Source organism: Geodermatophilus sp. SYSU D01186 (assembly GCF_054050215.1).
Window position 1 is genome coordinate 1 of the sequence record NZ_JBJGYW010000034.1, and the last position, 52,119, is coordinate 52,119.

Annotated in this window: 47 protein-coding genes and 1 pseudogene; 29 read left to right on the top strand and 19 right to left on the bottom strand. The window is 73.2% G+C overall.

Going from position 1 to position 52,119, the window contains the following annotated elements:
• Positions 1-146: 146 nt before the first annotated feature.
• Positions 147-851 carry a hypothetical protein gene (locus ACI784_RS20710; RefSeq protein WP_457014736.1) on the bottom strand — a complete coding sequence of 235 codons (705 nt, stop codon included), beginning with the start codon at positions 849-851 and terminating at the stop codon, positions 147-149.
• A 649-nt stretch (positions 852-1,500) separates the two neighbouring features.
• Between ACI784_RS20710 and ACI784_RS20715 the strand changes: the two genes are divergently transcribed.
• The 6 genes from ACI784_RS20715 (at position 1,501) to ACI784_RS20740 (ending at position 7,935) form a co-directional block, all read left to right on the top strand.
• Positions 1,501-2,391 carry an alpha/beta fold hydrolase gene (locus ACI784_RS20715; protein ID WP_457014737.1) on the top strand — a complete coding sequence of 297 codons (891 nt, stop codon included), beginning with the start codon at positions 1,501-1,503 and terminating at the stop codon, positions 2,389-2,391.
• On the top strand, positions 2,388-2,984 hold the full coding sequence (locus tag ACI784_RS20720) for a hypothetical protein (RefSeq protein WP_457014738.1): 597 nt from the start codon (positions 2,388-2,390) through the stop codon (positions 2,982-2,984). Before ACI784_RS20715 ends, ACI784_RS20720 begins: the two co-directional genes overlap by 4 nt.
• An 87-nt stretch (positions 2,985-3,071) precedes the next feature.
• Entirely contained in the window at positions 3,072-3,707 is a 636-nt protein-coding gene (locus ACI784_RS20725; protein WP_457014739.1) for a hypothetical protein, read from the top strand.
• Between the two features lie 409 nt (positions 3,708-4,116).
• The gene (locus tag ACI784_RS20730; protein WP_457014740.1) at positions 4,117-5,463 is read left to right on the top strand and encodes an extracellular solute-binding protein; all 1,347 of its coding nucleotides are present in this window, start codon (positions 4,117-4,119) and stop codon (positions 5,461-5,463) included.
• 73 nt (positions 5,464-5,536) lie between these two features.
• Positions 5,537-6,895, top strand: a complete 1,359-nt coding sequence (locus tag ACI784_RS20735; protein ID WP_457014741.1) for a cytochrome ubiquinol oxidase subunit I — start codon at positions 5,537-5,539, stop codon at positions 6,893-6,895.
• Entirely contained in the window at positions 6,892-7,935 is a 1,044-nt protein-coding gene (locus ACI784_RS20740; RefSeq protein WP_457014742.1) for a cytochrome d ubiquinol oxidase subunit II, read from the top strand. The genes ACI784_RS20735 and ACI784_RS20740 overlap by 4 nt, the downstream gene beginning before the upstream one ends.
• Positions 7,936-8,118: 183 nt before the next feature.
• On the opposite strand, the gene ACI784_RS20745 is transcribed toward ACI784_RS20740, so the two are convergent.
• Positions 8,119-8,316, bottom strand: a complete 198-nt coding sequence (locus tag ACI784_RS20745; RefSeq protein ID WP_457014743.1) for a hypothetical protein — start codon at positions 8,314-8,316, stop codon at positions 8,119-8,121.
• 290 nt (positions 8,317-8,606) lie between these two features.
• Between ACI784_RS20745 and ACI784_RS20750 the strand changes: the two genes are divergently transcribed.
• The 3 genes from ACI784_RS20750 (at position 8,607) to ACI784_RS20760 (ending at position 13,088) form a co-directional block, all read left to right on the top strand.
• Positions 8,607-9,431, top strand: a complete 825-nt coding sequence (locus ACI784_RS20750; protein ID WP_457014744.1) for a formate/nitrite transporter family protein — start codon at positions 8,607-8,609, stop codon at positions 9,429-9,431.
• A 675-nt stretch (positions 9,432-10,106) separates the two neighbouring features.
• Positions 10,107-10,841 carry a DUF2382 domain-containing protein gene (locus tag ACI784_RS20755; RefSeq protein ID WP_457014745.1) on the top strand — a complete coding sequence of 245 codons (735 nt, stop codon included), beginning with the start codon at positions 10,107-10,109 and terminating at the stop codon, positions 10,839-10,841.
• Positions 10,842-12,008: 1,167 nt separating this feature from the next.
• Positions 12,009-13,088, top strand: coding sequence for a S1C family serine protease (locus ACI784_RS20760; protein WP_457014746.1), 1,080 nt, complete (start codon positions 12,009-12,011; stop codon positions 13,086-13,088).
• Positions 13,089-13,216: 128 nt separating this feature from the next.
• Here the strand turns inward: ACI784_RS20760 and ACI784_RS20765 are convergent, their stop codons facing one another.
• The 3 genes from ACI784_RS20765 to ACI784_RS20775 all read right to left on the bottom strand — a co-directional run bounded on the left by ACI784_RS20765 (position 13,217) and on the right by ACI784_RS20775 (position 15,787).
• Positions 13,217-13,531: a hypothetical protein gene (locus ACI784_RS20765; protein ID WP_457014747.1), complete on the bottom strand. Its 315-nt coding sequence runs from the start codon at positions 13,529-13,531 to the stop codon at positions 13,217-13,219.
• A gap of 886 nt (positions 13,532-14,417) precedes the next feature.
• Positions 14,418-14,966 carry a hypothetical protein gene (locus ACI784_RS20770; RefSeq protein ID WP_457014748.1) on the bottom strand — a complete coding sequence of 183 codons (549 nt, stop codon included), beginning with the start codon at positions 14,964-14,966 and terminating at the stop codon, positions 14,418-14,420.
• Between the two features lie 449 nt (positions 14,967-15,415).
• Positions 15,416-15,787, bottom strand: a complete 372-nt coding sequence (locus ACI784_RS20775) for a hypothetical protein (protein ID WP_457014749.1) — start codon at positions 15,785-15,787, stop codon at positions 15,416-15,418.
• Positions 15,788-16,401: 614 nt separating this feature from the next.
• On the opposite strand from ACI784_RS20775, the gene ACI784_RS20780 reads away from it, so the two are divergent.
• The 5 genes from ACI784_RS20780 to ACI784_RS20800 all read left to right on the top strand — a co-directional run bounded on the left by ACI784_RS20780 (position 16,402) and on the right by ACI784_RS20800 (position 21,714).
• Positions 16,402-16,704 carry a hypothetical protein gene (locus ACI784_RS20780; protein WP_457014750.1) on the top strand — a complete coding sequence of 101 codons (303 nt, stop codon included), beginning with the start codon at positions 16,402-16,404 and terminating at the stop codon, positions 16,702-16,704.
• A gap of 478 nt (positions 16,705-17,182) precedes the next feature.
• Positions 17,183-18,754 carry an AMIN-like domain-containing (lipo)protein gene (locus tag ACI784_RS20785; protein ID WP_457014751.1) on the top strand — a complete coding sequence of 524 codons (1,572 nt, stop codon included), beginning with the start codon at positions 17,183-17,185 and terminating at the stop codon, positions 18,752-18,754.
• 272 nt (positions 18,755-19,026) lie between these two features.
• A complete protein-coding gene (locus ACI784_RS20790; protein ID WP_457014753.1) occupies positions 19,027-19,485 on the top strand; it encodes a CAP domain-containing protein in 459 nt (152 codons plus the stop codon).
• A gap of 560 nt (positions 19,486-20,045) precedes the next feature.
• On the top strand, positions 20,046-20,381 hold the full coding sequence (locus ACI784_RS20795) for an STAS domain-containing protein (protein WP_457014754.1): 336 nt from the start codon (positions 20,046-20,048) through the stop codon (positions 20,379-20,381).
• 124 nt (positions 20,382-20,505) lie between these two features.
• Complete coding sequence (locus tag ACI784_RS20800) at positions 20,506-21,714, top strand: FAD-dependent oxidoreductase (protein WP_457014755.1); 1,209 nt, start codon at positions 20,506-20,508, stop codon at positions 21,712-21,714.
• A gap of 137 nt (positions 21,715-21,851) precedes the next feature.
• Here the strand turns inward: ACI784_RS20800 and ACI784_RS20805 are convergent, their stop codons facing one another.
• Positions 21,852-22,322, bottom strand: a complete 471-nt coding sequence (locus ACI784_RS20805; protein ID WP_457014756.1) for a nitroreductase family deazaflavin-dependent oxidoreductase — start codon at positions 22,320-22,322, stop codon at positions 21,852-21,854.
• A 106-nt stretch (positions 22,323-22,428) separates the two neighbouring features.
• The gene (locus tag ACI784_RS20810; protein ID WP_457014757.1) at positions 22,429-23,118 is read right to left on the bottom strand and encodes a hypothetical protein; all 690 of its coding nucleotides are present in this window, start codon (positions 23,116-23,118) and stop codon (positions 22,429-22,431) included.
• 324 nt (positions 23,119-23,442) lie between these two features.
• On the opposite strand from ACI784_RS20810, the gene ACI784_RS20815 reads away from it, so the two are divergent.
• Positions 23,443-24,465, top strand: coding sequence for a potassium channel family protein (locus tag ACI784_RS20815; RefSeq protein WP_457014758.1), 1,023 nt, complete (start codon positions 23,443-23,445; stop codon positions 24,463-24,465).
• Here the strand turns inward: ACI784_RS20815 and ACI784_RS20820 are convergent.
• Together ACI784_RS20820 and ACI784_RS20825 are read right to left on the bottom strand one after the other, a co-directional pair.
• Complete coding sequence (locus ACI784_RS20820) at positions 24,457-24,852, bottom strand: hypothetical protein (protein ID WP_457014759.1); 396 nt, start codon at positions 24,850-24,852, stop codon at positions 24,457-24,459. The two genes, ACI784_RS20815 and ACI784_RS20820, sit on opposite strands and share 9 nt — an antisense overlap.
• Entirely contained in the window at positions 24,849-25,466 is a 618-nt protein-coding gene (locus tag ACI784_RS20825; protein WP_457014760.1) for a hypothetical protein, read from the bottom strand. Before ACI784_RS20825 ends, ACI784_RS20820 begins: the two co-directional genes overlap by 4 nt.
• 254 nt (positions 25,467-25,720) lie before the next feature.
• Here ACI784_RS20825 and ACI784_RS20830 point away from each other — a divergent pair, with 254 nt between their 5' ends.
• Complete coding sequence (locus tag ACI784_RS20830) at positions 25,721-25,897, top strand: hypothetical protein (protein WP_457014761.1); 177 nt, start codon at positions 25,721-25,723, stop codon at positions 25,895-25,897.
• Positions 25,898-26,224: 327 nt separating this feature from the next.
• Here the strand turns inward: ACI784_RS20830 and ACI784_RS20835 are convergent, their stop codons facing one another.
• Positions 26,225-26,524 carry a hypothetical protein gene (locus ACI784_RS20835; RefSeq protein ID WP_457014762.1) on the bottom strand — a complete coding sequence of 100 codons (300 nt, stop codon included), beginning with the start codon at positions 26,522-26,524 and terminating at the stop codon, positions 26,225-26,227.
• 8 nt (positions 26,525-26,532) lie between these two features.
• Entirely contained in the window at positions 26,533-26,760 is a 228-nt protein-coding gene (locus tag ACI784_RS20840) for a hypothetical protein (RefSeq protein WP_457014763.1), read from the bottom strand.
• A gap of 296 nt (positions 26,761-27,056) precedes the next feature.
• Here ACI784_RS20840 and ACI784_RS20845 point away from each other — a divergent pair, with 296 nt between their 5' ends.
• From ACI784_RS20845 to ACI784_RS20865, 5 genes are all read left to right on the top strand, one after another.
• Positions 27,057-27,353 carry an STAS domain-containing protein gene (locus tag ACI784_RS20845; RefSeq protein ID WP_457014764.1) on the top strand — a complete coding sequence of 99 codons (297 nt, stop codon included), beginning with the start codon at positions 27,057-27,059 and terminating at the stop codon, positions 27,351-27,353.
• Between the two features lie 238 nt (positions 27,354-27,591).
• Positions 27,592-27,732, top strand: coding sequence for an Lsr2 family DNA-binding protein (locus tag ACI784_RS20850; RefSeq protein ID WP_457014765.1), 141 nt, complete (start codon positions 27,592-27,594; stop codon positions 27,730-27,732).
• 1,169 nt (positions 27,733-28,901) lie between these two features.
• The gene (locus ACI784_RS20855; RefSeq protein ID WP_457014766.1) at positions 28,902-29,165 is read left to right on the top strand and encodes a hypothetical protein; all 264 of its coding nucleotides are present in this window, start codon (positions 28,902-28,904) and stop codon (positions 29,163-29,165) included.
• A gap of 290 nt (positions 29,166-29,455) precedes the next feature.
• Positions 29,456-30,043, top strand: a complete 588-nt coding sequence (locus ACI784_RS20860; RefSeq protein ID WP_457014767.1) for a hypothetical protein — start codon at positions 29,456-29,458, stop codon at positions 30,041-30,043.
• A gap of 277 nt (positions 30,044-30,320) precedes the next feature.
• On the top strand, positions 30,321-30,665 hold the full coding sequence (locus tag ACI784_RS20865) for a tyrosine-type recombinase/integrase (RefSeq protein WP_457014768.1): 345 nt from the start codon (positions 30,321-30,323) through the stop codon (positions 30,663-30,665).
• A 154-nt stretch (positions 30,666-30,819) separates the two neighbouring features.
• Here the strand turns inward: ACI784_RS20865 and ACI784_RS20870 are convergent, their stop codons facing one another.
• Entirely contained in the window at positions 30,820-33,453 is a 2,634-nt protein-coding gene (locus ACI784_RS20870) for an ATP-binding protein (RefSeq protein ID WP_457014769.1), read from the bottom strand.
• A gap of 813 nt (positions 33,454-34,266) precedes the next feature.
• Here ACI784_RS20870 and ACI784_RS20875 point away from each other — a divergent pair.
• Positions 34,267-35,214, top strand: a pseudogene (locus tag ACI784_RS20875) (BTAD domain-containing putative transcriptional regulator); the annotation flags it as partial.
• A gap of 100 nt (positions 35,215-35,314) precedes the next feature.
• Complete coding sequence (locus ACI784_RS20880; protein ID WP_457014770.1) at positions 35,315-37,519, top strand: ATP-binding protein; 2,205 nt, start codon at positions 35,315-35,317, stop codon at positions 37,517-37,519.
• Here ACI784_RS20880 and ACI784_RS20885 read toward each other — a convergent pair.
• From ACI784_RS20885 to ACI784_RS20910, 6 genes are all read right to left on the bottom strand, one after another.
• A complete protein-coding gene (locus ACI784_RS20885; protein ID WP_457014771.1) occupies positions 37,413-38,699 on the bottom strand; it encodes an alpha/beta hydrolase family protein in 1,287 nt (428 codons plus the stop codon). The genes ACI784_RS20880 and ACI784_RS20885 overlap by 107 nt on opposite strands.
• A 108-nt stretch (positions 38,700-38,807) precedes the next feature.
• A complete protein-coding gene (locus ACI784_RS20890) occupies positions 38,808-39,377 on the bottom strand; it encodes an anthrone oxygenase family protein (protein ID WP_457014772.1) in 570 nt (189 codons plus the stop codon).
• Positions 39,378-39,865: 488 nt separating this feature from the next.
• On the bottom strand, positions 39,866-40,570 hold the full coding sequence (locus tag ACI784_RS20895; RefSeq protein WP_456925059.1) for a hypothetical protein: 705 nt from the start codon (positions 40,568-40,570) through the stop codon (positions 39,866-39,868).
• Positions 40,571-40,657: 87 nt separating this feature from the next.
• Positions 40,658-41,644 carry a thioredoxin family protein gene (locus tag ACI784_RS20900; RefSeq protein WP_457014773.1) on the bottom strand — a complete coding sequence of 329 codons (987 nt, stop codon included), beginning with the start codon at positions 41,642-41,644 and terminating at the stop codon, positions 40,658-40,660.
• A gap of 153 nt (positions 41,645-41,797) precedes the next feature.
• The gene (locus tag ACI784_RS20905; RefSeq protein WP_456925061.1) at positions 41,798-43,042 is read right to left on the bottom strand and encodes an epoxide hydrolase family protein; all 1,245 of its coding nucleotides are present in this window, start codon (positions 43,040-43,042) and stop codon (positions 41,798-41,800) included.
• Positions 43,043-43,252: 210 nt separating this feature from the next.
• The gene (locus ACI784_RS20910; RefSeq protein ID WP_457014774.1) at positions 43,253-43,852 is read right to left on the bottom strand and encodes a TetR/AcrR family transcriptional regulator; all 600 of its coding nucleotides are present in this window, start codon (positions 43,850-43,852) and stop codon (positions 43,253-43,255) included.
• Positions 43,853-44,182: 330 nt separating this feature from the next.
• Here ACI784_RS20910 and ACI784_RS20915 point away from each other — a divergent pair, with 330 nt between their 5' ends.
• Positions 44,183-44,923 (top strand): alpha/beta fold hydrolase, encoded by a 741-nt coding sequence (locus ACI784_RS20915; RefSeq protein ID WP_456925063.1) that lies wholly within the window; start codon positions 44,183-44,185, stop codon positions 44,921-44,923.
• A gap of 96 nt (positions 44,924-45,019) precedes the next feature.
• Here ACI784_RS20915 and ACI784_RS20920 read toward each other — a convergent pair whose 3' ends face one another.
• The gene (locus tag ACI784_RS20920; protein WP_456925874.1) at positions 45,020-45,613 is read right to left on the bottom strand and encodes a DUF6510 family protein; all 594 of its coding nucleotides are present in this window, start codon (positions 45,611-45,613) and stop codon (positions 45,020-45,022) included.
• 169 nt (positions 45,614-45,782) lie between these two features.
• Here ACI784_RS20920 and ACI784_RS20925 point away from each other — a divergent pair, with 169 nt between their 5' ends.
• From ACI784_RS20925 to ACI784_RS20945, 5 genes are all read left to right on the top strand, one after another.
• Positions 45,783-48,599, top strand: coding sequence for a helix-turn-helix transcriptional regulator (locus ACI784_RS20925; protein ID WP_457014775.1), 2,817 nt, complete (start codon positions 45,783-45,785; stop codon positions 48,597-48,599).
• 89 nt (positions 48,600-48,688) lie between these two features.
• Positions 48,689-49,291 (top strand): molybdopterin-dependent oxidoreductase, encoded by a 603-nt coding sequence (locus ACI784_RS20930; protein WP_457014776.1) that lies wholly within the window; start codon positions 48,689-48,691, stop codon positions 49,289-49,291.
• Entirely contained in the window at positions 49,261-50,022 is a 762-nt protein-coding gene (locus ACI784_RS20935; RefSeq protein WP_457014777.1) for a ferredoxin reductase, read from the top strand. The genes ACI784_RS20930 and ACI784_RS20935 overlap by 31 nt, the downstream gene beginning before the upstream one ends.
• A 259-nt stretch (positions 50,023-50,281) precedes the next feature.
• Positions 50,282-51,511 carry an epoxide hydrolase family protein gene (locus ACI784_RS20940; protein WP_457014778.1) on the top strand — a complete coding sequence of 410 codons (1,230 nt, stop codon included), beginning with the start codon at positions 50,282-50,284 and terminating at the stop codon, positions 51,509-51,511.
• Between the two features lie 100 nt (positions 51,512-51,611).
• Positions 51,612-52,119, top strand: a 508-nt coding sequence (locus tag ACI784_RS20945; protein ID WP_457014779.1) for an epoxide hydrolase family protein, incomplete at its 3' end; no start/stop codon positions are given.

The following is a 52,119-nucleotide window of genomic DNA, read 5'->3' on the forward strand; positions in this document are numbered from 1 at the left end:
CACGCCAGCCTGTCGGACGGGCTCCAACGGGGGCCCCCCGCCCCCGCCCCCCCCCCCCCCCCCCCCCCCCCCCCCCCCCCCCCCCCCCCCCCCCCCCCCCCTCCGCGCATGGGGGGCGAGGCCGCGTCCGGGCCCGAGCCGGTGACTCAACGGCGACGGGAGGCCTCCTCCGTGGTCACCGTGACCTCGTCCGACCGGTCGATCGGCTCCCGGTCGACGACGTGGTTGTCCGTCATCGTCACCCCCGCGGCCGGCGCCGCTGCGGGGGCGACGGTCACCGGCTCCGGGTCACGGCCGGCACGCTCGGCGGCCACGACCGGGCGCCGCATCCTGCCGCCGAGCAGCCCCCCGAGCGCAGCCAGCACCAGCCCGACCAGCAGCGACCAGAAGCTGACCCACAGCGCCGACTCCACGGTGAACCCCCCTCCGGCGGTCCCCAGGGGCCCGCCCACGGTCGCCTGCCCGTCCTGCAGACCGGCGCCCAGCTGATCGGTGAGGTTCAGCGCGCCAGGGACGAGCGCGGTCAGGGACAGGACGAACAGCAGCCCCCAGGCGGTGAGACCGTTGGTCGCCCCGGCCGCTGCCCCCCGCGGACCGGCGAAGAAGCCGGCCAGGAAGCCCGCCAGCATCAGCGCCACGGCCGCGGTCACCCCCATGAACCAGCCGAGGTTGCCGCTGATCCAGCCGTTCCCGTCGCCACCGTCGACGCTGTGGGCCAGCGCCAGCCACAGGACGTTCATCAGGGCGAAGAACCCCAGTGCGATCACCACCCCGGCGACCACCGGCCCCCACCGGACCAGGTCGGTGATCCGTCCGGGCCTCCGGACGTCCTCGACGATGCTCGTGGCCATGCTGCTCACTCCTCGGGTGATGGGTCATCAGGCCGGCCGGCCCACCGGACGGGCCCTTGCCCGGCGACGGGCCGGTCGTCGCAGATCGACCGACGGATCGGTGCCACCGCCCCTCTGCCCCCTCCCCGAACGGTCATCCCCCATCCCGTGGACCGTCACGGAGGCGTAACGGGCGGGCCTCCCGACCCGACCCGCCGCCTCGGGACGGTCATGAACGGAACGACCCCGGCATCGGCGGCCGGGGGGCGTTCACGGGCACCGGATGGGCGGGATCGGCGTCCGATCGTCGGGCGCGGCGACGACCTTCCGCGACCTGGCGTCTCCCCCGTTCCGAGCCCCGTACACGGCCGTGCGGACGCGGGCCGTCGCTCCGGGGCCCACTCGTCGATCCGCATCGGTACACCGGGGGCACCAGGTCCGCCCCGCGGGCGACACCGCCCCCACTGCCGCACGGATCGGGGGGCGGCCGGACGTGACGGTCCGGTGACATACCGGCCGATCCCGTATCCGGCAGTGCGGCTGGGGCAGCAAGGACGGCGAGACGCCGCCCGCTGCCACCGGGCCCGAACGATCGAAAGGGAGATGCCGTCATGCTGGCGCCCGCTGGGCCTGCCCACACAGTCCCGTCCGCCCGGGCGGAGCAACCGCGGTGACCGACCTGACGTCCTTCGACGGCACCAGGCTGGCCTTGACCCTCCGCGGCCCGGCCGACGCCCCCACCGTGGTGCTGGTCCACGGGCTCGGCCTGTCCACGGAGTCCTGGGGCGACGTGCCCCGCAGGCTGGCGGACGCCCACCGGGTCGTCGCCTACGACCTCCGCGGCCACGCCCAGAGCGGCGACGCCCGATCCGGCGACTACTCCCTCGAGGCCCACGCCAACGACCTCACGGCCGTCCTCGCCGGCTGCCTCACGCCGCCCGAGAAGGCGGTCGTCGTCGGGCACAGCCTCGGAGGCGGGATCGTCCTGGCCACCGCGCAACTGGGCGGCACCCGGGTGTTGGGGGGTTTTGTTTTCGGAGGCTCGGGGGGTGCGGGAACCCCCCCCCCCGCCCACCGGGCCCGCGGCCCCCCCGCGGCGGGGCCCCCCCCACTGCACCGGGGATGGTTCGGCCTGCTGAGGGCCGCGGCCCTCGTGGGCCGCCGGCTCCGGTCAGCGGAGAGCCTCGCCGACCGGTTGGTCCGGAGATACGCCTTCGCCCCTGGGGAACCCGGCGAGCTGGTCGCGCAGGTGCGCAACAGCTTCCTGTCCAGCCGGCCGCAGGCGCTGGCCTCCACCACCTTCGCCAGCGTGAGCCACGACGGCGTCCGGCTCGCCCCGGCCCTGCACGTTCCCACGCTGGTCCTCCACGGTGCCGCCGATCCCGAGGTCCCGGCCGAGGAGGCACGAGCCCTGCTGTCGGCGCTGCCCGACGCCGAGCTGGTGACGCTGCCCGGCGCGGGCCACATGCTGCCCCTCACCCACGGGGCGTCCGTCGCCGAGCAGGTCGCCCGCTGGGTCGCCAGAACCACCGCCACGACAAACCCCGGAGACGCGCGGTGACCACCCGAACCACTCCCACGGCCCGCACCCGCTGGTCCGTCCTCGCGGTCGCCGGCTGCGCCGTGCTCGCGGTGGGCGCATGCGGCGGACCCGAGGAGGACGCGCCCCGCGAGGACGCCGGGTTCGAGGCGGAGGGTGGCGCGGTCGGGCCCGACGTGCGGGTCAACGACGACCTCGGCCTGCAGCAGGTGCAGCTGGAGTCCCCGCTGGACGGCGTGTACGAGCAAGGCGAGGACGCCCGCCTGTTCTTCGCGATCCCCAACACGGGAACCGATCCGGCCGCGCTGGTGGACATCAGCGGACCCGACTTCGGCGGGGTGCGCGTCGAGACGGGTGAGGGCACCGGTCTGCCGCTGCAGGTGGACGCGAACGACAACCTCTACATCGGCGCCGAGGGCCCGCCGGACGTGACCCTGCTCGACCTCGGCCGGTCGCTGCGCTCCTCGCAATCGACACCGGTCACCTTCACGTTCCCCGACGCCGGGGAGGTCACGATCGACGTCCCGGTGTCCGCCGAGGGGCAGAACCCGATCCCGCCCTACGACTTCCCGAACGACGACCCGGACCAGGACCCCACCGAGGACGGTGCCTGAGAGGGGGACAGCGCCCGTGCCCGCGCCGTGGTCCGCGGCCCGGCGCGGGACCCAGCGGAGCCGTTCGACCTCCGAGAGGAGAGTCACGTGACCTCGGTGCTGAGCGCCGTCGATCGGCGCGGCCTACGGCTGCTCGACGGGCTGGCGTTCTCCTGGGTCGTCCTCTGGGTCGTCGTCGGGGCGTGGACCGGCCACGAGGTCGGGCAACTGACGTCGGTCAGCGACTCGGCCGAGGCGTCCGCCCTCGCCGCCGACCGGGCCGGCGAGGCGCTGCAGTCACTCCGCGGCCTCCCCTTCGTCGGTGCGGACGCCGGGGAGTTGGGGGACGGGGTGCGAGCCGCGGCGCAGGAGGTGTCAGCCAACGCGGCCGCGTCGCGGATCACGGTGATGCGGCTCGGGGTCTTGCTCGGCGTCGCGATCGCGCTGCTCCCGCTGAGCCCGGTGCTCTGGTCCTACCTCCCGGCCCGCCTGGCCCACCGGGCCGACGTGGGAGCCCTGCGGCGACGGTTGGCCGCGGGGCCCCCGGACGAGGGGCTCACGGCCTACCTGGCCCACCGGGCGGTGGACCGGCTGCCGTACCGGCACCTGCGTGGCCTGACCGACGATCCCGTCGGCGACCTGCGCGCCGGGCGACACGACGTCCTCGCCCGTGCCGAACTCACCCGGCTCGGCCTCGCACTCTCCGCCCGAGGGCGCGCCCGGCCGTCGACCGTCCGGGAATGACGACACCTCACGGCGGCGGGCCGGGCCCGCCGGGCATGCCCAGAACGCCGCCGGAGCCGGTGCGGAGGATCCGGACCTCAGTTGCCTGGCCGTCGATCAGGGGGTGCTGACCACCCCCATCTCCTGACCGCGACGGTCGACCACGTGCCGTGCCCGGACATCTGCAGCGGGGTGACCCCGCGCGGTGCCTGAGGGCCGGAGGTCATGGGCGGATCCTGCATCGGCTCCCCCCGCCGGTCACGGCGCCGTCACATCTCCCTCGCCCCCGCACCTCCGATGTGACGGTCAGCTGACAGCCGTCGGCTGGCGTGGTTGCGGGGTCGGTGTCCGGCTCACCGAAGGAGGGCGGCCGATCCGGTTTCCCCCGCCGGGTCGGCCGCCATCCAGGAGGCGACCGGAGGCGATCCTTGTGGCCCACACCGCCAGACAGACGAGCCCGCACCACGCCGCAGGCGCCGGCTGGGGACGGAGACGTCCCGTCACAGCGCTGTTCGCGGCGCTGGTCACCGCCTCCGCGCTGGCCGCCTGCGGAGGTGGCGGCGACGACGGGGTCCCCACGCTGACCTGGTACACCAACCCCGACTCCGGCGGTCAGGCCGAGATCGCTCGTCGCTGCACCGAGGCGGCCGGCGGGGCCTACGAGATCCGGACCTCCCGGCTGCCCCGCGACGCCACGGCGCAGCGCGAGCAGCTGGTCCGCAGGCTGGCGGCCGAGGACGACTCGATCGACCTCATGAGCCTCGACCCGCCGTTCATCCCGGAGCTCGCCGAGGCCGGCTTCCTCGCCGACGTCCCCGATGACGTCGCGGAGCGCGTGACCGACGGGGTCGTGCAGAGCGCCGTGACGGGGTCGACGTGGGACGGCGAGCTGGTCGCCGTCCCCTTCTGGGCCAACACCCAGCTGCTCTGGTACCGCCAGTCGGTGGCCGAGGCGGCGGGCCTGGACATGTCCCAGCCGGTCACCTGGGCACAGATCGTCGACGCCGCCCAGCGGACGCACACCGACATCGGCGCGCAGGGCGCCCGCGCCGAGTCGCTCACCGTGTGGCTGAACGCCCTCATCGAGTCCGCCGGAGGCACGATCATCACCGAGAACGCCGAGGACCCGGGACGGATCGAGCTGGGGCTCACCTCCCATGCGGCCGTCCGCGCGGCCGAGGTCATGCGGACGGTGGCCACGTCCGGTGTCGCCGGGCCGGCCTTCTCGACGGAGAACGAGGACGCCTCCGCCAGCGCCTTCGAGGGACCGGCCGGTGGCTTCATGGTCAACTGGCCGTTCGTCTGGCCGCGCGCCCTGAGCGCGGTGGAGGGTGGCACCCTGGATCCCTCCGTACCCGCCGACTACGGCTGGACCGTCTACCCGCGGGTCGACGCCGACGCCCCCGCCCGCCCGCCGTACGGGGGCATCAACCTCGGCGTGGGGGCCTTCAGCCGCCACCCCGACCAGGCGTTCGACGCGGCCGAGTGCATCGTCTCCGACGAGAACCAGGCCTACTACTTCATCACCAACGGCAATCCGGCCTCCTCGGCCGCCGTGTACGACGACCCGGCAGTCCTCGACGCCTTCCCGCAGGCACCGGTGGTCCGCGAGTCGCTGCAGCAGGCCGCCCCGCGACCGCAGACGCCGTACTACAACGAGATCTCCTTCGGCCTGCAGCGCACCTACCACCCGCCGGAGCAGGTGGTCCCCGGAGTGACCGGCGAGGAGGCCACCGAACTCATCACGGCGGTACTGGCGGGCGAGCAGCTGCTGTGACGACGACGCTGACCGTGCCGGACCACGGCGCATCCACCGTCCCCGGTGGCTGCTCGCGGCGGAGGACCTCCGGGTGTTCCCGCTGATCGACGACCTGGTCGCTGCCCGGATGCAGATGGCGCTGTCCCTGGGCTGGCACATCGTCGTAGCCTGCCTCGGCGTCGGCTTCCCCCTGCTGGTGCTGCTGGCGGAGTGGCGGTGGATCCGCAGCGGCGACGAGGTCTGGCGCGTCCTCGCCCGACGCTGGGCCAAGGGGCTGGCCGTCGTGTTCGCCGTCGGCGCGGTCTCCGGGACGATCCTCTCCTTCGAGATGGGCATCCTCTGGCCTGGCCTCATGGGAACCTTCGGGGAGGTCATCGGCCTGCCCTTCGCCATCGAGGGCATCGCCTTCTTCATCGAGGCGATCTTCTTGGGCATCTACCTGTTCGCCTGGGACCGGCTGCCCCCGAGGGCACACCTGCTGTCGGGGATCCCGATCGTGTTGGCCGGCGTCGCCTCGGCCTTCTTCGTCGTCACCGCGAACGCCTGGATGCAGCAGCCGCAGGGCTTCGACCTCGTCGACGGCCGGGTGGTGGAGGCCTCCCCGTGGGAGGCGATGTTCAACCCCGCGACCCCGCACCAGACGGCGCACATGATCCTGGCGGCGTTCATGGTGAGCGGCTTCCTGGTGGCCACCGTGTACGCCGCAGCCTGGCTGCGCGGCAAGCGGGACGACTACCACCGCCGGGCCTTCCGGCTCTCGTTCGCCTTCGCGGCGATCGCGACGCCCGTCCAGATCGGGGTCGGGGACTGGGCCGCGCACACCGTGGCCTCGCACCAGCCGGTCAAGCTCGCCGCGATGGAGGGCGTCTTCCAGACCGAGGACGGCGCCGCCCTGCGGATCGGCGGGATCGTCGTCGGCGAGGAGTTGCGCTACGCCATCGAGATCCCCAACGCCCTGTCGTTGCTGGCCTACTGGGACCCGAACGCGACCGTGGTCGGATTGGCGGAGGTGCCCGAGGAGCTGCGGCCGCCGGTCGGGATCGTGCACTGGGCCTTCGACATCATGGTCGGCATCGGCTTCGCGCTGCTGGCCCTGGCGCTGTGGTTCGCCGTGACCGCCTGGCGCCGACGGCGCACACCCACCTCCCGCTGGTTCCACCGGTTCGCGGTGCTGGCCGGCCCGGCCGCCGTCGTCGCGCTGGAGGCCGGCTGGATCGTGACCGAGGTGGGCCGCCAGCCGTGGATCGTCTACGGCTACCTGCTCACCGAGGACGCGGTGAACCCCACACCCGGGCTGCGCTACGGGCTGTACGGGCTCGTCCCCGTCTACCTCCTGCTGACCGTCGGCCTCGTCTACGTGCTCCGCCGCCTGGCCCGCGCACCGTTCGAGCGGGCCAACGACACAGAAGAGCACGTGGGCGACTACCCGGCCGTGGAGAGTCCGCCGTGAACCCGGCGGACATCGCCCTCGGGCTGCTGTGGCTCGGCGTCGTGGCCTACGTGCTCTTCGGTGGGGCGGACTTCGGCGCCGGGATCTGGGACCTGCTGGCCGGCCGTGGGCAGCGCGGACAGCGCCGCAGGGACCTGGTGGAGCACGTGATCGGACCGGTGTGGGAGGCCAACCACGTCTGGCTGGTGTTCGCCATCGTCATCGCCTGGACGGCGTTTCCCCGCGCCTTCGCCTCCGCCGCCGGCACGCTGATCATCCCGCTGACGCTGGCCGCCGTCGGCATCATCTTCCGGGGGTCGGCCTTCGTCTTCCGCAAGTCCGTACCGCCCGGCCGCAGCCAGCAGCTCTTCGGCGCGCTGTTCGCGGCGTCGTCACTGCTGACCCCGTTCTTCTTCGGCACCGTGGCCGGCGCCCTCGCCTCCGGGCGCATCCCCTACGGCGGCTACGGGGACGTCGTCCGCAGTTGGACCAACCCGACCAGCCTGTTCGCCGGCGCCGCTGCCGTCCTCATCTGCGCCTATCTGGCAGCGGTGTACCTCACCGGGGATGCCCGTAGGGGCGGGCACGACGACCTCGCCGAGGACTTCCGCCGCCGAGCACTCGTCACCGGCGCGGCAACCGGTGCGCTGGCCGTGGGCGGGCTCGTGGTCGTCGCCGGCGACGCGGAGGAGCTGCTCATCGGGCTGACCGGTGTCGCCCTGCCGTTTGCCATCGCCTCCGTCCTCGCAGGCGTGGTCAGCCTCGTGCTCCTCCTCCGGCGCCGGTACACCCTCGTCCGGCTCACTGCGGCCGGGGCGGTCACCCTGCTGCTCGTCGCCTGGGCGGCGGCCCAGTACCCGTACGTCCTCCAACCCGGGGTCAGCGTGGTGGATGCCGCCGCGTCCGAGGCGGTGCTCGTGGCCGTGCTCATCAGCCTGGCCGTCGGCGCGGTACTGCTCGTCCCCTCGCTGGCGTGGCTCTACGTCATCTTCCAGCGGGAGGAGTCAGGGGGAACTGCGACCGCCGAGACGGTCGGGCAGCGCCAACGCCGCGACGGGTGACCGGCTCCAGGGTGACGGGCGCCGCGACGCTCAAGCTCCGGCCCAGCTCTCGACCTCTCCGCGACTGGGAGACGCACGCCGCCTCCCGCGCGGGAGACCTCCATCACTCAGCGGGCCGCCCGCGCGGGAGGAGCCCACGTCGCTCCGGGGGTCGCGGAGCCGGACGGACGACGGACCTCGGCCTCACCGCACGCTGGTGAGGGGAGCGCGCCCGGCATCGGACAGGCCCTCGAGCCATCCCCCGGCCTCGGGCTGGGCTCGCAGCCGTTCGTCGAGCCCGTCATCGATGCGTCGGGAGCGCACCTCGATGGCCACGACTAGCTCTGCCTCGAGGTCGGCGAGTTCACTCAGCCGACGCCTCACCTCGGCGAGCTCGCCCACTGCGTTCCTCGTGACGTCCTGGAGCGTGCGGAGGTCCGCGTCGATGGCCGACACGGAACGGGGCGAAGACGCCACACGGGTCGGACGGGCACCGCCGCGAGACAGGCGCCCTCCATTCAGCGCCGCACGCCGACCCCCGCCGCGCCGACGTCGGCAGCCCGATGAATCTGCCGTCGGGCACAGGCCCCACGCGCTGCCCCTTCTGATGGAGCACTCGTCGACGTCGGCGGCCAGGACGCGAGCGCCCCGCGGACGAGAGTCCCGGCCCGCGACGGACCCGTGTCAGATCGATGACGGTGCCCGGCCCCTGTCTGGTGCCGGGGTACCGGCGCTCCGTGGCTGTGGCACCGGATCCGGACCAGATCTACGACCGCGCACGGACGGAGGGCCGTCGGCGGCTGTTCATGCCTCCCCTCGAACAGCTCACAACCGGGTTCATCGCCGGCGTGACGATCGTCTTCGGCATCGTTGCCCTCGGCATCGTGGTCGCCTATCTGCAGGAGGCCGTGGGCCGGAACGCGGCCGAGGTCGCCGGTGCGCTCGCCTTCTCGACCGGCATGGTGTTCCTGATCGTCGGCCGGACGGAGCTGTTCAGCGAGAACTTCTTCGACCCGGTAGCGGCCGCCATCGAGGAACACGGTGGGGCGGTCTGGCTGCGCCTGTTCCGGCTCTGGGGAGCGATCCTGCTGCTCAACCTCGTCGGCGGCGCCGTCCTGACGGCGGTCATGATCGTCGACGGCGCCCTTCCGGGCGGCACCGAGCACGAGCTGGTGCGGATCGCCGAGGAGACCGCCGCCACGGGCTGGGCCGCCACCCTGGCCCGCGCCCTGCTGGCCGGGGCGCTGGTGACCCTGCTGTCCTACATGCTCAAGGCGGTGGACACGGTCACCGCCCGGATCCTCGTGACCTCGATGGTCGGGTTCTTCCTCGCCCTCGGCCCGTTCGACCACGCCGCCGTCTCGGCGCTGCACCTGCTCTTCGGCATCTGGCTGTCGGACGCCGTCAACTACGTGGACCTCCTGGTCAACCTGGGACTGGCCACGGTCGGCAACCTCGTCGGCGGCCTCGCCCTCATCACGCTCACGCACACCGCCCAGGTGAAGAGCTCGAGGTGAGGCCGGCCGCGCACGACGGGTAGCCGGGCCACCGGAGGCGCCGACACGGAGATGGGGACGGGGCACCGACCTTGCCCCTCGCCGGGAAGCCGGGTTGAGACCACACCGCTGGCCACGCCGCACCGTCCATCACTGCAACGACCACGCTGCGGCCGCAACGAAACCAGACGCGGAGGGACCTCGGCTCGTCGACGATCGGCGGGTGCAGGACGATCGACGACCTGCACGAGGCCGAAGCCGCATCGGAGCCGGGGACGCTCGCCTGCGCTCGTCCGGTTCGCCGTCGATGCGTCCCGAGCGCACCCGTCGATGGCCGCCCGACTCCTCTCCGGGACGACGAGCGGGCGCCGACGACGTCGGCACCGGCCGACGACGCCCACGCGTCTCTCGGCGCTCGGCCACCGTGACGGCGCCCGGAGCCATGACTCAGGGTCCGGGTGTCCGTGGCCGGCGCACATGCGCCGAGGCCGGACCGGGGGCCTCTTCGGCCGACCCTCGCCGGAGGCTCCCGCGGGGCCGCGGCTCCCGCCCCTGCCGTGCCGATGTTCTCGACGTCTTCGTGAAGCCGGAGCGACGTCTGTGTTACGAGGTGGCCCACACGCGGGCAGCGCTCACCGCCGCTCCAGAGACTGGAGGAGTCAGCCTGACCGCCACGAGCAGAAGCGGAGAAACACGATGATCGGCACCGAGAGCATCAGCCGAGTGACCGGCAAGGACGTCTACGACCCGAACGGCGAGAAGATCGGGTCGGCCTCCGAGGTCTACCTCGACGACGAGACCGCTCTGCCGGAGTGGATCACCGTCCGCACCGGCCTGTTCGGCTCCAAGGAGTCCTTCGTCCCGATTCGCGACGCCGCCCTGGTCGACGACGGCGTGTACGTGCCGGTCAGCAAGACCGCGGTCAAGGACGCGCCGAGGATCGACGCCGACGGGCGCCTGTCCCCCCAGGAGGAGCAGGAGCTCTACCGCTACTACGGAATGCACCTCGACCGGGGTGTCGACACGGGGTTCACGACCCCGACCACCACGGACGACGCCATGACCCGCTCCGAGGAGCGGCTGGTCACGGGTACCCGCTCGGAGGAGGTCGGCCGGGTCCGGCTGCGCAAGTACGTCGTCACCGACAACGTCACCGAGACGGTGCCGATCTCCCGCGAAGAGGTCCGGGTGGAGCGTGAGCCGATCACTGACGCGACGATCGGCGAGGCCGCGCCCGGTCACGCCTTCACTGAGGAGGAGCGCGAGATCACCCTCCACGCGGAACGCCCGGTCATCGGGAAGGAAGCCGTGCCGGTCGAGCGGGTGCGCGTGGACACGGTGACGGTCACGGAGGAGGAACAGGTCAACGCAGACCTGCGCAGGGAGGAGATCGAGGTCGACGCCCCCGACAGCACGGACAGGCGCATCTGACCATTCAGCGGAGGTGATCCCCGCGACGACGCGCGAACCAGGCTGAGGGGGTGCCTCCGGTACGTGCCGGACCGGTTGCCCGAGCAGACGACCGGCCGTATCGCGGTGGGCACGGCCGCCGAGCCGGTTCACCTCCAGCTTGCGGTACCACGGAGCCCGACCCTGACGCCGACGGCGACAACGACCCGGTCCGGCCACGACCGTCCAGGTCGGCTCGGGTCGCGCCCGTCCCGGATGCGGGGAATCCCGTACGCCGCTCCAGCGGCCCGCAGCCCGCCGGGCGTCGGCAGTCCACACGCACCGGTGGCGTGGTCCGCCGGAGCATGAGCGCCCGGTTCCTCGTCCCCCGTCGTCCTCCCGCTCGGCCGGCGGCGACCAGCCCACCAGCAGCGGTGGACAGCAGCCGAGCCGGACGAGGGGGAGCCGGTGGGACCGGTCCCGCAGCCGGCTCCAGGCAGCGGGACCTTCTCCCGCACCCGGGTCGGCTCCCAGGTGCTCAGCCGGCGGCTCACGGACTGGATCCCGACGACCCACCTCGCGAGGCGGCTCCTCGCTCGCCATCGCCCGGCCGCAGGCAGCCAACGCTCGAGGGTCGCCACGACGTCGGACCCCGGCCCTCGCCGAGGCCGCCACAGCGCGGTCGACGCTGTCCCGGTCCTCCGCCACACTCCCGGCGCAGCCGGTCATCCCCCCAGCCCACCGCCACTGCCGCCCCGGCCAGCATCCGTCGCATCCTGCGCCTGCGCATGCTGTCGCGCCTGCGTGTCTCGACCGTTGCGTCGGTCCTCCCCTGCCCCACGAAACCCCTCGGCCATGCGCGCATGGCGGCCGACGACCACGGACCATCAGACACGTCTCGGTCGCGTCCAGCCACCTCCCAGGGACCGTCCAGTGAGCCGTCAGTCCCCCGCCGGACCGTTGAGGTCGTCGCGGCGGATGGCCGCACGGACCCAGGACTGGAGAGCAGTGAGTTCCTACGGACCCCCGCACCCCGCCGCCGGCCAGCCCGGGCCGGCCGCACCCGACCTCGCCCGGACGGCGTCACCCCACCCGCAGTGGCAGCAACCGCCCGGTCCCCATCCCGGCCTCACCCCGCCTCCGGCATGGGGACCGACACCGGCCGGAGCGCTGTACCCCACGGCTCCCCGCACGGCCGGACGCCTCCGCATGGGAGTCGCCGGGCTGCTCGCCGGCGCGGTCATCGGCGCCGGCACCGGCGCGGGGGTGGCCGTCCTCCTCGAGGACGGAGGCGAGGCATCCCCTGCAGCGAACGGCGCACAGAGTGTCGTGGTGGAGAACCCCGAGACGGCGACCGCGGTGGCCGCAGCGGCCGTCACGGCCAGGCCCAGTGTGGTCACTGTCTACGTGACCACCTCCGCCGGTGCTGGGAGCGGCTCCGGCGTCGTCCTGACCGGGGACGGATACGTGCTCACCAACAACCACGTGGTCAGCCTCGATGGCAGCGGGCGCGCCGGCGTACAGGTGCGCACCGCGGACGGCACGCTGTACGACGCCACCGTCGTCGGCACCGAACCGTCGATGGACCTCGCGGTCCTGAAGCTGTCCGGGGCGAGCGACCTGACCCCCGGCACGTTCGCCGACTCCGCGCAGGTGCAGGTGGGCGACCTGGCCGTAGCCATCGGCGCACCGCTCGGGCTGTCCGACACCGTCACCAACGGGATCATCAGCGCCACCCACCGGCCGGTGACCGCCGGCGAGAGCAGCAGCGAAGCGACGGTCATCGACGCCCTGCAGACCGACGCCGCGATCAACCCGGGCAACTCCGGTGGCGCCCTGGTCGACGCCGCCGGCGAGGTCATCGGCATCAACACCGCCATCGCAACCGTGCCCTCCGGCCCAGGCGGACAGACCTCGGCCGGCAACATCGGAGTCGGTTTCGCCATCCCCAGCAACACCGCGCAGCGCATCGCCGAAGAGATCATCGCCACCGGCTCGGCCAGCACGGCGCTGCTGGGCGTCGACGTCGCGACGGCGACCGCCGAGGGCAACCCCACCATCGGCATCGGCGCCCAGGTGGTGCGCGTGCAATCCGGCGGCCCCGGCGCCGAGGCCGGACTGCGGGCGGGGGACGTGGTCACGGCCATCGACGACCGCCCCGTCACCACCTCGACGGAGCTGACCGCAGCGGTACGCGGCACGGCCCCCGGAAGCGCGGTCACCCTCTCCGTCGAACGCGGCAACGAGACGGAGGAGACCGAGGTCGCCCTCGGCAGCACGGCTTCCTGACCGCTCCGGCCCCTGACGGAGGGCCGTGGCGGGGCCGGTGCACGACGGAGCACCGGCCCCGCCGTCGTACGTCGAGCGCCTCCCGTACAACACGCGCGCTCCGCGCTGCGATGCTCCCGGGGCCGTCGTCAGGCCGACCCGCTCCGCCGGCGGCGGCGAAGCAGCCCGAGGCCGACCGCGGCGAGCACGGCGAACGCCAACACTGCCAGCGCGTAGCCGGTGTGCGCGGCGGTGAAGAGCAGGAGCACGCCCGACACCGTGCAGATGACCATCACGAGCAGGAGGAGGACCAGTCCCAGATCCCGTGCCGATGCTGGTGGCGGCGCGAAGGCGGCGGCGGCCGTGGTGTCGGGCGTCGGGCGGCCCCGCGAGTCTTCCGGCGGTCGCCGTGCATCCTCCATACCGGGCATGTCCGGGGCATACCCCGGCACGCCGGGGATCACAGCGGCAGGAGGCAGCCCGAGGGTGTTGTCACCATCCCGTCATGTTGGTGGTGGGTGCTCTCCCTGGGATCTCCGCCGATCCGGCGATCGGGCATCGCGACGCCCGTCGGGCGGACCGTGGCGGTGACCAGCCGGGTGACAGGAACAACGCCCACAGCCCGGTAGCACTGAGGCGTCGGTCGCGAGGACGAAGCGCCGGCTGCCGGTGACTCCATGGGCGGTGGCACGGAGGCCACCCGCGAGGACGACGATCGCACGGACGGAGCGCGGAGAACGAACTTCCGCCGCTCTGCCGGCCTCCTGCCACAAGGACATCCGCGGCTCAGGAACGACCGGCTCAGGCTCCCGTTGCTGCGCCCGTCGACGGCGCCGCGCTCGCGGGTCTCGGTGACCACTCCGGGTCCTGCGCTGCCCGACGGGCCCCGATGGGGCGAGAGCATCCCATGGACCGAGGCGCCGAACCGCCGTGGTCGTGAGGCCACGTCGGGCGGTGTCCTCGGCCCAGGGAGTCGGGGCCTTCGAGGCAGCCGTGCAGGATGCCGACGACGCTGTCGGCTCGCCGTCCGAGGGCGGCGGGGTGCGAGACGCCGCGGCCGCGGATGGTGCCTGAGTGAGCGGGTCATCGGCGACGTACCGGGTCGTCACCGTGCCGTGGCGTCGACGCACCCGTCCGGGTCGCCGCCGAGGTCGGCCGGCACCCGGGCCCGCCAGACCGTCCCAGCCCTGGCTGGCGGGCCACGATGTCAGCGTCCGGGTGCCGGCCGAGACCCTCGGCCACCAGCGCATCCAGCCGGTTCGACGTCGGTCGTGGGCTGGGCGATGGCCGGGCGACCAGCCGCTACCGGCACCGAACCGGTCAGCAACCGGACGGTCCGGTCGGCGCCACCTACTCGGAGCTGGCGTCCATCGTGGAGCCGATGTCCCAGCTGCTCACCGTGCCGGCCGCCCAGTCGGTCCAGAACTGGACCGACTGCCCGTACTCGCCGTCCCGGGCGTTCTCGAAGACCTGCGACAGCTCCCCCCCGACCTGCTCCGGCTCCTGACCGAACGCCGAGGCCAGGTCCGCCTGCAGGTCGGCCGGCAGCGAGGACCACACACCTCGCATGTCCTCGGTCCAGTTCTCGACGTCCTCGCCGTACTCACCGCTCAGCGCACCGGTGACGATGTCCTGCATTGCGGCCATCCGCTCGTCGGCCGGCAGGTCGTGCAGGTCTTGCAGGTCCTGCTGCAGGTCCTCGGGGATCAGCCGATCCACGTCGGCGGCGTCCGTGTCGCCGGAGTCCGCGCCGGACGTCCCCTCGGCCGCGGTCAGCGCGCTTCCGTCGTCGGGCGGTGCAGCGGCTGCGGAAGGGCCGACCAGCACCGTGGCCACGGCCAGGCCGGCGGCGCCGACGCCCGCCAGGATGCCGTGTCGGACTCGTGTTCGTGCGGTCATCTCGTCACTCCTCATCATTGGTGGCGCCGTCGAGGCGCCTGATCCGGGACGCACGCCTCGAGGTCGATCGACCGAGGACTCCGCGCTCCCGGTAGAGGGGTTCCCTGCCTGCCCGGATCCACGACTACGTAGCGATGACAAGGCCATGACAGGCAGATCGCAGCGAGACAGATGGAGGGACGTCATCGACGTCCGACCTCACCGGTGTCTTCCACACCTGCCGGGCGGCGATCCCGCAGATGTCGAGCAGGGCGACGGTAGCCCGATCATCCTCGCCAGCTCGGCCGCCGGGACACAGGGGTTCCCCGAAGTCGCCGCCCACACCACGGCAAGCACGGTGTGACGGGACGATGCGGACCCCTCGCTGCGGAGTTCGTGCAACACCCCACCCGGGTCAACACCGCCCCCGCGACGCATGGGACGACCGACACGATCTTCAGCGTGTCGGCCTACAAACGCTTCCTGCCGCGGCCGGCCATCCGCTGGGTGGCCGGGGCGTTGTCGAGCACCGGGCCTGCGACGGCCAACATCGCGCCTTGCAGCTGGTCGAACCGATCGCCGGGTCGGCCGCCGCCGCGGGACGGCGGTGGGACGAGTCCGACGAGCATCCCCGCCGTGGCACGACGCCGGCCGACACCACCCCGTACCAGGTGGACCGTTTGGAGACGCGCCGCGCGTACGCCGCGATGCTCGCTGGACGGACCGGGACGAGGAACCGTGACCGTGCCCGCCACCTGTTCGACGAAGCGCCCGATGGGTTGGACCGGCTCGAGCTGCACCGGCACGCCGAGCCGGCCGCGCGGCGCGGCACGGCGCGGCACGCTCGCAGCCGGCCTGACCGTCGACACAACCGCCCGAGGTCTCGGTGGGCGGACGCCGCGGTTGCGTCGCCAGCCACGTCAGTACGCGGCGGCCAGCGGCCACACCCGGATGCCCGGCTGGTCGCCCCCGGCGGTCGGTCAGGCCGGGGCCGGACATCGCCACGGGCGAGAGCTGACTGGCGAAGGTAGGCAGGGCGGACTCGTCGGTGACGGCCATCTCGTGTACTCGCAGGAGCAGAGTCGTCAGGCTGGCCAGGTGGCATGGCCCTGCATGGAGAAGCCGCGGCCACCCCGGCGGGCCGCCTCCGTGTCCTGCCCGCCGGTCGTCGCCTGCCCGCTCTCGACACGACCGCGTCACCTGGCGGCATCACCTTCAGCCGGGCCGTGTGGCGGTAGGTGCTCCCGTCTCCCTACGGTCGCGGGCTCCTACACGGTGAAGGGCTGTGTTGCAGGAGCCTTACGCGTTGTTGTCGAGGGCAAGGCAGGCCCGATGCCGAGGCTCGACGGGGGCAAGGAGGCGAGTGCCCCGCAGGATCGGCCGGATCGAGGGTGTCCCGCAGAGACGCTGATCCAGGGCATCCCCTCCGAGGTCACGTCTCCGAACGGAGAGCGCCATGACTCAACCTCTGATCCGGCTCACCTCTGACATCGATGCGCAACTCCGTGTGTGTTGCTCCGCGAGACAGGCCGCCCAGGCCGAGCTGGCCGAGGTCAGACGAAGGCAGGCAGAACTGGCCGAGGTCGAGGGGCGGCTCCTCGCGGCCATCGAGGTGCGTTGCCGTCGCGCTGATCGACTCCTCGACGAGCGCTTGCACGCCGCCGCCGCCAGCATCGACCGCCTGGAGAGCACCGCCGTGGCCGACGACGCACCGCAGGTGCAGTGGCGCCCGCCCGGGTGGTGTGTGACGGCCCGGTGAGCAGCGGGCCTGACGTCGGGGCGGCCATGACCGCTCTCGCCGGTTCTCTGGAGATGTGGGGGCCGAGCGGCGCCAGGGGCGGGCTGCGGCTACGCGCCGACATCGCCAGAAGCGCTCGCGAGATCCGCCACGGCGCCGTCTGTGACGGCTCGGCACCCGCTGCGGATTCCTCCCCGGCGCTGTCGCGGCGCTCCGTCCGCCCGGGCGCGGGCGACGGCACGCCTCGGCATCAGCGTTCTGGCAGACACCCATCCCGGCCACCCACGGCCCGGCATGGACGCGACCGGGGCGTTCGGTGGGACCGATCCGCCTCGTCGCGTCCGCGCCTGGGTCGCCGTCCAGCCGCGCCCGCCACTGGAACCGCTGGTCGTCGCCCCGGCGGATGACGATCGCGTGGAGATCGGAGCCCGGCTGTTCCCCCGCGAGCGCCGGGGGCAGGGCCCCGGGTGACCGCAGGCCCCGACACGGGAGGCATCGAATGATCCGGCTCCTCGCGGCCATACTGGGCACCGGAGCCCTGCTGACCGGGTGCGGCCACGCGCCCACCATCGGCAGTCCGCTGACCGCCACCGCGGCCGCCCGGGCGGCCGGCACATCGTCCGACACCGAGCCGAGCGGGGCGGCGCAGCACCTGCCAGCGGTGGGTGATCCCGACACCGGTGTGGTGCGGACCGATGACTTCCCGGCGTCCGGTCCGCCCGCACTCCTCGCTGACGTCCGTGCCGCCGGGCACCAGACGTTCGACCGGTTCGTCCTGGAGTTCGACGGGGACGACGTGCCCGGTCATCGCGTCGGCTACCTGGAGCCGCCGATCCGCGAGGCCGGGTCCGGCCGTCCGGTGGACGTGGCCGGCGCGGCGTTCCTGCAGGTGCAGGTCACCCCGGCCAGTGGCGTCGACCTCTCCGGGAAGCGGCCAGAGGAGACGTACGAGGGGCCGGACCGGCTCGACGTGCCCGGCGGGCAGGTGATCGCCGAGACGGTCGAGGCCGGCGACTTCGAGGCGACGCTGACGTGGACGCTCGGCCTGCACCACCGGGCGCCGTTCGGCGTGGCCGCACTGTCGGACCCGCCCCGTCTCGTCGTCGACGTGCTGCACCGGGCGGCCGAGGGCGACGGGAGCGGCGGCCTGGAGCCGATCGGTCCCGCCGGGTCCGCTGATGTCGTCGCGGAGGCCAGCGGGGCGCCGGTCGTCCTCACAGACGTCCGGCTGGGCGCGCACGACGGCTTCGACCGGGTGGTGTTCGAGCTGGCCGGCGACGGCCGGGCCGGCTACCGGGTCCACTACACCCACGAGCCGCGCGGTCAAGCCTCAGGGAGGCCGGTGGACGTGCCGGGGAACGCGACGCTCGGCATCACGCTGTCGAACCTGCTCCTCCCCCCGGACGCCCCGCCCGGCGTGCAGCCATGGGACGGTCCCCACCAGCTGGCCATCGCGGGCACCACGACGCTGCATGCGGTGGTCACCGACGCCCTCTTCGAGGGGTGGTACACGTTCTTCGCCGGCCTCGACGAGCGCCGTCCGTTCGCGGTCGCCCGACTGGACTCCCCGCAGCGGATCGTCATCGACGTCCTCTCGAGGCAGCCAGTGTCCCTGGCCGGCAGCTGCCGCAGCCCAGAGGGTTTCTCGATCCACCATCCAGCGGACTGGTGGGTCAACACCGGGGCCGTCGCGCCGGCCTGCAGCCGGTTCGGGCCGCAGGAACTCCAGCTGCCTCCCCACACCGACGTCCGGAAGGCGGCGATCGCCGTCACGGTCGACTCGGTGCCGTACGCAGGGGTCACTGCCCCCAGGGGCGACGAGGTGTCGCGCCAGCCCGTCAGCGTCGACGGCCGTGCGGCCGTGCGGATCGAACGGCGGACCGTCGACGGGCTCTACCCCAGCAGCACCCGCCTCACCTCGTACGCCGTCGATCTCGGCGCCGGCGAGCACGGTCCGCGCACCCTCCTGGCCGACACCGTGGGCCTCCCCGGCTTCGACTACGACCGCAACGTCGAGGTACTCGACACGATGGTGCGCACCCTGGACCTGGACGGCGGCGAGCACACCTGACCTGACCGCAGCAAAGGGGATCGCGAACAGCAGCACCGCCTCTCGGACGTGTCGTTCCGATGACGACCCGGGCACCTCGGCGATCTCCGGACGGGATCGGGTACCGCGCGAGGGTGTCCCACGCCCGAGTCACCCGGCCGCTAGCCGTCCTCGGCCTGGCAGGCTTGCTGGCTGCGTGCGTCGTCACGGCCTCCGGCCCCGTCGGTACGGCCGACGGCCCACCTCCCCAGTCCGCCCCCGCCGCGGGCCCGGAGGCCTCGGGCGAGCAGCGCATGGCCCGCGAGATCTTCGACCGGGTCAACGCCGAACGTGAGGAACGCGGCCTGCAGCCGCTGGCGTGGAGCGACGCCCTGGCCGGAGTGGCCCGGAAGTGGAGCGAGGAGATGGCGTCGAGGGGTCACCTGGAGCACCAGGACATCGGCGAGGTGCTCCAGCGCGAAGAACTGTCCGGGTTCCGCGCGCTCGGCGAGAACATCTTCGCCTCCTCCGGACCGGTGCCGGCTGGCACCATCCACGCGGGATGGATGCGCTCCGACGACCACCGCGTCAACGTGCTGAACCCGGGTTGGGATCGCATCGGCGTGGGCGTCCACTGCGCGGACGACGGGTCGGTCTGGGCCAGCCAGGAGTTCGGCCGCACCGTCGACGCCGACCGGCCCCCGGTGGCCTCCTCGACGCCGCCGCAGGAGCCGATCATCCGCCCGGAGTCGACCGGTCCGACCTGCCTGTGACGCCGGCGCCGCCACACGGATGTCAGGTGGCACCGCCGGCCATCCTCCGGCTGCTGACTCACACCGCCGGCGTGCCTCACCGACTGCCGGTACGCGCCTACGACGGGGCGCCCTGCCGCCTGGAAGCGGTCAGCGACGCGTGGGCCTCTGACTGGCCTGCCCAGGGCCGGGATGGGGCCGGGGACACCGAGATGCGTCGTGGAATCCGTGACGCTCAGGGGACCGTCGATCGGTTCCCGCCTCGTTGAGCATCCGCCGCAGTACCGGGCTGGACGCCTCGTGCCCTCCCGCACCCGCCGCCTGGATGGCTGCCGTCACGATGGTCGCCGCAGCGGGTTCGGCTCGGGCCAGAGCGAGCCGGCAGCGCGCCTCGGCCAGGTCCAGCGCCTCGGCTGCGGCCTCCGCGGCCACCTGCCGCACAACCTCATCCCTGGACGTCCTCCTGAGCTGTCCGACAGCGAGACGTCATGGGATCGCAAGGCGGTGAGCGGCCGGACCGCAACGTCACTGGACCAGCCTGCTGGTGACCGCACGACGAGCCACGGCACGAGGGAGCCCCGATGACCCACGCCATCGCGACCAGGAGACCGCACCGGTCATCGAGGGACGACGTGGTGACGGTCCGCCTCGACGACGCGCTGCTCACCGACGGCCTGGCCAACGTCCGCTGGCTGCTGCACGACGCCCTGCTCGCCGGGGCCCGGCTGCTCGTCGTCGACGTGACGGCGGTGCACGACCTGTCCGCCTCGGCCGTGGCCAGCCTCCTGTCGGCGCACCGCACCTGCCGGGCCCGGGGCGGCGCGGTCGTCCTGCGGGGCGCCAACCGTCACGTCGAGACCCTGCTGTTCCGCACCGGGCTCTGGCGGGTCGTCCGCATGGAGCCCGTCGACGACTGATGGCGACTGCCTGCGGCCCGCCACCGGGGGGAGAACCGAGTCCCCGCGCCGGCGGACCTCGGCCCGCGAGGCGGTTCCGATGACGAGACCCCGAGGGGACCGGGCCGTGGTACTGGGCGGCAGCATGGCCGGCCTGCTGGCCGCCCGCGTGCTCGCCGACGTCTACCCCGAGGTCGTGGTCGTCGAACGGGACGAACTGCCCGAGGGTCCGGCACACCGCCGCGGCGTGCCGCGGGGCCGGCACGTCCACGGGCTGCTGGCACGCGGGGTGCAGGCACTCGAGGAGCTGTGTCCCGGTGTGGTCGACGAGTTGACGGGCCGTGGGGTCCCGGCCGGCGACATGCTCGGCAACACGCTCCTGCACTTCGGCGGCCACCGGTTCCGGCCGGGGCCGTCCGGGCTGACCGTGCTGGGCGCCAGCCGACCTGCCCTGGAGGCCTGCCTCCGCAGCCGCGTCCGCCGCCTGCCCGCGGTCACCGTCCTCGACCGGTGCGTCGTGGAGGGCCTCGCCGCCACCCCGGACGAGCGCCGGGTCCACGGCGCCCGGGTCATCCGGCAGCAGGACGGCGGCTCCGAGGAGACGCTGGCCGCCGACCTCGTCGTGGACACCACCGGCCGGGGCTCACGGACCCCCGCGTGGCTCCACGATCTGGGCTGCGCCGTACCGCCGGTGGACGAGACCAGGGTGGGGGTGGGCTACGCCAGCTGCACCTACCGGCTCACCCCCGAGGCGCTGGGCGGCACCGTTGCCATCCTCACGGCCCCGACCCCCGGTCGTCCTCGTGGCGGGGCGCTGTCCGCCATGGAGGACGGCCGGTTCATCCTCACCCTGTTCGGGCTTGCCGGCGACCGCCCGCCCGACCGACCCCTCCGGCTTCACCGACTTCGCTGCCAGCCTGCCGTTCCCCGACATCCACCGGGCCGTCCGCGGCGCCGAACGCCTCGACGAGCCGGTGGCCTTCCGCTACCCCGCGAGCGTGCGGCGCCGGTACGAGCGGTTGCCCACCTTCCCCGAGGGACTGCTGGTCATGGGGGACGCGGTCGCGACCTTCAACCCCATCTACGGCCAGGGGATGACCGTGGCCGCCCTGCAGGCCCTCGCTCTCCGCCGTCACCTCCTGCGCGATCCCCGGCCCCGGGGGCGACCGTTCTCCCGGGACGTCGGCGCGATCGTCGACGTCGCCTGGGATCTCGCCACCGGCGCCGATCTGGCGTTTCCCCAGATCCCCGGCCGGCGCACCGCCCGGATGCGGATGATCAGCCGGTACGTTGCCGGGGTCCAGGCCGCCGCCGCCCACGACCCGGACGTCGGACGCGCCTTCCCTCCGGGTGACCGGGCTCGTCGACCCGCCGCAGGCCCTGCTGCGCCCAGCCGTCGCCGCCCGCGTCGTTCGGCAGGCTCGGCCGAGACCGGGCCGTCCGAGGACGTCAGGCTGATCGAGGGAGAGCGGCACCGCCCCCTGGGGTCGCTCATCCGGCGCCCGGTGTCAGGTGGAGCCGGACGAGCCGGATGTCGACGTCCTGGCCGGGCCGGGCGGCGGCGATGGCGTCGACCAGGCGCCGCAGGGCGGCAGGGTGCTTCCGCGCGTACTGCCGCAGGAGCGCGTCCGACTGCTCCTCGTTCAGCAGCTCGGCCCGTGCCGGCCGGCGGCGCAGGCCGCCCGAGCTGACCTGCACGGCCGGGTTTACCTCCAGGTTCCGGTACCACTGCGCCTGTCGACCGAAGCCGGACGCGACCACCACCTGGCCGGACGCCGGCCGCAGCAGGCACTCGAGGACCACGCGCAGCCGGCGTCCTGACGTCCGACCGGTGTGCTCCACCATCAGGAGCCGGCGTCCGAGCACCCGCCCCAGGCACAGCCGGTAGAGAACGATGGGCGCCCGCACGAACAGGCGCCTCCGCAGCAGCCGACCGGCCAGCAGCGCCAGCGGGGACCGCACCGAGCCCTCCCTCCACACGCCGAGGTCTCCGGTCCTCGGGATCGGACGCCAGTCGGAGGTCCACACCCGAATCCGCCGTCAGCCCACGGCTCGCCCTGACCGGCGCTCACGGGGACGCCCGCCGGTCATCCCGCAGGTACTGCTCGGGCAACTCCTCGTCCCCCTCGCTCAGCCACCGGCCGACTCCCACCGGGTCACGGCGGGAGAACTCCTCCAGCAGGAGGTTCCGGACCTCGACGGCCTCGGCCCGGCGGTCCAGGTCCGCACCGGACTGGAGTTGCTCGCCGGTTTCTCGCCACTCGCGGAACAGCACCGCCGTAGGCAACACGCCGAGGAGCTGCCGCAGTTGCTCGTCCGTGCCCGGGCCGCCCCCCTCGGCGCACGAAGCGCGGGCCTCCCCGATCCACGTGACCGCCGTGACCGCACCGAGCACCACGAGGACGAGCACGAGCCCGGATCCGTCGACACCGAGCGCGTCCGCACCGGGGAGCGTCAGGACCAGCAGGCCGGTCCAGGCGCCGGAGAGCAGCGCGCCTCGGCGCACCCACGCGCCCCCCGGGAACCCCTCGAGGAGGACCAGCACCGCGTTACCGACCGAGAACCCACAGGCCGGCGCGATGATCAGGGTCAGGTACGGCGGCGTGGTCAGGGCGCCGACCAGCGCACACGCCACCACCGCCGGCCCGAACACGAGGCCGCAGCCGCGGCTGAGGAAGACCCACGGGAACCGACCGGCCGGGCCTGACCGCCCACCGCCATGCCCCAGGCCGGCACGTGCGTCGGGGCCCTCCCTCATGAGGGGATGAGACACCCGACACCGGTGCCGGCGTCACCACGGCCACGAGTTGTCACGAACTCGTCAACGACCCGACTGCCGGCCGTCCGAGAACGCGGACAGCCCGGACGGCGCAGGAGCGCAGCGCCCTCTCCACCGGCTGACAGCGGAGGACCGGGAGGCTACGGTCGGTCCAGGTGTGCCGGGAAGTCTGGTCGGCGGTCCGTTCTCGACCGTCGGAGGCCCCGTGACCGGAACGCGCACCTGTCGCGTCATGGGGACCGCCTGGGGTGTCGCCGTGACGGCCACACCCCCGCCGCCGACAGAGGACGTCGAGTGCGGCGGGTGAGGGCTGTGCGGCCCTCCGCGGTGGAGCACACGGGCGTCCGGCTGGGACACGAGGAGACCTCCCCCATCCGGCAGGTCGCCCGACGCCTGGCGATCGCCGGGCTGGTGCTCGTGCTGACCGTGATCCTCGTGTACGCCGACAGGCAGTCCTACCGCGATGCCATCGACGGCGAGGTGTCGCTGCTGGACGCCTCCTACTACGCGACGGTGACGCTCTCCACGACCGGGTACGGAGACATCACCCCGGTGACCGACGGCGCGCGTCTGTTCAACGCCCTGGTGATCACGCCGCTGCGGGTCCTGTTCCTCATCGTGCTCATCGGGACGACGCTCGAGGCGCTGACCGCCCGCTCACGCGAGGAGCTCCGCGTCCGGCGGTTCACCACGCGCGTGCGGCGGCACGTCGTCGTCTGCGGGTACGGCACCAAGGGCCGCAACGCGGTCCGCGCCCTGCGACAGACGGGTACGCCGCCAGAACGGGTCGTGGTCGTCGATCCCGATCCCCGGGCGATCGAGGAGGCCAACGCTGCGGGGTACACCGGCATCATCGGGGACGCCAGCCGCAGCGATGTGCTCAGGCGCGCATCCGTGCACCGGGCACGCGCCGTCGTGGTGGCCGTGGACCGGGACGACGCCGCCGTGCTGATCACGCTCACCGCCCGCCGGCTCCACCCCGACGGGCGGATCGCGACGAGTGTCCGCGAGGAGGCCAACGCCTCGCTCCTCCGTCAGTCCGGGGCGGACACGGTGCTCACGACGTCGGCGACCTCGGGCCGGCTCCTCGGTCTGGCTCCGGACAACCCCCGCGTGGTGGGCGTGATGGAGGACCTGCTGGAGCACGGCGTGGGCCTGGACCTCCACGAACGTCCGGCGCGTGCCGGCGAGGTGGGGCAGGACCCCCGGCAGCTGCCGGACATCGTCCTGTCGGTCGTGCGCAACGGCGCTCGGCTGCGGTTCGACGATCCCCAGGTCGGGACGGTGCAGGACGGGGACGTCCTCATCGTCGTCCGATCACACTGACCCCGAGGCCCACGGGACACCGCAGAGGAACTCCGGGGTCCTCGCGGCGACGGCCTCGGGAGCCGCCGGCGACACGGTCCGACCGGTCACGACCGACCACCGCAGGGCCGGGGCCGAGGAAGGCGCCGCATCGGGTAGGTCCTCGCGCAGCAGCGTGCCGAGCAGGAGACCGCGCTCCCCCAGCACGACCATCACGACGTGGTCGTCGTCGAACAGTTCCCGGACGTCGCCGACGGAGGCGCCGGCCGGCAGGACCTTCGGACCGGCGATCATCAGGTCGGCGGCGGTCAGACCGCCGCCGAGAGCGGATGGGTGCGGCGCATGGACGCAGCGGCCCAGGGGCCGCGCACGCGCGGGTGACCCGCCGGAGGCGGCGAGCTGCGTCACGGCGTCGGGTCCTCGGCAGGATCCTCCAGGTCGACGGGGGCGCTCGGCGTCTGCCCCTCCGCGGCCACCACGGCCTGGAGGGTGACCTCCCCTGCCTCCTCGAACACGAACGTCACCGGGATGGACTCCGAGGACCGCAGCGAGGTCTGCAGGTCCTCCAGGACGATCGACGGTGCGCCCTCCGCGCCGACGTACACATTGTCGTTCGGCGGTACGCGGATGGGAGCGGGTTCGCCGTCCACGGTGATCGCCGCATCGGTGAAGTCCGGACCCCGGACGTCGAGCAGGTCGTCCTCCGTGCCGCCGTCATTCGCGATGCCGACGAACAGCCTCGCGTCCTCACCCTCGTCGTAGACGCCGTCAAGCGGGTACTCGAGCTGCACCTGGAGGAGCTTGATGTCCTCCTCGACGGCCTCGTCCGGGCCGACCGCTCCGCTGTCATCGACGTCGGGCGTCTCGTCGCCGCAACCGGTGACGGTCAGGGTGAGCGCCACGGCCGCGGCGGCCGCGCCCAAGCGCGCTGAGACGGAACTCCTGCATGCCATGTCGGTACTCCTCTGTCTCGGGGGCAGCCGAGCCGCTTCACGGCTCACCGGCGGCGACTGGCTGTACACCGCCAGCGGGTGCGGCTCCTCATCCGAGGTCCCCGTGTCGCGGCCGCTGCGATGCCGACACGCGCGCCCGAGGAACCGTGCGGCGGTGTGGCTGCGGGCTTGCTCGACACGTCGTGCCCCTCCCGGTCGGGCCCGGTGCACAGGCGGGCTGCCCCTGCGGCCGGCCCGAAAACGGCCGTGACGTCGTCTGTCACGGAACTGACATGCGGGGTGCCAGGGCAGCGTCCGGGCCCCCGATCCTCCGAGGAGAAGCCATGCCGACGTGGCTGGGTGGGCAGGCCGACGAACGGGTCGGCGTCGTGGCGAAGGCGCTGCTCGTGTACGGCACCGCGGTCGTCGGCCTGCGCATCGCCCCCCGCCGCACGCTGTCCCAGTGGACGGCGATCGACTTCGCCGGGCCTGGATCTGGGTGGGGAGCGCCCGCCGGGTGACACCGCCGAGACGACGGACAGCAGGCAGATGATGGCCAGGGTGACGAGGACGAGTCCGCCGAAGCCGGCCAGTGACGTCAGGACCCGCCGGGCCGGCGAGTCGCCGACGAAGGCGCGGGCGCCGAGGGGGAAGACGGCGTCTCCGGCGTAGAAGGCGACGTCCCCGACCGGGGCCGGCGACCCCGTCTGCGCGTCCTCGACCGCACCGCTGCCCGGGAACACCAGCCCCCAACCGCCAGACATGCCGCGACCTCATCGACTCCCTCGGCTGCCCCTCCCCCCGGGCGGGGCTCCAGGGGCGGGCGGCACCGCCGAGAGACGGCTCGGTCAGCTGCTGGCGCCGTGCCGGCCGGTCCGGCGCACTCTCCGCACCATCCCGACGGCCGGCAGCGGCAACGCGACAACAGCCGCTGCACCGGCGAACGCCGCGAACTGCTCCCGGCCCGTGCCGCCTGCCCCGAGCAGCGCCCCTGCGACCGCCGCCAGGCCTGTCGCAGCTGCCAGTAGCCCGAGCTCGACGATCGCCCGCCTCGCCCGTGTCTCGTCCGGCGCCTCATCGAGCGTCTGGCGAGTCGCGACAGCACCGGCCGTCGACAGTCCGGCCGCGGCTACGAGCAGGACGACCACAGGCCACGTCATAACACTCGCCGGCTCCGACTGCGCATGCTCCGCCGCGTCACCACTCTGGCGCGGCCGGCCACGCCGGCGGTGGGGGCGTGGCCGGGGCCGATCACGGCTGCCACCACGCCGATTCCGATGGCGAGCCAGAGGGGGCGGGACCGGTCGTCGCGGATCAGGACCCAGCCAAGTGCGCCACCCGCCGAGCCGGTCAGGACAGCCGTGCCGAAGGTGGCGACCTCCATGTCGGCCTCACTCCTCGCACTCAACCCCGTTCCCGCGGCGCTCCCTGCCCTCTGTACCCGGGCCGCTTCGCCGGTCCGGGCCTCGCCGGAGTAGTCATCGGACTGTCATGTCCCGGGCTCATTGAGTCGCAGGTGCCCGACACTCAGGCTGGGTGGTCACCCCGTACCGGAGCCGTGCGCCTCCTCGGACGCAACTGCGCTCGCCCCCTCCTCCTCGGCAGTACCAGACCCTGCAGTCTCGTGACGAGTCCGACCGGGAACTCGGCCGCGCACCCGGCCACTGTCAGGCTGATGTGGTGGACAGCGTCGGCGCAGGCCGTGATGCCCGGGGCACCGCCATGACCGAGATCGTCGACTGGCACGGCGGGTCGGTGCGGGTGAGCGGCGATCTCACGGCGCAGGGCGCTGACCTCGTACGCGGCACCGTGGAGTGCCTGCGCCGTAGCGGTCACTCCGTGGTAATTCTCGACCTCGGTGACGTACACGCCGCCGACGCAGCCGGGCTGGATGATCTTCGCGCTCTGCAGCGCGCGGTGGCTGCCGACGGCGGCGAGCTGTTGCTGCTCTCGCCATCCGCGGTTCCGGCGCCCTGACGCTGACGACGCAGATCCCAGGCGCACCGGTCGAGGCCGCCGGACACGGCTGGACCGAACGCTCCGACGATCTCCGCCGGCGCCTGCAACGAGCCGGCGTCGCGGGCTGGGCGCCGCGAGGAGGCGGCTGGCCCGCTGGGACGACACCCGCTGGCGTCCCGCCGGCCAGCGGCACCAGCCCCACGCCCGGGGCGCTGCCGAGAATCCCGACGTCTTCAACGCCCGCCGTGCGACGGAGATGGCGCGCACTGCCGCCCTGAACACCGGCGCCAGCTCCTGGGCCCGGACGAACGGCTGGGACGTCGGCGAGCGGGGTCGGCCGCCCGCCGAGGTCACCGACGCCTATCGGCGCGCACACGATCCGCTGGCCAGCAGCTGACCCGGCCGGGGCTTCAACGGGCCCGGTCACCGGTGGACGGCGCCGCCCCCGGTCGCCGGGTGTGCGGGGCTCGGTCGGTGTCCGGCGGGGCCATCGTTCCGCCCCTCCGTCGGCGAGGTCGGAGAACTGACGGCCGGCGCTGGTACGCGTGCCGAAGGCCCAGCGACCCGGCAAGGACCACGGGCAACCCCGAGTCACAGCACAAGCCGCGGGTCTCGACGACTGGGGCGGCCGCTTCCAACGTCCGCCCGGCCGGGCCCGCCTGACCGACTGGCCGCCACGTCCTCTCGGCTCTACTGGAGCTCTCAAGATCACGAGCCATCACACCTCTTGCACCAGCGGCCGTGGAACTCGTCGGACGGGTTACAGGAGGTTGCACCGGACGCTGAGCGCATGGCAGTTAGAAGGAGCGTCGACTACCGAGCTCGCCGGCGAGAGGCCGAAAGACACCGTCGGGAGCGGACCGTGCGACGAGGTACCACCAACCAATCCGCAGAGACCGACGTGCCGGCGCGCACATCCGCTGACGGCGGTGCCCGGCGGGCAGCCGCTGTGTCCTGCGCCTGGTGTGGCGGTGTCATCACGTCACGGTCTCGTGGACCCATCCCGAAGTGGTGCTCGGTCGGTTGCCGACGTCGCGCCTGGGAGCAGGGCCGTGCGGCAGCCTCCGGGCGGTCAGCTGTGGAAGTGGTCGAACGCCGCGTCGAAATCCGCGTACCGGCCTCGCCCACGCGACGGGACTGGGCGCCGCTCCTCAACGAGTTGGCCCACCAACTGGAGGACGGCCGTGTCTACGACCGCGACCTCGCTGCACTGGCCGCGGCGCTGAGGACCGTCCTCGACGCCTACAACCGACGCCCGTATGTGCGAAACCGCAGCTTCGGGCGAGGGTCCGCTCATCTGTGGTGAGAACCGGGCCGGTGCACGCTGTCGACGCTAGCCCTGCGGCGACGCCTACACCCTGCGGTCGACCTGCAACCTCCAGTCGTCCCGCAGTGCAGACGACGACCGGAGGACTGCGGCTCACTGACCCCCGCCACCGGATGCTCGCGGTCCACGTCGCTGGGTGCAGAAGAACAGGAGTCCTTCTGTTCACACGCTGTCCGGCGGGTTCACGCACACGCGCCTCGCCGCGAGATGAACTGGAGAAGGATCAGCAGCCTCCTTCCATGACGGCCGACCGCTCCCTGATCGCGCGGCTCGCCGCGCACGAGTCGTGGGCCAAGACCACAGACCCCAGTGCGCGGACCGCGCCGGCACGTCGCGCCCTGATGGATCGCTTCGAGCGCCAGGTCGACCCCGACGGCGTGCTGTCCCCGGCCGAGCGGGCACGCCGAGCCGGGCATGCCCGCAAGGCCTACTTCACCCGCCTCGCGCTGCGGTCGGCACGGGCGCGGCGCCAGGCGTCCGGCACCAGTGACGAGGCCGGGTAGCCGAGCCGGCCGGACGATCATCAGCCGCAATAGAGGGCTCGCCTTCGCTGAGCCTAGGGAAGCAACGGGGTACGGGCTCGGCCCTCGGCGGTCGCCCATCGCCCGGCCCGCAGTCGGCCCGTGATTGCTCCGGCCTGACGAAGTGGGTCGTCCCAGCGACCCACGGTCACGGCCACGGCGAGGACCGCCGTTGGGTCACTGGTCGGTCCGGTGGCCTCTTGTCGAGTCGGGAGGCGGGACCCACCCTGGCCGACGCCCACAGACGTGCTCGAGGCGGCGGGGAGTTCACCATGTCCCCAGACCCGTTCTTCTACTCGCTCACCGGGGCCGTGCTGTGCCTGGTCCTGTTGGCGGCGCTGATCGTCCTGTGGGCGACCCCACCGCGGGTGGTGGTGAACGTCGCGGAGTGGGTGTGGGCCGGCGCGCTGCTGGACGTGGTGTTCGAACTGGCGCTGATCGCGATCGCGGCGCTGGTCGCGTTGCCGCCACCGGGGGAACCGGCAGTGTGGGCCTACGCGGGCGTCCGGCGAGACGCCGTCGTCTGCCTGGTGGTGTACGTCGTGTTCGTGGCCGTGCTGCGGCGGAAGGTCGACCGGTGGATCGACGACGGCGGCGACGGAGGCGGGACGGGCGGGGACGTTGACCATGACGACCCAGGGGGCGGCGGCATGGGGGTCTGGGCGTCGTTGCTCGCGGTGGTGCCCGCCACTCTCCGCGGGCCGTTGACGCCGCTGTCCAGCCGGGCGCCGCTGGTGCGGGCGATGCGGTCACGCGGCGCGCCGACCGCAGGCCCTGGCGCGCCTCGCCGAGGGCGTGCGAAGGCCGCCGCCCGGGAGAAGGCTCCCACCGAGGCGACCCAAGCTCTCGCCCACGGATGAGCGCTGAACCCGGTCCGAGAACTCGCCCGATAACCCACCCACCTACGCTCATGCGCGACCTGCCCTTTTGCGGCTCTGAACAGCGCTTTCGGGTTCCGCTCCCCGAAGATGCCGGGCGAGCCGATGCGGGTCCAACCGAGTCGCGCCAGACGCCCTACCAGCGAGAACGCCTGATCCGGTCGCCCGCGGAGGGGTTTCCCCGGAAGCCTCCCGCCGTGGCCGTGCGGCTGGACGACCTGCTCGCGTCCTTCCGGCGGCACCTGCGGGCCGCCGCGGGGTGCTGCGGCTGCCGCTGGACACCGGGGTGCGGGTGCCGGAGCTGTGCGGGCTCGCACTGACCGACGTCGACCTGGACCGGGAGCTGGCCCACGTCACCGGCAACGGCCCCCGCCCCCGGGTCGGGCCGTCCGGCGCCAAGACCGCCCAGCCCTCGACCGCTGCCTGCGGGTGCGCGCTGCACCCCTACGCGCGCTCCGCGCGGCTGCTGCTCGGCCAGGGCGTACCGATGACCCCCGACGGCGCCCGCGACGTGCTGCACAACCGCGCCGCCCGGGCCGGCGTCGCCGACGTCCACCCGCACCGCTTCCGGCACACCTTCGCCCACCGCTGGCCGGCCGGATGACGGCCCTGACTCGGCCGCGCAGCGGGCGGACCTCCCTCATCGACCTCGTCCCGTACTGCTCGGGGCAGTTCCGAGGCATCGAGCCCGGGAGGACGATGCCGAACGGCGAGTCGCACCCGTTCGGCGCCATCGCCCCTCCAGCCGGTTCGCGTGCTCAGTCAGGCTGGTCGGGGCGGTTCGACGCCTGCTCGACGCGGCGGGGAGGCCCACCGTCGACCGCCGTCGCAGGCCCGTCCTGTGCCGCGCGAACGTCCGGTCGGTGCTGCCGGGCGTGCGCCAGCGCGTCGGCCGGACGCAACTGCAGTCCGGCCCTCCACTCCCGCTCGAACCGATCCACGCCGAGCGCCGAGCGCACTGCCGCCACCCCGTCGTCGTGGAACGGCCGGAGAACCGGCCAGGAGCTGACACCCAGGCTGCCGCGGATGCGCTCGGCCGCGGCGTGCAGCCGCGCGGCCGTTTCCATCCGGCCTTCCATCCGGGCGACCACGGCCAGGCCGTCCAGGCAGTAGGACACCCCCTCCTGGTCGAGCAGCCCCTCGTTCGCCGCCAGGCTCCTGTCGAACATCACCCGTGCCCGGTCCGGTTGTCCGCGCAGCAAGGCGTCGAACCCGAGCTGGTGCAGGGCCAGCGTCTGCAGATGGTCGTTGTCGATCTGCTCGCCGAGCCGCAGGCATTCCTCGTACACCGCCGCGACGCCGGCCACCTCCCCGGATCGCATGATGAGCTGACCGAGGGCCGAGAGGGTGTACGCGGCGCCCATGAGCTCGCCGCGCCGCCGGAACCAGGCGACGCCGGCCTCCAGCTCCGTCCGCAACGGGGGGATCTCCGCCTCCGTCGCGAGATAGCTGAGGCTGACTCGGGCGCGGATGCCCAGTTCCTCGTCACCGGCGTCCTCGGCCATGCGCAGGGCCTCGGCTAGCATGGCGCCGGCGCCCTCGGGGCGCCCCATCGAGTAGAAGCTGGTGGCGCGCGCCCACAACAGGCGTCCGCGGGCCGCTGGGTCCAACCGGGATGCCGACGGCAGAGCCGCCATCGCGTCAGCGAGCTCGAGGACCTCCGGGATGAGGCTCCTGGCCCAGAAGTAGTACGCGAGTGGCGTGGCGATGGCGTAGGCGGTCTGGGCATCGTCGACCTCGACCGCGTGGCGCCACGCCAGCCGGACGTTGTCCAGTTCGTCGTCGACCAGCGGCGCCCACCGATGGAAGCCGGTCGTCAGCCCCGCACCGACCTCCCGGACGAACGACATCACGACCTCGGCCATGCGGTCCAGCGCCGCCTTGCGCTCGCTGCGCTCGTCCAGCCGCTCCTCGGCGTACTGCCTGATCACGCCGAGCATCCGGAACCGGGGCGCGGCCGATGCGCCGTCGTCCGCGGTCACCAGGCTCTTGTCCACGAGCGAGGACACCAGCGTGACGACGTCGGCCGGCCCGGAGCTCCCGCCGTCCGTGCCGGCCATCGCCTCGGCCGCCCGCAACGTCCAGCCCCCCGGGAAGACCGACAGGCGGGTGAGCAGCAGCCGTTCCGGCGGGTCGAGCAACCGGTAGCTCCAGTCCAGCGTCGATCGGAGCGTGCGCTGCCGCTCCGGCAGGTCCACCAGTCCGCTGTCGAGGTCCAGCCGCTGCCCCAGCCGGTCCCTCAGTGCCGACGGCGGCAGCATCCGGACCCGGGCGGCGGCCAGTTCGATGGCGAGCGGGATGCCGTCCAGCCGACGGCAGATCTCGCCGACGTCGCCGGCGTTCTCCGCGGTGAGCACGAAGCGGGGGTCGACCTCCACGGCGCGGGCGACGAACAACTGCACGGCGGGCGAGTCCGCCACTCCCGACGCACGCGTGGAGTCCTCCGCCGTCGGCACGGCGAGCGGGGCCAGCGGCCACTCCTGCTCACCCCGCAGGCGGAGGACGGTGCGGCTGGTGGCCAGCACGTCCAGGTCGGGAACGGCGGCGAGGAGCCGGCCGACGTCGGTGGCCGCGGACAGCAGGTGCTCGAGGTTGTCCAGCAGGAGCAGCGCTCGCCGACCGGTCAGCCGGTCGGCGAGCACGTCGTGGAGCGGGCGACGTCCCGACGCGCGGACCCCGAGTGCGGAGGCGATGGCCCCGAGCACGCGGGAGGGCTCGGTCTCCGCCGCGAGATCCACGAACCACACGCCGTCGACGAGGTCGCGCTCCAGCGCGGCCGCGACGTCCAGGGCGAGCCGCGTCTTGCCGATCCCACCGGGGCCGGTGAGCGTGACCAGTCGAGCGCCATCGCGGAAGCGGGCGACCACTCCGTCCCGGTCGGCGTCCCGGCCGATCATGCGGGTGAGCGGTACCGGCAGCGTGGCCGGCCGCAGTCCAGGCGAGGAGACCTGCTCCTGTGCGGTGAAGCGCTCGGTCAGCATCACCGCCAGGTCGTCCCCGAGCAGTTCGGCCAGGTCCGCGCTGTCGGTGAAGGTCTTGTACGAGGCGCGATCGTCGGCCCGGATCCGCTGCAGGAGCTCGTCGAGACGCGCCTCGCGGTCCGGGGCCGGGGCCTTCACGTAGATCAGCTTCGGCCGGTCGCCGGACAGTGCGTACTCGTCTTCCAGCCCCGACACCGTCTCGCCCGGCGCCACCCAGCCGTACCGCTGCCAGTAGACGCCGACGAACACGTCGCTCTGCGCCAGGTACGCGCGGTACAGCTCCCGGGGTGGGTGCGGCCGAGCACCCAACTCGAACATGACCGGCGTGAGCCTGAGGCCCTCGATCGCCGCGCGCGCCGTCCGCCGCTCGGGGGCGAGCTCCTCCAGGGTGGAGGACACGAACACGCGCACCCGGCGATCGGGGGTCCTGATCGGGGCCCGCATCCGCTGTGCCAACACCCACCCCCGGAGGATCCGTCTCGCGGCCTCTGGTCCCGCCGTGGCCGGCGTGCGCGACACAAGACACCAGTCCGGCGCCGGCGGCAAGAGAGTGCGCGCCCGGCCTCGTCGGCGCGGTCCGGGCCATGCGGCGTCAGGACCGGCCGCCGCTGGGCCCGGTTCCGTCTCAGCGCGAGGACCGGGATCGACAGCCGCGGGACCAGCTCCTCGTCGGAGGTCCCGGCGAAGGCGTCGAAGAACTCGCGGACCTCCTGCACGCCGAACTGCCACAGGAACTCCTCCAGGGTGCGGGCCAGGAAGGGGTCTCGTCGGCCGGCCAGCGCGATGAGCGAGCTCAGCACGGTTGTGGGCGCGGAGAGCAGCGCGCGGGGGAACTCGGCGGTGGCCAGCCGGTCGAGGTCGAGGACCGGGTCCACACCCCGGAGATCTCCCAGCCGACCGCCGACGGCGTCCGCGACGGACGGCTGGTCCGCTGTCGGCGGAACCGGCCACGGCGGCACGATCCCCCGTCGCCGCTTCGCGGACGACGTCACCCGGTTCCTCCTCACCCTCTGACGCGACGCGCAGGCGGTGTTCTCCCGGCCGTCGCCCGATGCCTTGACCCGTCCCCCCGCCAGCGGAACGCTCCGGACTCGGAGCGTCCCTGTGAGATCGCCTTCCGCTCCCCGGCCGCCGCGGCCGGCGAGCGGGGCTCGGGTTGGCAGGCGGCAGAGCGTGCAGTTCCAGATCCTCGGTCCACTGCAAGTGGTCGACGACGGGCGGCCGGTGCACCTGGGCCGGCCGAAGCAGCGCACGCTGCTGGCCGTTCTCCTGGTGGAGGCCGGTCGGGCCGTCTCCCTCGACCACCTGGTCGAGCAACTCTGGAACGGGCAGCCGCCCGCCCAGGCCATCGGCTCCCTCCAGGCCTACGTCTCCAACCTGCGGCGGGTGCTGGAACCCGGCCGCGGTCCGGGTTCCCCGCCGAGGACGCTGCTCAGCCAGCCACCCGGCTACCGCCTGGCGGTCGCCGACGGGGACCTCGACGTCCACCTGTTCGAGGCGTCGGCTGCCGACGGCCATCGGCTGCTGGAAGCGCAGCGGCCGGAGAAGGCGAGCACGGTGCTGAGGCAGGGACTGTCGCTGTGGCGCGGACCGGTGCTGGCCGACTTCCCCGACGAGCCGTTCGTGCAGCCCGCGCGGGCCCGGCTGGAGCAGCTGCGGCTGACCGCGATGGAGGACCGCATCACGGCAGACCTCGCGCTGGGGCACCACACCGCCGTCATCCCCGAGCTCGAGCAACTCGTGGCGACCCATCCTTTCCAGGAGCGGCTGCAGGGCCTTCTCCTGCTGGGGCTCTACCGCGCCGGGCGGCAGGGCGACGCCCTGCGCGCCTACCAGGCCGCCTGTTCCACCCTCCGCGACGAGCTCGGCATCTCGCCGGGTCCTCGGCTGCGGCGGCTCCACGACCTGGTTCTCCAGCAGTCCGCTGAGCTGGACTGGTCGCCGCCCCGGGTCGCTGTCGAGAGGACGGGGGCGAGAGCGCAGCCACGGTCGGCGGGCGAGGGGCTGGTCGGGCGGGACGAGCAGCTCGCCATCGCCGGTGCGCTGCTGGCGGAGGCGGCGGCCGGGCACGGCCGGGTCGTTCTCGTCACCGGCGAGCCGGGCATCGGCAAGACCCGGCTGACCGAAGCGGTCGCGGCGCGGGCCGGCGACGTCGGTGGCCAGGTCGGGTGGGGACGGTGCTGGGAGGGTTCCGGCGCACCTGTGATGTGGCCCTGGGGCCCAGGTGGTCCGCGCGCTCTTCGCCGGTCTCCCTCCCGGCGGCCCTGGCAGGGTGCCCGAGCCCCTGGCAGCGGAACTCGCCCCGCTCCTGCCCGAACTGGCGGACCGGCACTCCGGCGCCCGTGCGGTGGCGCCGGACCTCGACGCCGCCCGGTTCCGGCTCTACGAGGCCGTCTGCGAGGCGCTGCGGCAGGCGACGGCAGAGCGGCCGTTCGTGGTCATCCTGGAAGACCTCCACTGGGCCGATCCGCCGTCGCTGCAGCTGCTCACCTATCTGGCCGGGGAGGTGACGAGTACACGGGTGCTCGTCCTGGCCACGTATCGCGACATCGGGGCACAGAACGACGCGCTCACCGACGCGCTCGCCGCGCTGGCGCGCCGGCCGGCCGTCGAACGAATGGCTCTGGGTGGGCTGGGCGCAGGCGACGTCACGCGGCTCATGGCCGCCGAGACGGGCCTGGAACCGGACCGGCGGCTGGCCGGCCTGCTCCACGACCGCACGGGCGGCAACCCGTTCTTCGTCGTGGAGCTGCTCCGGCTCCTGGCCGGTGAGGGGCGGCTGCGCGGTGACGACGCCGAGGCGGTGCTCGCGCGGCAGATCCCCGTGACCGTGCGGGACGTACTGCGGCGCCGGCTGGCCACGTTGCCCGAGCAGGCCGTCTCGGCCCTCCTCGTCGGCGCCGTTGCCGGTCCGCGGTTCGACCTGGAGACGGTGCAGGCGGTGACCTCTCTCGACGACGACGAGATCCTCGGGGCGGTGGAGGCGGCACTGCTGAGCGGGCTCGTGGTGGAGGACGACGACGGGGTCGGCCACTACCGGTTCGGGCACGCACTGGTCCGGGAAGCCATCTACGACGACATGAGTGGCGCGCGCCGCGCCCGCTTGCACGCCCGCATCGGACAGGTGCTGCAGGCCGCCGGCGCCCCTGGCCACCGACGCGTGTCCGACCTCGCGCACCACATGTGGCAGGCCGCGTCGGTGCTCGGCGCCCCGACGGTCCTGCCGCACGTGCTGGCCGCTGCCGACGGCGCGCTGACGACGCTCGCGTACGAGGAGGCCGAGCTGCAGCTCCGGCGGGCGCTGCAGCTGACCGTCTCGCTGCCGTCGACACTCGACCGGTCCCGCTCCGAGCTCCAGCTGCACCTCCGGCTGGGCGCTGTGCTCGCCCAGTTGCACGGCCCCACGCAGCCCGGGACCGCCGACGCATTCACCCGCTCGCTCGAACTGGCGGCAGAGGTCAGCGACGACTCCGCAGCGTTCACCGCGCTGCGCGGTCTCCACGAGGCGTACACCGCGGAGGGCAGCCACCGCCGCGCCGAGGAGCTCGCCGAGCAGTTGCTCTCCGTCGCCGCGCGGCTGGACGACCGAGGACTGCGTGCCGCTGCGCACATGACGCTGGGGCGGACCCTCTACATCCGGGGACGGTTCCAGGACGCCCGCCGGCACATGGAGCGCAGCCTCGAGCTGGCCGAGACCGCTCCCGCACTCCCGCCGTGGCCGGTGCCGCTGTCGATCAGCGCGCGGATCCTGCACGCCGCCGTCCTGGAGCTGGTGGGCGAGGAGGAGGCGGCGGCAGAGGCGGTGGACCAGGCACTGCTGATCAGTGCCCGGCACTCTCCCTTCGCGCAGGCGACCGCCTTGGCCATGAGCGCTCATGTCGCCGTCCTCGGCCGGGACCCGAGGACCAGCGGCGAACGCGCCCGCGCTGCCCTCTCCCTGGCGACCACCTGGCACATCGGGGCCGTGCAGGGATATGCCAGGGCGGTGCTGGGATGGGTGCAGGCGGTCGAGGGGGACCCCGACGGCGCCATCCCCGTCCTGCGTCACGGGCTCGAGGCCATCCGGTCCAGCGGTGCCCGGCTGATGCTCCCGACGATGCTGAGCCTGGCCGCAGAGGCGGAGCTGCTGGCGGGCCGGGCCCAGGAGGCACTCAGCCTCCTCGACGACGCGCGGGAGTGCGTGGAGCGCACCGACGAGCGGTTCACCGAGGCCGAGCTGTACCGGCTCCGCGGCCAGGCTCTGGCCGCCCTGACACCGGCTCGAACGGCCGACGCCGAGGTGGCCTTCCGGGCATCGAGGACGATCGCCCGGCGGCAGGGCGCGGAACCAGCAGTGCGGCGTGCCACCGAGGACCTGGGTCGCCTGCACCTCAGCTCGCGACCATCGGCACCGCGTCCTCGGGCGCCCGTCGATCTCGCTGGAGGACCTCGTCGAGCCAGTCGAACACCACCTCCTGCGCGAGCGCGAGGTTGTTGACCTGGGAGTGGGCATCCGCGCCGCTGGAGGCGGGGAAGCCCCGCAGGACCGTGGGACCGGACAGCAGCTCGTGCACCTCGCGGGCCTGACGCCGGAACGGCGGCCCCTCCCCGTCGCCGGCCATCGACAGCACGGGGACCCGGATGCGACCGACGTCGACCTTCCAGGGTTCGAACGACCGCAGCGCCTCCCCGAGGCTCTTCGCACCGACCTGCCATTGGAAGAACTTCTCGGACACGACGAGCTGGGTGGGATCGAAGAAGCGGCCGAGCCGAGTGGTCGCGCCCTCGAGCAGCGCGGGGAAGCGGCGCAGCACGGACGGGGTCGACTCGTCGAGCAGGCGGCGCCAGTCCATGATCGGCGTGCTGGCCGCGACCGCCCGGATGCGCTCGTCGTGCGCAGCGGCACGCAGGACGATGTACCCGCCGAGGCTCAAGCCGTACGCGGCCAGCCGCTCCGGGTCGACGTCCGGCCGCGCCAGGACGGTGTCGATGATCCCGGAGACCGCATCCTCGACGTCGGCACGGAAGTGCAGACCGTCGAAGGCGGTGGAGCCCTGCCCGGGAACCTCCACCGCGATGACGTTCCAGCCGCGGGCCATGCCGGTCGCACCGCCCCAGAAGTACATGTCCTCGGCGTAGGTCTCCCCACCACCGAAGAGCAGCATCGTAGGGCGCGGCCGGGGGGAGCCCGGTGGCCGCATGACGTAACCGGGGAGGATGCCGCCGTCGAACGGCACGGTGATCCGCTCCAGCGGTGGGTCGAACAGGTGGGCGGCGTGCTCGAACGCGCCAGCGGCCTGGTCCCACAGGGGTCGGAAGCGCGGATCCCCGGGGCGGACCACGTGGGTGGCGGTGCGCAGGTAGGTGTACGAGCGCAGCCAGCCTTGGCGGGCGCTGGCACCGGCGCCCCGCGCCTCGGCCTCCGCGGCGTACCGGGAGGCCGACTCGCCGACCGTCTGCCAGGCCGTGATCCAGGTGTCGAGGTCCCTCTCCCGGACCCGCGAGGACGCGTAGAGCGCCTCGCCGACGGAGGAGCCGCCGAAGCTGCCGTAGCTCAGCGCCATCTGGAGGTACAGGTCGAGGCTGCTGCTCTTGAAGTAGAGACGGCGCTTGAGCCGCTGCTCCGAGTTCTGCCGCTTCAGCCTGCCGGCCAGGGCGGCGAGCACGTCCTCCCGCATCGCCAGCTCCCATCTCTGCGTTCCCTTTCCTGACGGACGTGAGCGTGGGACGACTCGTTTGGCGTCGGCTTGGCGGCGGATTGGTGTCCCGCATCCGCGACCTGGTGCTCAGGGTCTCCGGCTGGACAGGGCTGACGCGGCCGCCACGGTCGCGAACACACCGAGGACCACGCGCACGTCATGCCAGCGCGCCCATCGCTCCAAGAGCTCCGTTGTCTGGGCGTCCGAGAGCGTCCCCGCCGTGAACCGGTGGTTGGCCGGTTCGTTCACGGTGACGGTGATGGCGATGACGCCCGCCGTGGCCGCGGCAGCGGCCACGGACGCCGAGCTGCGTCGGTGACCGGAGAGCACTCGCGCGGTCGCCGAGGCAGCGGTCACCAAGCCGGCGGCGGCGCCCAGGGGGACCATCAGCGCGCGGATGCGGTCGGCGTGTGCGGTGAACCACGCGCGGAACTCCGCCGGAGGGGCGCCACGCCAGAAAGGCAGGAGTACGAGTTCGATCAGCACCATCCCACCCGCCAGCAGACCGGTGAGGACCACAGCGGCGATCCCGAGAGAGTCCGAGAGGTCGAGGCCGCCTTCCACGTCGCGGCGTCGGCGGACTCTCGATGGCGAGCGTCCGGGCAACCGCACAGGAGCGCGCGTCGTCGTCGTGGCACGGGCAGTTGTCGAGGCCATCTCGTCTCCTCCTCCGGGCGTGCACTCGTCCTCCCGCGTCAATGACGGCCCGGACCTCCGGGCTCCGGATCCCCGGGGTGCACCGGCGGTCGAAGGCCGCGATGTCCGATCACATCGTTCTCGGGAAGATCATCGAGCAGGTGACCGGCGACTCCTCGGAGGACGAGGGGCGCGACCGTAGCCCCCCACTCCAGGAACGGTCTGCGGCAGTTCCAGCTGCGGTACACGTCGCTGGGGTGCAGTCTGCTCCGCCCGCTGGCTGACCGACCGCGGCCGCGCGGTGGCCCACTTGCCTCCCCGGTCGTCACCCGTGGCGGTGGAGTCGCCACCGGGAACGACGCGTTCCTGGTCGCCCGATGACCGGCTCGGATCGCGGCAGGCGTCGTCCAGCCGTGATGGGCGCCGCTGTACGCCGAGCGAGATGCGGCATCGGGAGGCACCGCGGGACGTCGGCACCGTCGGTCATCGGCAGGGTCGCGCTGGGCTGCCTACTCGAGGACGCCGAAGTCGGTTCCCCAGAGCTGCCGGTCGGGCACTGCGCTCTCGTCCCGGCCGACATCGTCGCAGAATCGCAGGTGGCGGACGTGGATCTGCGGAGCCGGCTCGTCGGTCGGGAACGCATCGGTCGGATACGTCATCGCGAACGGGTGGGTGAAGTCCCTCGTCGAGCCGTTCACCAAGGGGGAGTACCCCTCGGCTGCGGTCGCGGGCGAGTCCGCGGTGTCGACGATCCAGACGGTCGTCTCGGGGACGCTGCAGGGCTGCAGACTGAGCGGCTCGTTCTCGTATGCGGCCCTGGCCAGACCCACGCACAGGCCGCTGGCGACACCGGACGGCGCGTACTCCAGCTGCGCCGCGCGCAGGCTCCCGTAGTGACTGTTCACCGCGGCGGAGACCATGCCGGCTGCGTGGAAGTCAGAGACCAGGCCACCGCGGGGCAGGAAGTCCTCGGACGGGTCCGAGCTGCTGGCGCGGTGCAGGATCAGCGGTTGGCCGACCGTCCCCACCCCGCCGAGCACCGCCTCCACGAACTGCGGGTCGCCGTGCGTGCCGAACGCAGGGCTGAAGACGGCGATGCAGTCCGGCCCGCACTCCGGGGTGGCCGCGCTCGCCGGGAGAGTCGTCACCGCGCCCACGCCGACGACCGTCATGGGCGCCGCCGCTGCAGCCAGCACCTTGCTCTTCAGGGACATGTGTCGTTCCTCTCGTGGGTACAGCCACAGCCCGCGCACGGTCGGCGCCGGGATGACGGCCTGTCTCAGCCGCTCCCCCGGCGTGGTTCAGCCGAAGGTGAAGACGTGGGCCTCCGCCCCCGGCTCGGGGAACTCGATCTCGAACTGCCGCTCGACGACGGGCGGCGGCTGCCGGATCAGCTGGTACAGCCGTTGGTCACGGACCACGCCGTCGCCCTGCTCGGTCACGTCGTCGCCGTGCGCACGCCCCGGGGGCCGTCCGTCGAGGAGCACCCGGAAGGGCACCGGGACGTCCCGGGCCGCGGGACCCATGACGAGGTGGACGTCGCGAGCGGAGAAGCGGTAGGCGATCCGCCCACCGGCCTCGTGCACCACGCTCGCCTCACTCCCCACGGTCCAGGTCCCGGACAGCGCCCAGTGGTTGAGCCGCAGCCGCGCAGGCAGGGCGTACGCGCGGAGGGCATCAGGCGCCAGCCCAGAGGGCGAGGAGAAGTCGGTGGTGCGGGCGTAGCCGAGATAGTTCTCCCCCGACTCCAGGTGGTCCCAGTCCGCCTCGGCCTCGACGCCCTCGCCGCGGACCGAGACGAACGACCGGTCGACGAGGTCGGCTCCGGACTCGGCGAGCAGCCGCTGGATGACCAGCTCCGACTGCATGAAATCGCCCTCGCCGAACCGGTGGTGGCGGATGTGACCCGTGGCGTCGACGAAGTACAGCGCCGGCCAGTAGTGGTTGGCGAAGGCCTCCCAGACCGCGTAGTCGCTGTCGAGCGCGACCGGGTAGGAGATGCCGGTGCGCTCGACCGCCCGGCGGACGTTGTCCACGTCCTGTTCGAAGGAGAACTCCGGCGTGTGCACTCCCAGGACGACCAGGCCCAGGTCCCGGTACTTCTCCGCCCACGCCCGGATGTAGGGCAGCGTGCGGATCCAGTTGATGCAGGTGTAGGTCCAGAAGTCCACGAGGACGACCCGCCCGCGCAGCCCGTCCGCCGTCAACGGCGCCGTGTTGAGCCAGCCGGTCGCACCGTCCAGCGACGGCATCCGGCTCTCCGTGCGCAACAGACCTGCGAGTGCCATGTCGGTCACCTCACGTGCAGTGGTCGGGGCGGTCGCGCCCCGGTTCTCGGGGGGCGGCGATCAGCGGTCGTCGGCTCGGCGGGGCTGCCGATCGCCGGTGTGGTCCGCCCGCGGCAGGTCCCGACCGGCGCCGGTCACGACCTCGCCGCGGGATCAGCGACGCGGTTGAGGGAGCCGGGGCCCGCGCAGGGACCGGAACGCGCCACGGACCTCGGCCGCGAAGACGTCGGGCACCTCCCAGGCCGGGAAGTGGCCGCCGGCCTCGGCCTCGTGGAAGTAGACGAGGCTGGGGAAGGCGCGCCGGGCCCATGTCTCGGGGGCACGGAAGAGGTCGTCGTCCGGGAACACCGTGATGGCCACGGGGAGCCGGATCCCGTCGGTCTGCTGCGCCGCCGCGCTGATCAGGCTCTGGGCGCGGTTCTCCCAGTAGAGCCTGGCGCCGGAGGCCGCCGTGTTCGTCAGCCAGTGCAGCGAGAAGTTGTCCAGGACCTCGTCCACCGTCGGCGACTGCGCGGGGTCCCTGCCGTACGTCCACTTCCCGAACCCGCCGTGCACGAGCATCCACCCGGCGAGCCCGGCGGGGGAATCCGTCAGGGCGTAGCCGACTGCCTGCGGTCGCGCGGTCATCATCTGGTAGTAGCCCCAGCCCCCGGTCTGGAGGAAGGTCCGCACGTCGTCGAACGCCGCCTGTTCCTTCTCGGAGAGTCCTCCCGGTGCGGGCTCACCGCTGGTGATCGCCGCGGCCGCGTCGGGCGGGAACACGGCCGGCAGGTTGGTGTGGATGGCGAGCAGCCCCTCAGGCGCCTGCCGTGCCATCGCCTCGACGACGCCTGCGCCCCAGTCGCCGCCCTGCGCGGCGTAGCGCTCGTACCCCAGCCGCTGCATGAGCACGTCGAACGCCCGCGCGATGCGTTCCACGTCCCACCCGGTCTCGGTCGGTCGTGACGAGAAGCCGTAGCCGGGCAGGGAGGGGATGACGACGTCGAAGGCGTCCTCCGCCGAGCCGCCGGACGCCGTCGGATCGGTGAGCGGACCGATGACCTTGATCTGCTCGAAGACCGACCCCGGCCACCCGTGAGCGATGATCAGCGGCAGCGCGTTCCCGTGCCGGGAGCGGACGTGGAAGAAGTGGACGTCGACCCCGTCGATGGTCGTCATGAACTGCGGCCAGGCGTTCAGCTGGGCTTCGCCCCTGCGCCAGTCGTACTCCGTGGCCCAGTAGCGGACCAGCTCCTGCAGGTCGTCCAACTGCGCACCCTGCGACCGGTCGGAGACGGTCTCCTTGTCGGGCCAGCGGGTTGCCGCGAGGCGCCGGCGCAGGTCGACGAGATCCTCGTCGGGCACGGCCACGCTGAAGGGTCGGATGGCACTGCCGGTTTGTCGTGCGACCGCCGTCATCGCTGCTCTGCTCCTCTGTCCTGCAGGCGCAAGGGGACGTCGCGGACCGGCGAGACCAGCGGGACGACGGCCGCCTTGCGGGTGGGCGTGTGACGGGACCGAGGCTTCGCTCATCTGCAGCGTCGCAGCATGAGTCATCCGTCCATTCCGGTTCCGCGATCGCGGATCGTGCGCACCGACCTCCACGCGGAGGTCGTCGCTGCCTGGAGGTCAGTCGTCGCCGATGGTCAGGCCGCCGACCATCTCCCGGAGTCCGGTCAGCGTCTGCCGCGTGGCCGCGAGCAGCGAGCCGCCCTCCGTGCGCCAAGAGCGGACAGCGACGCGGAGCACCACGATGCCGGCGCCGGCCTCGAGCAGGGCCGCCGCGTCAGGGACGGTCAAGCCGCGGAGCTGCGCGAGACCGGCGGCGAGGACGCCCTCGAGGTCACGCTGCGCCATCAGTGTCCGTTGCATCAGCCGGGCGTGTCCGAGAACGATCTGGTCGCGCAGCGCGAGCAGGTCCTGCTGCGACTCCAGGAAGGCCGCGAACTCGCAGAGGATGACGGGCATGCGGGCGGGCGCCGGTAGGTGCGCGGCATCGCTGAGCGCCGTCCGCAGTGCCGCGGAGAAGTCGTCCTGGTAGGCGAAGACGACGTCCTCTTTGGTCCCGAAGTGCCGGTAGAAGGTCGCGGGGGCCACACCGGCCTCGGCGCAGACGTCCTCGACGGTGACGTTGTCGAAACCCCTCGTCCGGAAGAGCTCCAGCGCCGTCTGCTCCATACGGGCACGGCGCTGCTCCCAGGAGCCGGCGTACGGGCTCGTCCGGGCCATGCCGCCTCCCTCCTGTCCCCGCGGTCGTGTCGATCATGGACCGGGAGAGAAGTCTGTCACCCCAGCAGCTCGAGGAATTCCCCGTTGCCCTCCTGACGTGCACGTTCCTCCGCGCGAGGAGCGTGCTGCGGGGACCTCCGCGATCCGGGGGTCCCACGCGCCCCGTGGGGCCGGACCGGGTCGTCCCCTGGTCTCCGAGGGGTCGACCACAGGGCCACTTGACCGATGCGACCGCCCGACCGCGGGAGCAACGTCCCGGGTCACCCGCCATGCCGTCCCCGACGTCCGGGGGCAGGTGGGCTCCGCCGAGCAGTTCGCAAGGAGATCACCATGACCGAGAGAACCGCCGCAGGCCGCTCCCGGCCGACCGTCGCACTCGTCCACGGCGCCTTCGCCGACAGCGCCGGCTGGAACGACGTCGTCGCACACCTGCTCGCCGCCGACGTTCCGGTGCAGGCCGTCTCGAACCCCCTGCGCGGCATCTCCCACGACGCCGCCTACGTGGCCAGCGCCCTGTCGCAGATCGCGGGGCCCGTGCTGGCCGTGGGGCACTCCTACGGCGGAGCCGTCATCACCAACGCGGCGCTGCGGGCGGGCAACGTCGTCGGGTTGGTCTACGTGGCCGGCTTCGCGCCCGACGCGGGCGAGACGCTGTTGGACATCGAGACCGACTCCAAGGACAGCGTCCTGAACACGGCGCTGCTCGAACTCCGCTACCCGATGGGTGAGACGGACACCGGGATCGAGTTCGCGATCGACCCGGCGAAGTTCCACGACGCCTTCGCCGCCGACGTTCCGGAGCAACAGGCGCGCGTCATGGCGGCGACCCAGCGGCCCATCTCGTCGCTCGGCTTCGGCGAGCCGACCGCGGCGCCGGCGTGGAGGAGCCTGCCGTCCTGGGCCGTCATCCCCACCGGCGACAAGGCGGCCGGGACCGACGTCCTCCGGGCCATGGCCCAGCGAGCCGGTGCCACCGTGGTCGAGGCGGAGGGCTCGCACGTGATCATGGTCTCCCAGCCGAAGGCCGTCACCGAGGTGATCCAGCAGGCGCTCGAGGCCGTCTCGGCCTAGACGCCACCCAGGCGGGGCCGTCGTGACCGGGATCCGGTCACGACGGCCGCGGCCGCTCCCATCGCGGCTCGCAGGTGACCGCGACTCCCCTCCGGCTCACAGCGAGCCGCTGCCCTCACGGGTCATCCTCAGCAGCCGCACCCCGGTCATCTCCAGGCGCAGTCCCGCCGTGTCCGATGCGCACCGGAGCACCACCTGCATGCAGCTCGGACACCGGAGCACGAGCGCAGGGGCATCGGCGTAGACGAGGTGCTGCCCCAGAGGCCCCGAGGCGCCACAGTGCACGCAGGTCGAGACGGCCGTGGTCGGGTCCACGGCGAGGACCTCGCCGAGCACCCCACCCGCCGCGTTTCCGTCCAGGCGCCGCTCAGGCGCCCCGGGGACATCCGTCACGGGACACACCTCCCATCCGGCCGGCCTGGCCGGTCGTGGTCGATCGGTCCGGCCCGGGGTCTCGTGCACACTCCTCGGCGCGGGGACGGAGCACGAGGACAGATGATCGTGCACCGCCCGGCTGCCGGTCAGCGGGCAGGATCGTCGGCGGGCGGATCGATCCGTTCGAGCGACTGGTCGCCATCCCGGGTCCCACCTCGGTCGTCGGTCGTCCCGCTGCCGGTACACACCTGCCCGTCGCCGGCCAGGACGGATCACGGTCTGCTGACCGTGGCAGCGCAGTCGTGGCCGGCGCATCCGTCATCCGACTGTCGCGCCAGACCCACGCCGAGACCGAAGTCCCTGGTTGCCTCCGGCCGGGTGAGAGAGACTCTCACTCTCCAGGCCTCCTCGATCCAGCTCGACGGCATCCACCACACGAGGTCTCGACATCCCGGCATCCCCGGTGACGCATGGGAGGGGCGCCATGCCCGACATCGCGCCGTCCGACCGGACCGACGGGGTCCTGCTGATCGGGAGGTCGGCCGAGTCCGCGGTGCTCCGTTCCTTCGTCGAGCGTGCTCTCGCCCGGGACGACGTGCTGCTGATGACGGGTGAACCTGGCGTCGGCAAGTCCGTCCTGCTGGAGACCGCCGCGCGGCATGCCGAGGCGTCGGGGGCCACGGTCCTGCGGGGGGCGGGGGTCGAGTTCGAGGCCGAGGTGGGCTTCGCGGGGCTGCACCAACTCCTCCTCCCCCTTCTCGACGACGTCGACGCACTCGCCGAGCCGCACCGCCGGGCGCTCGACGTGGCCCTCGGTCTGGGCTCCGGCAGCCCGCTGCCCCCGCTCCTGGTGTCGGCCGCCGTCCTCGCCCTCGTGAGGAGCGGCGCGCAGTCGAGGCCGGTCCTCATCGTCGTGGACGACCTGCCGTGGCTGGATCGATCGAGCGTCCGGGTGCTCGGCTTCGTCGCTCGCCGGGTGCACCGCAGTCGTGTCGGCTTCCTGGCGGCGGCTCGGACGGGGAGTGACAGCGTCCTGCTCCGGGCCGGTCTCCCCCAGCTCGAGGTGCCACCACTGGACGAGGACGCCGCCGCGGACCTGTTGCAGGCCCGGTTCCCCGTCCTGGACCCACGGATCCGCCAGCGGGTCCTGTCGGCATCCGCGGGCAATCCGCTGGCCCTGCTGGAACTGCCTGCCGTCATGACCGAGGCCCAGCGCACCGGTACCGCCCCCCTCCCCCCGGCTCTACCGCTGAGCAGGCACCTCCGGCAGGTCTTCGTGCAGCAGCTCGCCGACCTGCCCGCCGCGACCCGGAGGCTGCTGTTGCTCGCATCCCTCGAGGGGACGGGCGATCTCCGGACGCTGCGGGCGGCAGCTGCCGACGACAAGTGGCTCGACGACCTCGCGCCGGCCGAGAGGGCTCGGCTCGTGCGCATCGACCTGGGCGGTCAGCGCGTGGTGCTGCGGCACCCGCTGATCGGCTCCGCGGCGGTCGAGATCTCGACCAGCGGAGAGATCCGGCGCGCTCACGGGGCCCTGGCCCACGTGCTGGTCGACCGGCCGGAAGAGTGCGCCCGGCACCTCGCCGAGGCCGTCGTGGGGTCCGACGCCCCGGCCGCCGACCTCCTCGAGACCGCGGCGCACCGGGCACGACGGAGAGGGGACGCGGTCCGTGCCGTCCGGGCCCTGCTCCAGGCGGCCGGACTGACACCGACCGGACCGGACCGGGCGCGCCGGTTGGCCGCGGCGGCGTTCGTGGCAGCCGACACGACCGGGGAGCTCCGGACCGTCCCCCGACTGCTGTGCGAGGCGCGTACGGCCGATCCCGGGACGGCGGGATCCCTCGAGGTCGCGGTCGCCTCTGCCCACCACCTGCTCAACGGGGAAGGGGACGTCGAGAGCGCACACCTCATCCTCGTGCGGGCGGTCGAGCACGCCGTCGACCACGGATCGCCGGCCGACGCGGTCGAGGACGCGCTGTACAGCCTCGTGATGGTGTGTCACCTCGGTGGTCGCGACGAGCTCTGGCGGCCCTTGGAGCGGGCCCTGGCGGCTCTGGGACGTGACGTCCCCCCGGTCCTGTCGGTGTCCAGCAGCCTGTTCGCCGACCCGATCCGGGCGACCGCCACCGTGCTCGAGCGGCTGGACGAGCTGATCGCCTCGGTGGACGCCGCCCTCGATCCCACCTTCGTCGTCCGGGTCGGCATGGCCGCCTCGTACGCGGATCGCCTCGGCAACTGCCGCAGAGCGCTCGGGAGGGTGGTCAGGGACGGCCGGCAGGGCGGCGCGGCGGCTGCCGCCGTCAAGGCCCTGGTGCTGCTGTGCCACGAGGCACTCGACGCAGGCCGCTGGGACGAGGCCGTGCGCACGGCCGAGGAGGGCATCGCCTGGGGGGACGAGCTGGGGTACGGGCTCATCACGCGGTTCGGCGTCTACTGCTCGGCCCTGGTGGCCGCCGCGCGGGGGGACGACGAGACCGTGCGGGTCCTGTCCGACGACCTCCTCGCGTGGTCGCTGCCGCGAGGGATCCACCTGTTCGAGGACTTCGCCCACCACGTCCGCGGACTGGCCGCTCTGGGGCGAGGTGACTTCGAGGAGGCGTATCGGCAGCTCACGGCCGTCGGCCCGGTCGGTGGCCGCACCCCGTCCGCCCCGGTCACGCCGCGCCTGGTGATGGACGTGGTCGAGGCAGCGGTCCGGACGGGACGTTCCGCCGAGGCAGCAGCGCACGTGGCGGCCATGAGCCGGGCCAGGGTCTTCACCGGCCGACCGAGGCTCGGCGTCCTCCTGGCGGGCTCCGCGGCTCTCGTCGCGTCGGGCGAGGAGGCGGCGGAGCGGTTCGAGCGGGCCCTGGCCGTCCCCGGGGCCGAGCGGTACCCCTTCGAGTACGCGCGGGTGCAGCTCGCCTACGGCGAGCACCTGCGGCGGACGCGGGCGACCAACGCCGCGCGCGTGCAGCTGACCGCGGCGCTGGAGACCTTCCGCGACCTGGGGACCCGACCGTGGGCCGACCGGGCCTGGAACGAGCTCCGCGCGACCGGGCTGACCCATCGGGCCTCCCCCGCTGAGCGGGGAGCGGTCGCCCTGACCTCGCAGGAGCACCAGATCGCCATGCTGGCGGCCTCCGGCTTGTCCAACAAGCAGATCGGCAGCCGGCTGTACCTGTCCCCACGGACGGTCGGCGCCCACCTCTACCGCGTCTTCCCGAAGCTGGGCATCAGCTCGCGGGCGGCGCTGCGCGATGCGCTGAGCGGCACGGCGCCCGCGACCGTGGAGATGCCGCCGAGCGCCGTCGCCCGCTGACCGGTGGTCGTGGTCCTTTGACTGATGCCTCGCCCCGTCGGTCCGGACAGGGTCGGCACTGCTCGAGGTGACGTCCGGGAGGAGCCGCCATGTCACTGGTCTCCCGAGGGTTCGGGCGGCGAGAGCCGCGCACGGACCAGCGACTACCTCCTGGCCAGTACGACGTCGGCGGCCACTTCCCCGTGCTGTCGGCCGGTCCGACCCCGCGGGCGCCCCTGAGCGAGTGGGACCTGACGATCCAGGGGGCGGTCGACGGGGTCCGGCGCTGGAACTGGGAGGAGTTCCAGCGCCTGCCGCGCGAGGCGGTGGCGGTGGACATCCACTGCGTGACCAAGTGGTCGAAGTTCGACACCCGGTGGGAAGGCGTCGCGGTCGACACGCTGCTGGCCGAGGTCCGGACCGAGGCCGCACACCTCGTGGCCTTCTGCGACGGGGGTTACACGACGAACCTGCCTCTCGCCGACGTGACCGGCGGGCGCGCGTGGGTCGTCGACACCTACGACGGCCGGCCGCTGGCTCCGGAGCACGGAGGGCCGGCGCGGCTGCTGGTGCCGCACCTCTACTTCTGGAAGAGCGCGAAGTGGCTCCGCGGGTTCGCGTTGACCCCGGTCAACGAGCCGGGCTTCTGGGAGACCTTCGGTTACCACGATCGCGGGGACCCATGGCGCGAGCAGCGGTACAGCGGCGACTGACCTGGTTGCGGGCGGCGGTCCTCGAGAACCGCCGCGAGACCGCACGCGTCCACCGGCTGCTGTTCGACGTCCCGGAGTGGCGCGGGCACCTGCCGGGTCAGCACATCGACCTGAGGTTGACCGCCGAGGACGGCTACACGGCCCAGCGCAGTTACTCGGTCGCCTCCGCGCCCGAGGATCCCCGGCTGCACCTGCTGGTCGAGCGGCTCCCGGACGGCGAGGTCTCCCGCTACCTCACCGATGAACTGCGCCTCGGGGACCTGGTGGAGCTGCGCGGCCCCATCGGTGGGTACTTCGTCTGGTCGGCCGGCCTCGACCGGGGCGGGCAGGCGGACGACGCGCAGCGACCGGTGCAGCTCGTGGCGGGAGGTGTCGGCGTCTCGCCCTTCCTCGCCATGCTCGACCACCACCGCCGTACCGGCAGCTCGACTCCGGTACGGCTGCTGTACTCGGCCCGCACGCGCGACGACCTCCTGGGCCAGGACGTCCTCGGCCCGGAGACCACGGTCACGCTGACGCGGGAAGCGCCGGCGGACTGGAGGGGGCCGACCGGGCGCATCGACGGCCACATGCTGGAGCGACACGCCTTCGGGCCCTCGACGGGGGCGCGGGTCTTCGCCTGCGGCCCGACGGCCTTCGTGGAGGACGTGGCCACGGCGCTCGTGGAACTCGGTCACGACCCGTCGCGGATCAGGCTCGAGCGCTTCGGCGGGTCGGACGTCACGTCGTGAGGGGCCCGCGACGACCGAGCCGTGTGCGGGTCGGCCCACGGTCGACCCCGAACCACCCGACCTCCCGGCGAGTGGACGGTGCAGCCGGACGCCGTGCCGCTACACGAACCGGAGGGACGGAGCGTCCACCGCTCCACCGGGCGGGAACCCGACCTGCTCGTGGCCCCGCCCGGCGCGCAGGCCCACGCCTCCAGCTCGGGCCGGCCACGCCCGCGCACCCGATGACGGCCACTCCGCACAGAGAAGGGCAGGCTCAGCCATGACGGCGATCACCGAGGAGACCGGCAGGGCCATCCGCCCGTTCCGGGTGGACGTGTCCGACGAGGCGCTCACCGAGCTGCGCCGGCGCATCGAGTCGACGCGCTGGCCCACCAGGGAGCTGGTCGCGGACCGCTCGCAGGGCGTGCAGTTGGCGACCATGCAGGAACTGTGCCGCTTCTGGGCGACCGAGTACGACTGGCGCCGCTGCGAGGCGAAGCTGAACGCGCTTCCGCAGTTCGTCACCGAGATCGACGGCGTGGACGTGCACTTCGTCCACGTGCGCTCGCCACACGAGGACGCGCTGCCGCTGGTCATGACGCACGGCTGGCCGGGCTCGGTCGTCGAGCTGCTGGAGACCGTCGGACCGCTCACCGACCCGACCGCGCACGGCGGCCGCGCCGAGGACGCCTTCCACCTGGTGCTGCCGTCCCTGCCCGGCTACGGCTTCTCCGGCGAGCCGACCGAGCTCGGGTGGGACGTCGCCCGCGTCGGTCGCGCCTGGGCGGAGCTGATGCGCCGCCTGGGCCATGCCCGCTACGTGGCCCAGGGCGGCGACGTGGGCGCCGGCGTCACCGACGCGATGGGTCGCCAGGCACCCCACGGGCTCCTCGGCATCCACCTCAACCTGCTCGTCACCGCACTGAGTCGCACGCTCCCGGGGGACACGGAGCAGGAACGCGCGGGGCTCGAGGCGATCGCCACGTTCCGAACGAGCGGCTTCGCGTACTTCCTGGAGCAGGCCACCCGGCCGCAGACGATCGGCTACGGCCTGCTCGACTCACCCGCCGCTCTGGCAGCCTGGATGCTCGACCACGACACCGACTCCTACCACAAGATGTCCCGCGCCTTCGTCGACGGGCAGCCCACCGGCAACCTCACCCGGGACCACGTGCTCGACAACATCACGCTGTACTGGCTGACCGGCACCGGGGCCTCGGCGGCCCGCTCCTACTGGGAGAGCTACGGACCCGACGCGCCTGCGGCTGCCGCGGTCGGCCAGACACCCCCGGAGGTCTCGGTCCCGGTGGGTTTCACCACGTTCCCCGGCGAGATCTGGCGGACACCACGCACCTGGGCCGAGCAGAGCTACCCCACCCTCGCGTACTTCAACGAGGCCGACCGGGGCGGCCACTTCGCCGCCTGGGAAGAGCCCGACCTGTTCACGGCCGAGGTCCGCGCCGCCTTCCGTCCGCTGCGCGCCCCCCAGGTCCCCCAACCGCGTCGCTGATCACGGGCCCGGCGGCTCCGGGGTCGCCGGCGCCGTCCTCGGAGCCGCCCCGAGCGGCCCGTTCAGATTCCCCCCAGATGGCGAGGAGAGGTGCGAGAGCATGAGTGCAGTCGCGCAGGAGACGAGCCGGGCCGTCCGCCCGTTCCGGGTGGACGTGCCCGACGAGGCGCTCACCGAGATGCGCCGGCGCATCGCCGCGACGGTGTGGCCCGAGCGGGAGACGGTCCCCGACACGTCGCAGGGCGTGCCGCTGGCCACGATGCAGGAGCTCGCGCGGTACTGGGCCACCGACTACGACTGGCGGCGGTGCGAGACGCGGCTCAACGCCCTCCCGCAGTTCGTCACCGACATCGACGGGCTGGACATCCACTTCCTCCACGTCCGCTCGCCGCACGAGGAGGCGCTGCCGCTCGTCGTCAACCACGGCTGGCCCGGCTCGGTCATCGAGCAGCTGAAGATCATCGACCCGCTGGTGGACCCCACGGCGCACGGCGCGAGCGCATCCGACGCCTTCTCCGTGGTCATCCCGTCGATGCCGGGCTACGGCTTCTCCGGCAAGCCCACGAGCCCCGGCTGGGGGCCGGAGCGCATGGCCCGGGCCTGGGCGC

What these genes read in the sequence shown, in the direction of transcription:
- ACI784_RS20710 (WP_457014736.1), bottom strand. Translation starts at nt 851, where the DNA reads ATGGCCACGAGCATCGTCGAGGACGTCCGGAGGCCCGGACGGATCACC.
- ACI784_RS20750 (WP_457014744.1), top strand. Translation starts at nt 8,607, where the DNA reads ATGACGGTGCCCGGCCCCTGTCTGGTGCCGGGGTACCGGCGCTCCGTG.
- ACI784_RS20755 (WP_457014745.1), top strand. Translation starts at nt 10,107, where the DNA reads ATGATCGGCACCGAGAGCATCAGCCGAGTGACCGGCAAGGACGTCTAC.
- ACI784_RS20760 (WP_457014746.1), top strand. Translation starts at nt 12,009, where the DNA reads ATGGGAGTCGCCGGGCTGCTCGCCGGCGCGGTCATCGGCGCCGGCACC.
- ACI784_RS20770 (WP_457014748.1), bottom strand. Translation starts at nt 14,966, where the DNA reads ATGACCGCACGAACACGAGTCCGACACGGCATCCTGGCGGGCGTCGGC.
- ACI784_RS20780 (WP_457014750.1), top strand. Translation starts at nt 16,402, where the DNA reads ATGACTCAACCTCTGATCCGGCTCACCTCTGACATCGATGCGCAACTC.
- ACI784_RS20785 (WP_457014751.1), top strand. Translation starts at nt 17,183, where the DNA reads ATGATCCGGCTCCTCGCGGCCATACTGGGCACCGGAGCCCTGCTGACC.
- ACI784_RS20790 (WP_457014753.1), top strand. Translation starts at nt 19,027, where the DNA reads ATGGCCCGCGAGATCTTCGACCGGGTCAACGCCGAACGTGAGGAACGC.
- ACI784_RS20795 (WP_457014754.1), top strand. Translation starts at nt 20,046, where the DNA reads ATGACCCACGCCATCGCGACCAGGAGACCGCACCGGTCATCGAGGGAC.
- ACI784_RS20800 (WP_457014755.1), top strand. Translation starts at nt 20,506, where the DNA reads ATGGCCGGCCTGCTGGCCGCCCGCGTGCTCGCCGACGTCTACCCCGAG.
- ACI784_RS20810 (WP_457014757.1), bottom strand. Translation starts at nt 23,118, where the DNA reads ATGAGGGAGGGCCCCGACGCACGTGCCGGCCTGGGGCATGGCGGTGGG.
- ACI784_RS20830 (WP_457014761.1), top strand. Translation starts at nt 25,721, where the DNA reads ATGCCGACGTGGCTGGGTGGGCAGGCCGACGAACGGGTCGGCGTCGTG.
- ACI784_RS20840 (WP_457014763.1), bottom strand. Translation starts at nt 26,760, where the DNA reads ATGGAGGTCGCCACCTTCGGCACGGCTGTCCTGACCGGCTCGGCGGGT.
- ACI784_RS20850 (WP_457014765.1), top strand. Translation starts at nt 27,592, where the DNA reads ATGGCGCGCACTGCCGCCCTGAACACCGGCGCCAGCTCCTGGGCCCGG.
- ACI784_RS20855 (WP_457014766.1), top strand. Translation starts at nt 28,902, where the DNA reads ATGACGGCCGACCGCTCCCTGATCGCGCGGCTCGCCGCGCACGAGTCG.
- ACI784_RS20860 (WP_457014767.1), top strand. Translation starts at nt 29,456, where the DNA reads ATGTCCCCAGACCCGTTCTTCTACTCGCTCACCGGGGCCGTGCTGTGC.
- ACI784_RS20885 (WP_457014771.1), bottom strand. Translation starts at nt 38,699, where the DNA reads ATGCGGGAGGACGTGCTCGCCGCCCTGGCCGGCAGGCTGAAGCGGCAG.
- ACI784_RS20890 (WP_457014772.1), bottom strand. Translation starts at nt 39,377, where the DNA reads ATGGCCTCGACAACTGCCCGTGCCACGACGACGACGCGCGCTCCTGTG.
- ACI784_RS20895 (WP_456925059.1), bottom strand. Translation starts at nt 40,570, where the DNA reads ATGTCCCTGAAGAGCAAGGTGCTGGCTGCAGCGGCGGCGCCCATGACG.
- ACI784_RS20900 (WP_457014773.1), bottom strand. Translation starts at nt 41,644, where the DNA reads ATGGCACTCGCAGGTCTGTTGCGCACGGAGAGCCGGATGCCGTCGCTG.
- ACI784_RS20905 (WP_456925061.1), bottom strand. Translation starts at nt 43,042, where the DNA reads ATGACGGCGGTCGCACGACAAACCGGCAGTGCCATCCGACCCTTCAGC.
- ACI784_RS20910 (WP_457014774.1), bottom strand. Translation starts at nt 43,852, where the DNA reads ATGGCCCGGACGAGCCCGTACGCCGGCTCCTGGGAGCAGCGCCGTGCC.
- ACI784_RS20915 (WP_456925063.1), top strand. Translation starts at nt 44,183, where the DNA reads ATGACCGAGAGAACCGCCGCAGGCCGCTCCCGGCCGACCGTCGCACTC.
- ACI784_RS20920 (WP_456925874.1), bottom strand. Translation starts at nt 45,613, where the DNA reads ATGCGCCGGCCACGACTGCGCTGCCACGGTCAGCAGACCGTGATCCGT.
- ACI784_RS20925 (WP_457014775.1), top strand. Translation starts at nt 45,783, where the DNA reads ATGCCCGACATCGCGCCGTCCGACCGGACCGACGGGGTCCTGCTGATC.
- ACI784_RS20930 (WP_457014776.1), top strand. Translation starts at nt 48,689, where the DNA reads ATGTCACTGGTCTCCCGAGGGTTCGGGCGGCGAGAGCCGCGCACGGAC.
- ACI784_RS20935 (WP_457014777.1), top strand. Translation starts at nt 49,261, where the DNA reads ATGGCGCGAGCAGCGGTACAGCGGCGACTGACCTGGTTGCGGGCGGCG.
- ACI784_RS20940 (WP_457014778.1), top strand. Translation starts at nt 50,282, where the DNA reads ATGACGGCGATCACCGAGGAGACCGGCAGGGCCATCCGCCCGTTCCGG.